The sequence below is a fragment of the Stappia sp. genome (assembly GCF_048261845.1).
In the GTDB taxonomy this organism is placed as follows: domain Bacteria; phylum Pseudomonadota; class Alphaproteobacteria; order Rhizobiales; family Stappiaceae; genus Stappia.
On record NZ_JBLXFR010000003.1, the window covers coordinates 57,477 to 112,765 of the forward strand.

56 protein-coding genes (2 of these 56 cut by a window edge) are annotated in these 55,289 nt (G+C 65.5%); 28 read left to right on the plus strand and 28 right to left on the minus strand.

What is annotated here, in order from left to right; translation table 11 throughout:
- Positions 1-431: the 3' portion of a 2-hydroxyacid dehydrogenase gene (locus tag ACN0T5_RS02540; protein ID WP_417767047.1), read on the plus strand. The gene continues 556 nt to the left of window position 1, outside the view; only the last 431 of its 987 coding nucleotides appear in the window; its start codon lies beyond the left edge, outside the window; it ends in the stop codon at positions 429-431.
- 21 nt (positions 432-452) lie between these two features.
- Here ACN0T5_RS02540 and dnaQ read toward each other — a convergent pair whose 3' ends face one another.
- The 5 genes from dnaQ to ACN0T5_RS02565 all read right to left on the minus strand — a co-directional run bounded on the left by dnaQ (position 453) and on the right by ACN0T5_RS02565 (position 4,297).
- Positions 453-1,172 carry a DNA polymerase III subunit epsilon gene (dnaQ, locus tag ACN0T5_RS02545; RefSeq protein ID WP_417767154.1) on the minus strand — a complete coding sequence of 240 codons (720 nt, stop codon included), beginning with the start codon at positions 1,170-1,172 and terminating at the stop codon, positions 453-455.
- A gap of 168 nt (positions 1,173-1,340) precedes the next feature.
- The gene (gene coaE, locus ACN0T5_RS02550; RefSeq protein ID WP_417767048.1) at positions 1,341-1,928 is read right to left on the minus strand and encodes a dephospho-CoA kinase; all 588 of its coding nucleotides are present in this window, start codon (positions 1,926-1,928) and stop codon (positions 1,341-1,343) included.
- Complete coding sequence (locus ACN0T5_RS02555; RefSeq protein ID WP_417767049.1) at positions 1,925-2,764, minus strand: shikimate dehydrogenase; 840 nt, start codon at positions 2,762-2,764, stop codon at positions 1,925-1,927. Before ACN0T5_RS02555 ends, coaE begins: the two co-directional genes overlap by 4 nt.
- Positions 2,761-3,357 carry a Maf-like protein gene (locus tag ACN0T5_RS02560; protein WP_417767050.1) on the minus strand — a complete coding sequence of 199 codons (597 nt, stop codon included), beginning with the start codon at positions 3,355-3,357 and terminating at the stop codon, positions 2,761-2,763. Before ACN0T5_RS02560 ends, ACN0T5_RS02555 begins: the two co-directional genes overlap by 4 nt.
- 91 nt (positions 3,358-3,448) lie before the next feature.
- Complete coding sequence (locus ACN0T5_RS02565) at positions 3,449-4,297, minus strand: pyruvate, water dikinase regulatory protein (RefSeq protein ID WP_417767051.1); 849 nt, start codon at positions 4,295-4,297, stop codon at positions 3,449-3,451.
- Positions 4,298-4,753: 456 nt separating this feature from the next.
- Here ACN0T5_RS02565 and hemE point away from each other — a divergent pair, with 456 nt between their 5' ends.
- The 4 genes from hemE (at position 4,754) to ACN0T5_RS02585 (ending at position 8,564) form a co-directional block, all read left to right on the plus strand.
- Positions 4,754-5,773 carry a uroporphyrinogen decarboxylase gene (hemE, locus tag ACN0T5_RS02570; protein WP_417767052.1) on the plus strand — a complete coding sequence of 340 codons (1,020 nt, stop codon included), beginning with the start codon at positions 4,754-4,756 and terminating at the stop codon, positions 5,771-5,773.
- A 7-nt stretch (positions 5,774-5,780) separates the two neighbouring features.
- Positions 5,781-6,206, plus strand: a complete 426-nt coding sequence (gene hemJ / locus ACN0T5_RS02575) for a protoporphyrinogen oxidase HemJ (RefSeq protein ID WP_417767053.1) — start codon at positions 5,781-5,783, stop codon at positions 6,204-6,206.
- A gap of 336 nt (positions 6,207-6,542) precedes the next feature.
- Complete coding sequence (gene rho / locus ACN0T5_RS02580; protein ID WP_306030416.1) at positions 6,543-7,808, plus strand: transcription termination factor Rho; 1,266 nt, start codon at positions 6,543-6,545, stop codon at positions 7,806-7,808.
- A gap of 186 nt (positions 7,809-7,994) precedes the next feature.
- Positions 7,995-8,564 carry a GNAT family N-acetyltransferase gene (locus tag ACN0T5_RS02585; RefSeq protein ID WP_417767054.1) on the plus strand — a complete coding sequence of 190 codons (570 nt, stop codon included), beginning with the start codon at positions 7,995-7,997 and terminating at the stop codon, positions 8,562-8,564.
- Between the two features lie 23 nt (positions 8,565-8,587).
- On the opposite strand, the gene ACN0T5_RS02590 is transcribed toward ACN0T5_RS02585, so the two are convergent.
- Entirely contained in the window at positions 8,588-10,636 is a 2,049-nt protein-coding gene (locus tag ACN0T5_RS02590) for a thioredoxin domain-containing protein (RefSeq protein ID WP_417767055.1), read from the minus strand.
- 178 nt (positions 10,637-10,814) lie between these two features.
- Between ACN0T5_RS02590 and mnmE the strand changes: the two genes are divergently transcribed.
- From mnmE to ACN0T5_RS02615, 5 genes are all read left to right on the plus strand, one after another.
- Positions 10,815-12,158: a tRNA uridine-5-carboxymethylaminomethyl(34) synthesis GTPase MnmE gene (mnmE, locus tag ACN0T5_RS02595; protein ID WP_417767056.1), complete on the plus strand. Its 1,344-nt coding sequence runs from the start codon at positions 10,815-10,817 to the stop codon at positions 12,156-12,158.
- 373 nt (positions 12,159-12,531) lie between these two features.
- Positions 12,532-14,478 (plus strand): tRNA uridine-5-carboxymethylaminomethyl(34) synthesis enzyme MnmG, encoded by a 1,947-nt coding sequence (gene mnmG, locus ACN0T5_RS02600; RefSeq protein WP_417767057.1) that lies wholly within the window; start codon positions 12,532-12,534, stop codon positions 14,476-14,478.
- A gap of 38 nt (positions 14,479-14,516) precedes the next feature.
- A complete protein-coding gene (gene rsmG, locus ACN0T5_RS02605; protein WP_417767155.1) occupies positions 14,517-15,152 on the plus strand; it encodes a 16S rRNA (guanine(527)-N(7))-methyltransferase RsmG in 636 nt (211 codons plus the stop codon).
- 6 nt (positions 15,153-15,158) lie between these two features.
- The gene (locus ACN0T5_RS02610; RefSeq protein WP_417767058.1) at positions 15,159-15,986 is read left to right on the plus strand and encodes a ParA family protein; all 828 of its coding nucleotides are present in this window, start codon (positions 15,159-15,161) and stop codon (positions 15,984-15,986) included.
- 119 nt (positions 15,987-16,105) lie between these two features.
- Entirely contained in the window at positions 16,106-17,002 is an 897-nt protein-coding gene (locus ACN0T5_RS02615; RefSeq protein ID WP_417767059.1) for a ParB/RepB/Spo0J family partition protein, read from the plus strand.
- Between the two features lie 240 nt (positions 17,003-17,242).
- Here ACN0T5_RS02615 and ACN0T5_RS02620 read toward each other — a convergent pair whose 3' ends face one another.
- Entirely contained in the window at positions 17,243-17,809 is a 567-nt protein-coding gene (locus tag ACN0T5_RS02620) for a sigma-70 family RNA polymerase sigma factor (protein ID WP_417767060.1), read from the minus strand.
- A 428-nt stretch (positions 17,810-18,237) separates the two neighbouring features.
- On the opposite strand from ACN0T5_RS02620, the gene ACN0T5_RS02625 reads away from it, so the two are divergent.
- The 3 genes from ACN0T5_RS02625 to ACN0T5_RS02635 all read left to right on the plus strand — a co-directional run bounded on the left by ACN0T5_RS02625 (position 18,238) and on the right by ACN0T5_RS02635 (position 20,696).
- On the plus strand, positions 18,238-18,744 hold the full coding sequence (locus tag ACN0T5_RS02625; RefSeq protein ID WP_417767061.1) for an invasion associated locus B family protein: 507 nt from the start codon (positions 18,238-18,240) through the stop codon (positions 18,742-18,744).
- A gap of 253 nt (positions 18,745-18,997) precedes the next feature.
- Positions 18,998-20,221 (plus strand): 23S rRNA (adenine(2503)-C(2))-methyltransferase RlmN, encoded by a 1,224-nt coding sequence (gene rlmN, locus ACN0T5_RS02630; protein ID WP_417767062.1) that lies wholly within the window; start codon positions 18,998-19,000, stop codon positions 20,219-20,221.
- Positions 20,187-20,696: a translation initiation factor IF-3 gene (locus ACN0T5_RS02635; RefSeq protein ID WP_417767063.1), complete on the plus strand. Its 510-nt coding sequence runs from the start codon at positions 20,187-20,189 to the stop codon at positions 20,694-20,696. Before rlmN ends, ACN0T5_RS02635 begins: the two co-directional genes overlap by 35 nt.
- Before the next feature lie 26 nt (positions 20,697-20,722).
- Here ACN0T5_RS02635 and ACN0T5_RS02640 read toward each other — a convergent pair whose 3' ends face one another.
- The 3 genes from ACN0T5_RS02640 to ACN0T5_RS02650 all read right to left on the minus strand — a co-directional run bounded on the left by ACN0T5_RS02640 (position 20,723) and on the right by ACN0T5_RS02650 (position 23,370).
- Entirely contained in the window at positions 20,723-21,505 is a 783-nt protein-coding gene (locus ACN0T5_RS02640; protein WP_417767064.1) for a lysophospholipid acyltransferase family protein, read from the minus strand.
- A gap of 103 nt (positions 21,506-21,608) precedes the next feature.
- Positions 21,609-22,310 carry a YdcF family protein gene (locus tag ACN0T5_RS02645; protein WP_417767065.1) on the minus strand — a complete coding sequence of 234 codons (702 nt, stop codon included), beginning with the start codon at positions 22,308-22,310 and terminating at the stop codon, positions 21,609-21,611.
- Positions 22,311-22,512: 202 nt separating this feature from the next.
- Positions 22,513-23,370, minus strand: coding sequence for a phosphatase PAP2 family protein (locus ACN0T5_RS02650; RefSeq protein WP_417767066.1), 858 nt, complete (start codon positions 23,368-23,370; stop codon positions 22,513-22,515).
- 175 nt (positions 23,371-23,545) lie between these two features.
- Here ACN0T5_RS02650 and ACN0T5_RS02655 point away from each other — a divergent pair, with 175 nt between their 5' ends.
- The 5 genes from ACN0T5_RS02655 to ACN0T5_RS02675 all read left to right on the plus strand — a co-directional run bounded on the left by ACN0T5_RS02655 (position 23,546) and on the right by ACN0T5_RS02675 (position 28,401).
- A complete protein-coding gene (locus ACN0T5_RS02655; protein WP_417767067.1) occupies positions 23,546-24,190 on the plus strand; it encodes a LysE family translocator in 645 nt (214 codons plus the stop codon).
- Positions 24,191-24,233: 43 nt separating this feature from the next.
- A complete protein-coding gene (locus tag ACN0T5_RS02660; protein ID WP_417767068.1) occupies positions 24,234-25,559 on the plus strand; it encodes an aspartate aminotransferase family protein in 1,326 nt (441 codons plus the stop codon).
- Positions 25,560-25,636: 77 nt separating this feature from the next.
- On the plus strand, positions 25,637-26,476 hold the full coding sequence (locus ACN0T5_RS02665; RefSeq protein ID WP_417767069.1) for a hypothetical protein: 840 nt from the start codon (positions 25,637-25,639) through the stop codon (positions 26,474-26,476).
- Between the two features lie 38 nt (positions 26,477-26,514).
- Positions 26,515-27,969 carry a M48 family metalloprotease gene (locus ACN0T5_RS02670; RefSeq protein WP_417767070.1) on the plus strand — a complete coding sequence of 485 codons (1,455 nt, stop codon included), beginning with the start codon at positions 26,515-26,517 and terminating at the stop codon, positions 27,967-27,969.
- 39 nt (positions 27,970-28,008) lie between these two features.
- The gene (locus ACN0T5_RS02675) at positions 28,009-28,401 is read left to right on the plus strand and encodes a GFA family protein (RefSeq protein ID WP_417767071.1); all 393 of its coding nucleotides are present in this window, start codon (positions 28,009-28,011) and stop codon (positions 28,399-28,401) included.
- A 56-nt stretch (positions 28,402-28,457) separates the two neighbouring features.
- Here the strand turns inward: ACN0T5_RS02675 and ACN0T5_RS02680 are convergent, their stop codons facing one another.
- Together ACN0T5_RS02680 and ACN0T5_RS02685 are read right to left on the minus strand one after the other, a co-directional pair.
- A complete protein-coding gene (locus ACN0T5_RS02680; protein WP_417767072.1) occupies positions 28,458-29,408 on the minus strand; it encodes a glycosyltransferase family 2 protein in 951 nt (316 codons plus the stop codon).
- A 49-nt stretch (positions 29,409-29,457) separates the two neighbouring features.
- Positions 29,458-30,321: an alpha-1,2-fucosyltransferase gene (locus ACN0T5_RS02685; RefSeq protein ID WP_417767073.1), complete on the minus strand. Its 864-nt coding sequence runs from the start codon at positions 30,319-30,321 to the stop codon at positions 29,458-29,460.
- Between the two features lie 285 nt (positions 30,322-30,606).
- On the opposite strand from ACN0T5_RS02685, the gene ACN0T5_RS02690 reads away from it, so the two are divergent.
- A complete protein-coding gene (locus ACN0T5_RS02690) occupies positions 30,607-31,026 on the plus strand; it encodes a hypothetical protein (protein ID WP_417767074.1) in 420 nt (139 codons plus the stop codon).
- 37 nt (positions 31,027-31,063) lie between these two features.
- Here ACN0T5_RS02690 and ACN0T5_RS02695 read toward each other — a convergent pair whose 3' ends face one another.
- Positions 31,064-31,552, minus strand: a complete 489-nt coding sequence (locus ACN0T5_RS02695; RefSeq protein WP_417767075.1) for a hypothetical protein — start codon at positions 31,550-31,552, stop codon at positions 31,064-31,066.
- 203 nt (positions 31,553-31,755) lie between these two features.
- On the opposite strand from ACN0T5_RS02695, the gene ACN0T5_RS02700 reads away from it, so the two are divergent.
- Positions 31,756-32,352: a GNAT family N-acetyltransferase gene (locus ACN0T5_RS02700; protein ID WP_417767076.1), complete on the plus strand. Its 597-nt coding sequence runs from the start codon at positions 31,756-31,758 to the stop codon at positions 32,350-32,352.
- A complete protein-coding gene (locus ACN0T5_RS02705; RefSeq protein WP_417767077.1) occupies positions 32,349-33,608 on the plus strand; it encodes an MFS transporter in 1,260 nt (419 codons plus the stop codon). Before ACN0T5_RS02700 ends, ACN0T5_RS02705 begins: the two co-directional genes overlap by 4 nt.
- Before the next feature lie 50 nt (positions 33,609-33,658).
- On the opposite strand, the gene ggt is transcribed toward ACN0T5_RS02705, so the two are convergent.
- Positions 33,659-35,422, minus strand: coding sequence for a gamma-glutamyltransferase (gene ggt, locus ACN0T5_RS02710; RefSeq protein ID WP_417767078.1), 1,764 nt, complete (start codon positions 35,420-35,422; stop codon positions 33,659-33,661).
- Positions 35,423-35,559: 137 nt separating this feature from the next.
- Here ggt and ACN0T5_RS02715 point away from each other — a divergent pair, with 137 nt between their 5' ends.
- The gene (locus ACN0T5_RS02715; RefSeq protein ID WP_417767079.1) at positions 35,560-35,904 is read left to right on the plus strand and encodes a c-type cytochrome; all 345 of its coding nucleotides are present in this window, start codon (positions 35,560-35,562) and stop codon (positions 35,902-35,904) included.
- Between the two features lie 82 nt (positions 35,905-35,986).
- Here the strand turns inward: ACN0T5_RS02715 and ACN0T5_RS02720 are convergent, their stop codons facing one another.
- From ACN0T5_RS02720 to ACN0T5_RS02740, 5 genes are all read right to left on the minus strand, one after another.
- On the minus strand, positions 35,987-37,021 hold the full coding sequence (locus ACN0T5_RS02720; RefSeq protein WP_417767080.1) for an aspartate-semialdehyde dehydrogenase: 1,035 nt from the start codon (positions 37,019-37,021) through the stop codon (positions 35,987-35,989).
- A gap of 331 nt (positions 37,022-37,352) precedes the next feature.
- On the minus strand, positions 37,353-38,459 hold the full coding sequence (locus ACN0T5_RS02725; RefSeq protein ID WP_417767081.1) for an esterase-like activity of phytase family protein: 1,107 nt from the start codon (positions 38,457-38,459) through the stop codon (positions 37,353-37,355).
- 4 nt (positions 38,460-38,463) lie between these two features.
- The gene (cobT, locus tag ACN0T5_RS02730; RefSeq protein ID WP_417767082.1) at positions 38,464-40,353 is read right to left on the minus strand and encodes a cobaltochelatase subunit CobT; all 1,890 of its coding nucleotides are present in this window, start codon (positions 40,351-40,353) and stop codon (positions 38,464-38,466) included.
- 10 nt (positions 40,354-40,363) lie between these two features.
- Positions 40,364-41,350 (minus strand): cobaltochelatase subunit CobS, encoded by a 987-nt coding sequence (gene cobS / locus ACN0T5_RS02735; RefSeq protein ID WP_417767083.1) that lies wholly within the window; start codon positions 41,348-41,350, stop codon positions 40,364-40,366.
- A gap of 294 nt (positions 41,351-41,644) precedes the next feature.
- Positions 41,645-42,259: a J domain-containing protein gene (locus ACN0T5_RS02740; RefSeq protein ID WP_417767084.1), complete on the minus strand. Its 615-nt coding sequence runs from the start codon at positions 42,257-42,259 to the stop codon at positions 41,645-41,647.
- A gap of 134 nt (positions 42,260-42,393) precedes the next feature.
- Between ACN0T5_RS02740 and ACN0T5_RS02745 the strand changes: the two genes are divergently transcribed.
- Complete coding sequence (locus ACN0T5_RS02745) at positions 42,394-42,696, plus strand: BolA family protein (protein WP_417767085.1); 303 nt, start codon at positions 42,394-42,396, stop codon at positions 42,694-42,696.
- 33 nt (positions 42,697-42,729) lie between these two features.
- Here ACN0T5_RS02745 and ACN0T5_RS02750 read toward each other — a convergent pair whose 3' ends face one another.
- The 3 genes from ACN0T5_RS02750 to ACN0T5_RS02760 all read right to left on the minus strand — a co-directional run bounded on the left by ACN0T5_RS02750 (position 42,730) and on the right by ACN0T5_RS02760 (position 46,019).
- A complete protein-coding gene (locus ACN0T5_RS02750) occupies positions 42,730-44,085 on the minus strand; it encodes an HlyC/CorC family transporter (protein ID WP_417767086.1) in 1,356 nt (451 codons plus the stop codon).
- A gap of 147 nt (positions 44,086-44,232) precedes the next feature.
- Positions 44,233-45,384 (minus strand): 3-dehydroquinate synthase, encoded by a 1,152-nt coding sequence (gene aroB / locus ACN0T5_RS02755; RefSeq protein WP_417767087.1) that lies wholly within the window; start codon positions 45,382-45,384, stop codon positions 44,233-44,235.
- A gap of 14 nt (positions 45,385-45,398) precedes the next feature.
- Positions 45,399-46,019, minus strand: coding sequence for a shikimate kinase (locus ACN0T5_RS02760; RefSeq protein WP_417767088.1), 621 nt, complete (start codon positions 46,017-46,019; stop codon positions 45,399-45,401).
- Positions 46,020-46,204: 185 nt separating this feature from the next.
- Between ACN0T5_RS02760 and ACN0T5_RS02765 the strand changes: the two genes are divergently transcribed.
- Together ACN0T5_RS02765 and xerD are read left to right on the plus strand one after the other, a co-directional pair.
- A complete protein-coding gene (locus ACN0T5_RS02765; protein WP_417767089.1) occupies positions 46,205-46,348 on the plus strand; it encodes a hypothetical protein in 144 nt (47 codons plus the stop codon).
- Positions 46,349-46,387: 39 nt separating this feature from the next.
- Positions 46,388-47,332, plus strand: coding sequence for a site-specific tyrosine recombinase XerD (gene xerD / locus ACN0T5_RS02770; RefSeq protein WP_417767090.1), 945 nt, complete (start codon positions 46,388-46,390; stop codon positions 47,330-47,332).
- 18 nt (positions 47,333-47,350) lie between these two features.
- Here the strand turns inward: xerD and ACN0T5_RS02775 are convergent, their stop codons facing one another.
- Positions 47,351-48,403, minus strand: coding sequence for a MaoC family dehydratase (locus tag ACN0T5_RS02775; protein ID WP_417767091.1), 1,053 nt, complete (start codon positions 48,401-48,403; stop codon positions 47,351-47,353).
- Positions 48,404-48,647: 244 nt separating this feature from the next.
- On the opposite strand from ACN0T5_RS02775, the gene ACN0T5_RS02780 reads away from it, so the two are divergent.
- The 3 genes from ACN0T5_RS02780 to ACN0T5_RS02790 all read left to right on the plus strand — a co-directional run bounded on the left by ACN0T5_RS02780 (position 48,648) and on the right by ACN0T5_RS02790 (position 50,788).
- Positions 48,648-49,337, plus strand: coding sequence for a carbonic anhydrase (locus ACN0T5_RS02780; protein WP_417767092.1), 690 nt, complete (start codon positions 48,648-48,650; stop codon positions 49,335-49,337).
- Between the two features lie 139 nt (positions 49,338-49,476).
- Positions 49,477-50,463 (plus strand): sodium-dependent bicarbonate transport family permease, encoded by a 987-nt coding sequence (locus ACN0T5_RS02785; RefSeq protein ID WP_417767093.1) that lies wholly within the window; start codon positions 49,477-49,479, stop codon positions 50,461-50,463.
- Positions 50,464-50,476: 13 nt separating this feature from the next.
- On the plus strand, positions 50,477-50,788 hold the full coding sequence (locus tag ACN0T5_RS02790) for a DUF190 domain-containing protein (protein ID WP_417767094.1): 312 nt from the start codon (positions 50,477-50,479) through the stop codon (positions 50,786-50,788).
- Between the two features lie 35 nt (positions 50,789-50,823).
- Here ACN0T5_RS02790 and ACN0T5_RS02795 read toward each other — a convergent pair whose 3' ends face one another.
- From ACN0T5_RS02795 to ACN0T5_RS02815, 5 genes are all read right to left on the minus strand, one after another.
- Positions 50,824-51,372 carry a class I SAM-dependent methyltransferase gene (locus ACN0T5_RS02795; RefSeq protein ID WP_417767095.1) on the minus strand — a complete coding sequence of 183 codons (549 nt, stop codon included), beginning with the start codon at positions 51,370-51,372 and terminating at the stop codon, positions 50,824-50,826.
- Positions 51,369-52,361 carry a GDP-L-fucose synthase family protein gene (locus tag ACN0T5_RS02800; RefSeq protein WP_417767096.1) on the minus strand — a complete coding sequence of 331 codons (993 nt, stop codon included), beginning with the start codon at positions 52,359-52,361 and terminating at the stop codon, positions 51,369-51,371. Before ACN0T5_RS02800 ends, ACN0T5_RS02795 begins: the two co-directional genes overlap by 4 nt.
- Complete coding sequence (gene gmd / locus ACN0T5_RS02805; protein ID WP_417767097.1) at positions 52,358-53,440, minus strand: GDP-mannose 4,6-dehydratase; 1,083 nt, start codon at positions 53,438-53,440, stop codon at positions 52,358-52,360. The genes ACN0T5_RS02800 and gmd overlap by 4 nt, the downstream gene beginning before the upstream one ends.
- A 144-nt stretch (positions 53,441-53,584) precedes the next feature.
- The gene (locus ACN0T5_RS02810) at positions 53,585-54,454 is read right to left on the minus strand and encodes an RNA polymerase factor sigma-32 (RefSeq protein ID WP_417767098.1); all 870 of its coding nucleotides are present in this window, start codon (positions 54,452-54,454) and stop codon (positions 53,585-53,587) included.
- Positions 54,455-54,849: 395 nt separating this feature from the next.
- Positions 54,850-55,289, minus strand: partial view of a CarD family transcriptional regulator gene (locus tag ACN0T5_RS02815; protein ID WP_417767099.1) — the 3' portion only. Its footprint extends 160 nt past the window's final position; the window shows 440 of its 600 coding nt (coding positions 161-600); the start codon falls outside the window, past its right edge — the gene reads right to left on this strand; its stop codon occupies positions 54,850-54,852.

Here is a 55,289-nt window from a genome sequence, read left to right on the forward strand (position 1 = left end):
AAACGCTCGAGGAATCGCTCGAGGCCACCTATTGGGACAGTCTCGACCAGATGCTGGCCCGCATGGATGTGGTCTCGGTTCACTGCCCGCACACGCCGGCGACCTATCATCTTCTCTCAGCGCGCCGGCTCAAGCTGATGAAGCCGAACGCCTATATCGTCAACACCGCGCGCGGCGAGGTGATCGACGAGGCGGCTCTGATCCGGCAACTCGATGCCGGGCATCTGGCAGGCGCCGGTCTCGACGTGTTCGAGCACGAACCGGCGGTCAATCCCAAACTCGTCGCCTCCGACAAGGTGGTGTTGCTCCCGCATATGGGCTCGGCGACGGTCGAAGGCCGTATCGACATGGGAGAGAAGGTCATCATCAACATCAAGACCTTCATGGACGGGCACCGCCCGCCGGACCGGGTGTTGCCGTCGATGCTCTGAGCGGGCCTCGCCTTCTGCGTGCTACTGCCCGCCGGCAGTGAAGCGCGTCCACAAGGCGTTCTCGCCCATACCGGCAACAAATTCGCTGTGGGCGGTCCGTTCGGCGTCCGTAAGCCGCTTCGGCAGGGCTGCGGGACGTGGCCTGGCAGGCTCGCGTTGCGTCCTGTCCTGGCCATCCGCCTGACCGGACTGGGTGTGCTCAGGCTCCACCGACAATGCGAGCCCGGCCTGCTTGCCCCCCATCAGCTCGATATAGACTTCGGCGAGGATCTCGGAATCGAGCAGCGCGCCATGCTTGGTACGGCGCGAATTGTCGATGCCGTAGCGATTGCACAATGCATCCAGCGATGCCGGTGAACCGGGATGCTTGCGCCGCGCAATCGCCAGCGTATCGATCACCTGCGCCGGAGAGATCGGCTCACGCCCGATCCGCCCCAGCTCCATGTTGATGAACCCCATGTCGAATGCGGCGTTGTGGATGACCAGCACTGCATCGCCGACGAATTCCAGGAACTCCTGGGCGATTTCGGCGAACCTGGGCTTGTCGGCAAGAAACTCCGCGGAAAGCCCGTGGACGTTGTAGGCCTCGATCGGCACGTCCCGCTCGGGGTTGAGATAGACATGATAGGTCCGGCCCGTCGGGACGTGATTGACGAGCTCGACCCCGCCGATCTCCACAAGCCGGTCGCCATTTCTGGGATCCAGCCCCGTGGTTTCCGTGTCGAAAGCAATCTCGCGCAGCATCAGGGCATCATCCTGTTTGGCAACAGAAGCAGTTGCGGGCAGCCAAGTGTCCGGGAAGGGCCCGCGTCGCCACAAGGCCCTCGCTGGATATACCGAGGAAATGCACCGCTTTTCCCCCGGTAAAGCAGTCCGTTGTTCACATGATGCAGAACCGGCACAGCCTGGTCAGGCAAGGGCGGAGACCGCGCGCAGCACCGATCCCACCATGCGCCGGGCGGGCGCCATTCCATGCCCTGTATCGATCAGGAAATGGGCTCGCCGGCGCTTTTCCGCATCCGGCATCTGCTTGGCGAGCAGGGCGTCGAGAAGCTTCGCATCCATACCCGGGCGGGCGAGCACGCGCTGCCTCTGGACCTCAGGGGCCGCCGTCACGACGACCGTCGCCCGCACCCGTGCCTCGCCGCCCGTTTCGAAGAGAAGCGGAATGTCCAGCACGGCAATCCGGGCAGCGCTTTCGCGGGCTGCCTCGAGGAAGGCAGTCTCGCTCTTTCGAACCAGCGGGTGAACGATCCCCTCCAGGCGGCGCATGGCCTCCGGCTGGCCGATCACCTGGGCGCCGAGTTTCCCTCGATCGACGACGCCAGCGTCCGTGGTGCCGGGAAACGCCGCCTCAATCAGCGGCGCGGCCTCTCCCCGATACAATGCGTGCACGGCAGCGTCCGCGTCATAGACGGCCGCCCCTGCCTCGGCGAACATCTTCGCGGTGGTCGACTTGCCCATGCCGATCGAACCGGTAAGGCCAAGGACGATCACGCCTGGCTCCCGAGATCGGCGAGGACCAGAGCGCGCAGTTCGTCGGTGACACGCGGCCGCACCCCGAACCAGCGCTCGAAACCCGGCACGGCCTGATGCAGCAGCATGCCGAGCCCATCGACTGCCGGGTTGCCGCGGGCGCGGGCACGGGCAAGAAGCGGCGTTTCCAGCGGCACATAGACCAGATCGGCGACAATGGCGCTTTCCGACAGGTTCCGCAGATCGATCTCGAGCGGCGGCTGACCGCTCATGCCAAGGGATGTCGTGTTTACCAGAAGACCGGTTGTCCCCATCAAGTCATCAAGATCTTCCCAATGACAGGCAATTGAGTCGGGTCCGAAACGCGCCTTCAGATCAGCGGCCTTTTGATAGGTTCGGTTGACGATTGCCACGGTTTTCACACCACGGGAGAGCAGGGCCCATATAACAGCCCGAGCGGCACCGCCGGCACCCAGAACCACGGCATGGGAAAGACCGTCGTCCCAGCCCGGCAGCGACTGGTCGAGATTTCCCAGGAAACCGGAGCCGTCGGTGTTCGCACCGATCAGTCGGCCGGTGTCGTCGAGCCAAAGCGTATTGGCCGCGCCCATGGCACGCGCGGCCTCGTCGAGCTCGTCGCAGGCCGCCGCCGCCGCTTCCTTGTTGGGAACCGTCACATTGCAACCGACAAGGCCGCTCTCCCGAAAATCTCGGTAGAAGGCCGCCGCCGCGTCAGGGGAAACCGCAACTTTCTCGTAGCTTCCGTCGATCCCGTGTTCGGCAAGCCAGTGGCCGTGGACCAGCGGTGAGCGGGAATGGGCGACCGGAAATCCTGTAATCGCGGCACGGCGCGTCATGTTTCCAGCACCCCCTGATGGCGAAGCTCGTCGAGAAGCGGCAGAAGCGGCAGTCCCAGGACCGTGAAGTAGTCGCCGTCGATGGCCTCGAAGAGCTGCACTCCGCGGCCCTCGAGCTGATAGGCGCCCACGCTTGCCAGCGCATCGTCTCCGACTGCGGCAAGGTAGCGGCCAACAAATTCCGGACCGAAAGCACGCATCTTCATCCGGACGGTGCCGACGGCCCTCCAGATCGTCTCCCCGTCGCGGGCGATCGCCGCCGCGGAATGCAACGCATGGGTCTTGCCGGACATCGCCAGAAGCTGCCGCCGGGCAGCTTCCATGTCGTCCGGCTTGGTCAGCCGCGCACCGCCGAACTCCAGCACCTGGTCGGCGCCGACAACGAGCGCTCCGGGATTGCGCAAGCTGGTTTCCTGCGCTTTCGCCTCGGCCAGGACCTGGGCGATGTCCTCCGGCGAAAACCCGCTCTCCAGAAGCGGTGCCTCTATGGCGCGTTCATCGACCCCCGCAGGATCAACGCGAAACGTCAGCCCCGCGTTGCGCAGGAGCTCAGCCCGGATACGGCTTCCGCTGGCAAGAACAAGATCGGTCATGGGATGTCCGTCAGGTCTGTTGAAGGATGAAATGGCGATAACAGGGGTTTGGGCCGATGGCCAGCGGCGGCAGGCGAAACCTTGCGAGTGGTCAGGTGCCGCTGTCCGCCAGTTCGCTCTTGTGGGCCCGGTAGAGCGTCATGATCTCGGCCGCCGTTTCCTCGATCGAGCGGCGGGTAACGTCGATCAACGGCCAGCCGTTTTCCGCACAGATCTTGCGCGTTACCGAGATCTCGCGCGCAATCACCCGGCGGTCGACATAGGTCTCGTTGGCGAAGTTTGCCGCGCTCAGCGACAGGATGCGGTTCTGCCGGACCTGCTGGATGCGCTCGACGGAGGCGATGACCGCCACGATCAGCGCCTTTCGCGATTCCTGAAGCTGCCGGGGAAGAGGGATGTCCGGCACGATCGGGATGTTGGCGGCCTTGATGCCACGGTTGGCAAGATAGATGCAGGTCGGTGTCTTCGATGTCCGGCTGACGCCGAGCAGCACCACATCGGCCTCGTCCAGATCGTCCGGTATCTGCCCGTCGTCGTGCAGCATCGTGAAATTCAACGCATCTATTCGCCGGAAATAGTCGGCATCGAGCGCGTGCTGGCCGCCGACACGACCGGTCAGCCGCACATTCAGGTAGGACTGGAAAACGGAAAACACCGGCGAGAGGATGTTGACGCACGGCACACCGGCGGCGCGGCCTGCCTGCTCGAGGCGGCTGGCCAGTTCGGCATCGACGAGCGTGTAGAGGACGATGCCCGGGGCGTGCTCGATCTCGTCGATGACGTGGTCGAGCTGTCTGGTCGAACGCACCAGGGGGTAGACGTGCTCGATCGCCTGAACGTCCTCGTACTGGGCGGTGGCGGCACGTGCCACGGTCATCAGGGTTTCACCGGTGGAGTCCGAAACCATGTGAAGGTGGAAGAAGTTACGGGCTTTTCCCAAGCTGTTATCCCCGTCGCGCACTCGGTATGTTGATATCAGGGGCAAACCGGGGCCTTTTGCCCCTGTCGCTCCGACACCATGCCCGAAGCGCGAAAACAATCAACATGGGTGGCCGTTGCGCGAAACGGTTCGGGAAGTGTCGGGCATTGCGGGGACAATGTGATTGTTCTGTGACTGTCCCCAGACTGTCCAGTCCCGCCTTAAAGGTTAACAGATGGTTAACAAACTCGTAATCGTCTGGGAACAATAGATAAATTGGGTTATCACCGTAGCCGACAAATCTCTTTTGCCCGATACCCCCTCGACACGGTGGAAGGGAACAGGTCATGTGGAGCAGTGTCGACAACCGATAATCCCGGTTGTCCAACGACAAACAAAAACAACAGAATCCTCATTTAAGGATTCTTTTCTTTTTTAAAGGGGGTCCTTGTGACTCAAACGGCTTCGAGACGGGTCATGCGCGTTCTTGCTGGAGAACGGCTGTGGCCACCCCCTGTCTGGATGATGAGACAGGCCGGTCGATACCTCCCTGAATACCGCGCCACCCGTTCAAAAAAGGTTAATTTCCTGGAGTTCTGTTACGACACGGACCTTGCAACGGAAGTGACCCTTCAGCCCATACGGCGCTACGGCTTCGACGCTGCGATCCTGTTCTCCGATATTTTCGTGGTTCCCGACGCGCTCGGTTATCCCGTTCGCTTCGAGGAAGGTCGCGGACCGGTGCTGGACCCCTTGTCCCGGGATCTGGTCGGGCGACTTGATCGTGAACGTGCTGTCTCGCATCTGGACCCCGTCATTGCGACCGTGTCCCGCTTGCGGGCCGAGCTTCCCGATGAAACGACGCTTCTTGGCTTCTGCGGGGCTCCGTGGACGGTTGCCTGCTACTCGGTGGCAGGACACACGACCCAGGACCAGACAGCCGCCCGCATCGGCGCCTATCGCGATCCGGAGCTGATGCAATCGTTCATCGACCAGCTCGTCCCCGCGTCGATCGATTATCTGGTGCGACAACTCCAGGCCGGGGCGGATGCCGTCCAGATTTTCGACACCTGGGCGGGCGTGCTCGACGATGCCGGGTTTGCGCGCTGGTCGATCGCTCCGACGAAGGCAATTGTCGAGGGCGTGCGGGCAGCGGTTCCCGATGCGAAGATCATCGGTTTCCCCAAGGCCTCCGCTGCCCGGCTGGCGGATTTCATTGCCGGCACGGGCGTGGATGCGGTCGGTCTCGACTGGACGGTACCGGCCCTACTTGCGCGACAGGTGCAGAAGCAGGTGCCGGTGCAGGGAAATCTCGATCCGATGCGGCTTGTGGCCGGTGGCCAGGCGCTGCTGGACGGTGTCGACCAGGTTCTGGAGACACTGGGTGAGGGCCCCCTGGTCTTCAACCTCGGGCACGGCGTGACGCCGGATGCGGATCCCGACAATGTCGCGCGGATGATCGACCGGGTGCGGCAGGCGAAAGACCCGAGAGGCTGACGGGGCGATGCTCTACTTGTGGCTGAAGGCCTTGCACATCATTTCGGTCATCGCCTGGATGGCCGGAATGTTCTACCTGCCGCGTCTCTTCGTCTATCACGCGGAGACGCAGGCCGGCACGCCGCAGAGCGAGACGTTCAAGGTGATGGAGCGGCGCCTGCTCAAGGCGATCATCACGCCGGCGATGATCGCGACTTGGGTGTTCGGCCTGTGGGTGGCGCATGAAGGCGGATTTTTTGCCGACGGCTGGTTTCATGCAAAACTCGCGGTCGTCATTGCAATGAGCGGCCTGCATGGCTATCTGGCGAAATGCGTGCGCGTTTTTGCCGCGGATGCCAACACGCGAACAGCGCGGCACTACCGGATCGTCAACGAGGTGCCGACCGTTTTCATGGTTATTATTGTCATTCTTGTGGTTTTGAAGCCGTTCTAGACACGCCATTCATGGCTGACCCTGCGTACGGGTCCTGAATATGTACAAGCCCTGATGCACGTATTGTTGCGGGAGCATCAAGAATGACACTTGCTCTTGCGAAGTTAAGAATGTAAATTCCCTCAACCTCACATCCTGCGGGCATGGTGTCACCACCCGTATCGGTCAGGAAGCCCGGCAGGCGCGACCGCGACGGATACCCAAGGCACCAGGCCGGATTGCAAGATCCGGCTTCCGATCCGCAGACAATCCCTTTTCTGTCCTTTGATCCGGTTGCTGCAAGCAAACTGCGTGATCGCTCACATCCACCCTCTAGCAGAAGATTACCCCTTGCCCATGCGGGAAATGAAACTCTCAGATCTCAAGATCAAGTCGCCGACCGAACTGCTCGCTTTCGCCGAGGAACATGAGGTCGAGAACGCCAGCACCATGCGCAAGCAGGAGCTGATGTTCGCCATATTGAAACAGCTTGCCGCGCAGGACGTCGACATCATCGGCGAGGGTGTCGTCGAGGTTCTGCAGGACGGTTTCGGCTTCCTCCGATCGCCCGATGCCAACTACCTGCCGGGGCCGGACGATATTTATATCTCTCCTTCCCAGATCCGCCGGTTCTCCCTGCGTACCGGCGACACGGTCGAGGGCGAGATTCGCAGCCCCAAGGAAGGTGAGCGGTACTTTGCGCTCCTCAAGGTCAACAAGATCAATTTCGAGGATCCCGAGAAGGCCCGCCACAAGGTTCACTTCGACAACCTGACGCCGCTCTATCCGGACGAGCGGCTGAAGATGGAAGTCGAAAACCCGACGGTCAAGGACCTGTCCTCGCGCGTTATCGACCTGGTCGCGCCGCTCGGCAAGGGTCAGCGCGGCCTGATCACGGCGCCGCCGCGAACCGGCAAGACCGTCTTCCTTCAGAACATCGCCAAGGCGATCACCACCAACCACCCCGAGTGCTACCTGATCGTTCTCTTGATCGATGAGCGCCCGGAAGAGGTGACCGACATGCAGCGGACGGTCAACGGAGAGGTCGTTTCCTCGACCTTCGACGAACCGGCCGTGCGCCACGTTCAGGTGGCGGAGATGGTCATCGAGAAGGCCAAGCGCCTTGTCGAACACGGGCGCGACGTGGTCATCCTGCTGGATTCGATCACGCGCCTGGGTCGTGCCTACAACACCGTCGTGCCGTCCTCCGGCAAGGTGCTGACCGGTGGTGTCGATGCCAACGCGTTGCAACGGCCGAAGCGCTTCTTCGGCGCTGCCCGGAACATCGAGGAAGGCGGCTCGCTGACCATCATCGCGACGGCCCTGATCGATACCGGCAGCCGCATGGATGAGGTCATTTTCGAGGAGTTCAAGGGCACCGGCAACTCCGAGATCATTCTGGACCGCAAGATCTCCGACAAGCGCGTGTTCCCGGCGATCGACATCCAGCGCTCGGGCACCCGCAAGGAAGAGCTTCTGGTCGAGCCGGTTCAGCTCAAGAAGATGTTCGTTCTGCGCCGTATCCTCAACCCGATGGGTACGGTCGATGCGATCGAGTTCCTGCTCGACAAGCTGCGTCAGACGAAGTCGAACGACGAGTTCTTCGACAGCATGAACACCTGACAATCCGGTTGTGAATTGCCCGGCCGGTCATCCGGCCGGAGCTCCGCAGATCGGGTTTACAGATTCACGTGAAACACCCGCGCCAGGAATGGTGCGGGTGTTTTGCATTCACGTCTTCGGTATGTTTCACGTGAATCAGGTCGATTCGGTTCTGTAATGACAAGTTGGCAAGAACGGAGTGCGTCCATGGCGGTCGAACTGGAAACGGAGCGACTGCTCCTGAGGCCTTGGCGGGAGACCGACCTTGAGCCGTTTGCAGAGCTTTGTGCCGACAGTGAAGTGATGCGCTACTTCCCGGCCGTGCTCAGCCGCGAGGAGAGCAAGGCGTTGATCGAACGTGCCGTCATGAAGACGCGGGACGACGGGTTCTGCTTTCAGCCCGTGGAGGAGAAGGCGAGCGGACGGTTCCTCGGTTTTGTCGGGCTGAGCAGGCCCGTCTGGGATCTGCCGTTCACACCATGTGTGGAAATCGGCTGGCGGTTGGCACGAACAGCATGGGGACAGGGGTTTGCGAGCGAGGCTGCAAGGACGTGGCTTCGATTCGGTTACGAAACCCTCGGTCTTGCCGAGATCGTCTCCTTCACCGCGGTGCAGAATACACCGTCACAGGCTGTGATGCGGCGGATCGGAATGCGCCGGGACGAAGCGGATGACTTCGATCACCCCCAGATCGGGGAGGGGCATCCCCTTCGTCCTCATGTGCTGTATCGCCTGTCACGGACGGACTGGATGCGTTCGCTCGCCGCACCGGGATAATCCCGCCCCGGGCGCCTGTTTCGCTAAGGCAGCGCTGCCAGGGCCGGTGCGACCTCGGAAGGATCGGTGATCGGCGCCGAGCATGTTCCCTCGCGACAAAGGTAGAGGGTCGGTCGCCCGTCCTTCAGCGCCTTGCCGTGCAGGGGATGATGCGCGGCATGCCCGTGGCCCGGTGCGCCGAGGAGGCGCAACAGTGCGGGGTCGCCCCGATCCGACAGCGCCTTGTCGAAGTCGGCGGAAGCCCTGCCGTCGGGGCTGATGACAACTGCGAGAACCGCGTTCTCACGTGTGTCGATTGCGGAAAGTAGACCGGCGGTGCCGAAGGCGTTGACGGGAATTTCACCGCCGAAGGCATTGAGGACCGCATCGCATCGGGCGCGATAGTGATCATCGCCGGTCAGGTGCCAGAGCCGCGCAAGGCATTCCGCCGCGACTGCGTTGGCATTGGGAACCGCCTCGTCCAGCGGAGAGTAGGGACGGACGATCAGATCGTCGGCTGCAACGGAGCTCAGGTAATAGCCGCCAGCCTCGTGAGAGAAGTCCCGTTCCAGGGCGTCCGCCAGGGTTTCCGCGTCGCGGGTATATCCCTGGCACTCCGCCGGCTCCGCAGCTGTCTCCGCGAGGCTTAGCGCCGCACGCATCATGCAGGCGAGATCGCTGGCAAAACCGGGCCGTGTCAGGCGGCCGTCACGCCAGGCATGGGCAAGCCCTCCGTCCTGGTCTTGCATGGACTGCATGACAAAGGCGTAGGCCTTCGCTGCCTGTCGCCGCCACGATTCACGTGAAACACCATGCAGCCCGCTGACATGGGCAGCCTGGGCGAGGGCGGCTATCGCGTGACCGTTCCAGTCCGCAAGGACCTTGTCGTCGCGGCCGGGCCGGGTGCGGGTCTCGCGCGCGGCCAGAAGTCTTGCCCGCAAGGGGGCAAGGCCGGTCTCGTCGGCCGGCACGAGCCGGTCGGCAAGGCGGTTGGGAATGCTGGACCCCTCGAAGTTGCCGTTCGAGGTGATGTCGTAGGCCTGACTGAAGGCAATGCCGTCGGCGGGTCCTAGAACGGCGGCCACTTCGTCTGGCGTCCACACATAGAACTTGCCCTCGACGCCCTCGCTATCGGCGTCGAGGCTTGCTGCAAACGCATCGCCGTTCAGCATCTCACGGGTCATCCATTCGACGGTGTCATCGAGTCGCCTCCGAAACATCCCGGCCAGCTCAGGATCGAGATGTTTCAGGGATATTGCCCGCGAGAGGTGGGAAACGTACTGGGCGTTGTCGTAGAGCATTTTCTCGAAATGCGGGACCAGCCAGCGCTCGTCCACAGAGTAGCGGGCAAGCCCGCCGCCGACGTGATCGTAGATCCCGCCATTGCTCATCCGCTCCAGCGTGTGAATGCAGCGGGTCAGCATGTCGTCGTTGCCCGAACGGAGCGCGGCGCGCCAGACAAGGTCCATAACCGGCGCCTGGGGGAACTTGGGCGCACCCTTTATTCCCCCGTTCTCGGGATCGAGCAGGCCGGCCAGCCGTTCACCGGCCAGGACCGCCAGCCCGGGCTGAAGGATCTCGCCGCGACGGGGTGCACGGGCGAGGTGCTGCATCAGGTTCTGGCGGTTCGTATCGATTCGGCTGCGGTCCGAATGATACGTGGCAGAGATGGCTTCCAGCACTTCAATGAAGCCCGGCCGTCCCCAACGTGGCGTCTTGGGAAAATAGGTTCCTCCCCAGAAGGGTTCGGCTTCGCTGGTGAGGAACATCGTAAGGGGCCAGCCTCCCTGCTCTCCGAGCGCATGCAGGGCGTTCATGTAGATCTGGTCGATATCCGGCCGCTCCTCGCGGTCGACCTTGATGTTGACGAAGAGCCGGTTCATGACCTCGGCGACCTCGTCATCCTCGAAGCTCTCATGCGCCATGACGTGGCACCAGTGGCACGCCGCGTAGCCGACGGACAGAAGGATGGGCTTGCCCGTCTCGCGCGCTTCGGCGAGAGCTTCGCTGCCCCATGTCCGCCAGGCGACGGGATTGTCCTTGTGTTGGAGGAGATAGGGGCTGGTGGCGTCGCCAAGGCGGTTGTCGGTCATGGGCCGGTCCGGGTATGAGGGTCGGTGACGGTCGCGGGTCGTCTGGACGGGACCGCCGGACAACGCGGTGCTGCGTGTTGGCCTGTACGGGAAGGTAAGGCGGGGGCGCAGCTTCGCCAAGAGCCGCCAGTCGCACGGGTGTCCGGTCGTTGGTCCGGCAGGATGGAATGAGGTGTTCGTGGATACGATCTTCGCGGTTTCCAGCGGTGCTCCCCCGGCCGGAGTGGCGGTCATCCGCGTCTCCGGGCCGGCCAGCCGATTCGTACTCGAAACGATGTCCGGAAGCACCGCGACGCCAAGACAGGCGAGCCTTCGGTCCCTGCGACACCCGGCGGACGGAAGCCTGCTCGATCGCGCATTGGTGCTCTGGTTTCCCGGTCCCGCCAGCTTCACCGGCGAGGACGTGGTGGAGCTCCATTGTCATGGGGGCCGTGCCGTGGTTGCGGCCGTCCTTGGTGCGCTTGCCGGGATAGCAGGATGCCGGCCGGCGCTGGCCGGCGAGTTCACGCGGCGGGCCTTCGACAACGGGCGGCTCGACCTGCTTGAGGTGGAGGGCCTTGCCGATCTCGTCGCAGCCGAGACAGAGGCACAGCGTCGGCTGGCCGTGTCGCAGGCCGGGGGGGCATTGACCGCACTCTATGACGGTTGGCGCAGCCGGCTTTTGCGGATCCGCGCCATGATCGAGGCGGAGCTCGACTTTGCCGACGAGGAGGACGTTCCCGACGACAATTCCTCGGTCGTGTGGGAGGACGTCGAGACGCTGCGTCTCGATATCACGTCGCATCTCGAGCGCTCGCATGCGGCCGAGCGGCTTCGCGCCGGGCTGCAGGTTGTCCTGCTGGGACGACCCAATGCCGGCAAGTCGAGCTTGCTGAATGCCATTGCACGGCGTGACGTGGCGATCGTCACGGAAGAGGCGGGAACCACACGGGACGTGATCGAAGTGCATCTCGACCTTTCGGGTCTGCCTCTTACCCTGGTCGACACGGCAGGCTTGCGCGAGACCACAGGGGTGGTTGAGCGCGAGGGAATCCGGCGGGCGTTGGAGCGAGCCGGAACGGCTGACCTCGTGCTCTGGCTGTCGGACCCGGGAGACCCGGGACCCGATGATATCGATTCGCTTCCGCAATCATCCGTTCCCGTCTGGAGGGTGTTGACGAAAGCGGATCTGACCAGCGGCGAGGGGCATACCGGCCCGTCGAAGACGGGGACGAAAACGCCGGTCTTCAGCGTCTCGGCCCTCACGGGTGACGGCATGGACCTACTGCTTGCGAAGCTGGGCGACTTTGCTGGCTCTCTGGTCGGCCAGCTCGATGATCCCGTCGCCACACGGGAACGCCACCGCTGGCACCTGGCCCGCGCCCTCGAAGCGGTGGAGGGCGCGCTCGCAAGTTCCCTGCCGCTGGAACTGAGGGCGGAAGAGCTGCGGCGGGCGGCGGGCGCACTTGGCCACATTGCCGGACGCATCGGCGTGGAGGATATTCTCGACGTGATTTTCGGCGAGTTTTGTATCGGAAAGTAAACGAGCGTTTCACGTGAAACACCGGAATCCGGCGATCGATTCAAAACCGTAATGAAGACTCATCCGTAACGATGACCGAGCCGAGCTGCCGAACCCGTCGTTTCGGGTTCGGAGCCCATTCTGTCTCCTCGGGTTGCCGCTCTTTATTGCGGGCGGGCCGGCGGGCCCGGGAGAGGGCCGGCTCCACCTGTGGTGCGCGAAGCGCTTTGACCGGGCGCCGTCATTTCGCTATCACCATTCCTGGATTTATCCACAAGAGCCGGACACCCTGACAACCGCCCGCCGACATGCTTGCCGGTGGAGGCGAGGTCGGCTCGGAGGCGTCCATGGGCGGAAAGCCCGATCAAAGTGGCGAGAAGAAGTGACGATGACGATGTCTGACAGGGTCCCGGGCGCAGGCGGGTTCGGCGCCGGGTTCGACGTGGTGGTGATCGGCGGTGGCCATGCGGGTTGCGAGGCCGCCGCGGCCTCTGCGCGGCTGGGCGCCCGCACGGCCCTCGTGACGCATCGCTTCGACACGATCGGGATCATGTCCTGCAACCCCGCCATCGGGGGGCTTGGCAAGGGGCACCTCGTGCGTGAGGTGGACGCACTCGATGGATTGATGGGCCGCGTTGCCGATCGTGCGGGCATCCAGTTTCGCCTTTTGAACCGTCGCAAGGGGCCGGCCGTTCGCGGACCCCGCGCCCAGGCCGACCGGAGGCTCTACCGGGAGGCAATGCAGGATGCGATCCGCGAGACCGGAAACCTGACGGTGGTCGAGGGAGAGGCTGCCCGGCTTGTCGTTGCGGGCGGGCGCGTCGGTGGCATTACGCTGGCGGATGGGCGGGAGATCGCCTGCGGGGCAGTGGTGCTCACCACCGGCACCTTTCTGCGCGGCGTCATTCATATCGGCGACCGCAAGATTCCGGCGGGCCGGGCCGACGAAGCGCCTGCGGAGCAGTTGTCCGCCTCGTTGCTGGAGCACGGGTTCGACCTTGGTCGCCTGAAGACGGGAACGCCGGCGCGCCTGGATGGCAGGACCATTCACTGGGACCGGCTGGAGGAGCAGGTCGGCGATTCGGATCCGGAACCATTTTCGACGCTGACAGGCGCGATCACCACGCCGCAGGTCTCCTGCCACATCACCCGCACGACGGCGCGGACGCATGCCATCATCCGGGAGAACCTGCATCGTTCCGCGATGTATTCCGGAGAGATCGTCGGCCGCGGCCCGCGCTACTGCCCGTCCATCGAGGACAAGGTCGTCCGGTTTGGCGATCGCGACAGCCATCAGGTGTTCCTGGAACCGGAAGGGCTGGACGATCCGACGGTCTATCCGAACGGGATTTCGACATCCTTGCCGGAAGACGTGCAGCTCGCCTTTCTCAGGAGCATCCCGGGTCTGGAAGATGTTGAAGTCCTGCGTTCGGGATATGCGATCGAGTACGATCATGTCGATCCGCGAGAGCTCGACCGGACGCTCGAGACGCGCCGCGTCGGCGGACTGTATCTCGCGGGCCAGATCAACGGGACAACCGGATACGAGGAGGCTGCGGCGCAGGGGCTCGTGGCGGGGCTCAACGCGGCCTTGAAGGCGGGCGGAAAAGAACCGGTCGTCTTCGGCCGCGACTCCGGCTATCTCGGGGTGATGATCGATGACCTCGTGACATGTGGCATCAGCGAGCCGTACCGGATGTTTACCTCGCGCGCCGAGTACCGCCTCTCCCTGCGCGCCGACAACGCCGACCAGCGGCTGACGCCGGTGGGCATCGCGCTTGGTTGCGTCTCAGCGGAGCGGCAGGCTGCCTTTACGCGCAAATGCGCGGCCATCGAGGAGACCGGTTCCGTGCTCAAGGCGCTGTCGCTGACGCCGGAGGAGGGGCGCCGGTCCGGGTTGCCCATAAACCAGGATGGCGTTCGCCGATCGGCCTATGACCTTCTCTCTTATCCCGATATCGATCTCGCCAGGCTGGAAGCCGTCTGGCCGGCGGAGATCGGCCGGCTTGATCCGAAGATTGCCGGGCAGGTGGCGATCGATGCGCTCTATGCCGTCTATCTGAAGCGGCAGGTGTCGGATATCGAGGCTCTTCGCCGGGACGAGGCGTTGGTGCTGCCATCCGATATCGACTACGCGCAGGTCAAGGGCCTGTCCAACGAGGCGCGGCAGAAGCTCAATGATGCCCGGCCCGAAACGCTCGGACAGGCGGCCCGCATCGAGGGGGTGACGCCGGCCGCGCTGACGCTGCTTCTGTCGCATGTCCGCAAGGGATCACTCACCCGCGTGGAGGGCGGCGGAATGCGCCGCCGCGGCGAGGCTCCCGGCGAGGCCGTCGCGTGAGCCGCCCCGTCGGTGCTGCGGTCGTTGACGGCCCGGAACTGCTTCACGACATTTGCCCGGTTTCACGTGAAACAGTCGAGCGCCTGAGCATCTATGTGAATTTGCTCCTGCATTGGCAGAAGGCGCAGAACCTTGTGGCGCCATCGACCCTTTCGGAAATCTGGCGCCGGCATGTTGCCGACAGCTTGCAGATCCTGCAACTGGCCCCGGATGCCCGCGTGTGGGCCGATCTTGGCAGTGGCGCCGGGTTTCCCGGGCTGGTCACGGCGATCGTACTGTCCGGTCGGGGCGAGGCGGGTGCCTGCGTTCATCTGGTGGAAAGCAACCAGCGGAAGGCGGCGTTCCTGCGTGCCGTCATTCGCGAGACAGGGTGTCCCGCGCAGGTGCATGCGGGGCGGATCGAGGATGTCTCGGCAAGCTTGAGCGGCGAGGTCGAGGCCGTGTCGGCCCGGGCGCTTGCTGACCTTTCGCAGCTTTGCGCCTATGTCGAACCGTTTTCAGCTGCCGGTGCACCGGCGATTTTCCACAAAGGAAAAAATTTCCGCGACGAGGTGACGCAAGCGTCTCACGCTTGGGACTTCGATCTGGTACAAACAGTAAGCCTCATCGATCCCGACAGCCGGCTCCTGACACTCAGGCAAATCCGGCCCCGTGGCGCGACAGGGAAAGGTTAGATCCGGATGAGCATGCTGCCTCAAACTCCCCGCGTCCTGGCGCTGGCAAACCAGAAGGGTGGCGTCGGCAAGACGACGACAGCCATCAATCTCGGAACGGCGCTCGCCGCCATTGGCGAACGGGTGCTTGTGATCGATCTCGACCCGCAGGGCAATGCCTCGACAGGTCTCGGCATCGACCGGCGAAACCGCGACGTTTCCACCTATGATGTCCTGATCGGCGACTGTTCGCTTGCCGAAACGATCCAGGATACGGCGGTGCCGCGTCTGTGGGTCGCGCCGTCGACGATGGACCTGCTCGGCGTCGAGCTCGAGATCGCGGGACGGCAGGACCGGGCACATCGCCTTCGCAAGGCGATCTCCGAACTGGCGGAAGAGGGCCGGCATTCCGGAATGCCGGATTTCAGTTATGTCCTCATCGATTGTCCTCCGTCTCTCAACCTTCTGACAATCAACGCACTTTCGGCGTCTCACTCGATTCTCGTGCCCTTGCAGTGCGAGTTTTTCGCGCTCGAGGGTCTCAGCCAGTTGCTCAGCACGGTGGAGCAGGTGAAGGCGGCGCTCAATCCGGAACTGTCGATCCATGGCATCGTCCTGACCATGTATGACAGCCGGAACAATCTATCGGCGCAGGTCGTTGCGGATGTGCGTGAGACCATGGGCGATGCGGTCTACGAGACGATTATCCCGCGCAATGTGCGGGTGTCGGAAGCCCCGTCCTACGGCAAGCCGGCGCTGCTCTACGATCTGAAGTGTTCCGGTAGCCAGGCTTATCTTCGTCTGGCCTCGGAGATCATCCAGCGGGAGCGTTCGCTGCGCGGGGTTGCCGCGTAGATTTTCTCTCTGGCGAAGGATTCGGCGGCGCAACGATTTGCCGGCACGGGTTGAACGCGCGAATGGGGGGCGGCGAGACCGTCCTGCGCAGCGGGATGCGACAACGGGTAGAGTGAGACATGGCGGAAGACGACGGCGGAAAGAAGAAGCGGCTCGGACGCGGCCTTGCGGCGCTGATCGGCGAGGTCGGCACCGAGCCGCCCGCGGATCCGCGTCCGCCGCGTGACACCCGGCGGGTGCCGATCGAGTTTTTGACGGCGAACCCGCGCAACCCGCGCAAGAGTTTCACCGAGGCCGATCTCGACGATCTCACCAATTCCGTTCGGGAGAAGGGGATCGTGCAGCCGCTGCTCGTTCGGCCGGTGGCCGACCGGGACAATGCCTACGAGATCATCGCCGGCGAGCGCCGCTGGCGGGCCGCGCAGCGCGCGGGCCTGCATATGGTTCCTGTGGTGGTGCGCGACGTCACCGATCAGGAGGCGCTGGAACTTGCGATCATCGAGAACGTCCAGCGGGCCGACCTCAATCCGATCGAGGAGGGGCTTGGCTACGACCAGCTTGTCCAGGAGTTTTCGTACAGCCAGAGTGAACTTGCCAAGGTGATAGGCAAGAGCCGCAGTCATGTCGCCAACACGCTGCGCCTTTTGAAGCTGCCGAATTCGGTCAAGGACTATCTCGCGGAGGGGCTGCTGACCGCTGGCCATGCACGCGCCCTCATCACCGCCGAGGATCCGGCCGCGCTTGCCGAGCTGATTGTCGAGAAGGGTCTGAATGTTCGCGAGGCGGAGCGTCTTGCCCAGGACCCGGAGGCGCTGACGAGAAAGCTTCCGAGCAAGGCGGAGAAGCAGGCAAAGGACGCCGATACGAAAGCGCTGGAGAAGCGGCTGACCGATACGCTCGGCCTGAAGATCGCCATCGCACACAAGCAGGACAAGGGCGCGGGCGAGCTGAAGATCAAGTATGCATCGCTGGAGCAGCTCGACGAGATCTGCCGCCTGCTGGGCGTTCCCGGCTGATCCGGCAAACTGCGTGTTTGATCTGCAGGATGGATTCGGATCCGGTTCGACCTGTCGGCCTGATTGCGGCAGGTCGTCCGGGTATGGCGTGATTGACGTTCACCCGATTGGCTTCATCCGGGTTCGAAACGAGCGCGTGACCGGAAAATAACAGCAAAAACAACAGATTAAAGGATTTCCCCTGGATCCGGCGCGCGCGCCGAGCCTGTCGGGAGCGAAACGAAACTCAGGTTTCGTTGACTAGTCGATGTCGATCGCCTCGTCCGCCTCCAGGACACGTCTGAGTCTGGCGAAGGCAAGACGGATGCGTGACTTGACCGTGCCGAGCGGCAGGCCGGTTTCCTCGGATATCTGGCTGTGCGACAGGCCGGCGAAGAACGCGCGGCGGATCAGATCCGCCTGTTCCTCCGGCAGGCTTGCCATTGCCTTGCGGACGCGATCCTCGCGCAGGCGAGCGTCAAGCTCGTCGTCCTGATCCTCGGGGGCGGCGGGGCGAAGGCTCGGATCCTCCTGGTCGATCAGTCCGGACCGGTCGCGTCGCAAGGCGTCGATGCGGCGGTTGCGTGCGATGCGAAAGAGCCAGGTGGAGGCGGTGGCGCGTTGCGAATCGAAGAGGTGGGCCTTGCGCCACAGGGTTATCATCACTTCCTGCGTCAGTTCCTCCGCCAGCGACGGTTCCGACCCGAGCCGGACGAGATAGGCCTTCAGGCGCGGGGCGAAATGGTCGAAAAGCTCGGCAAATGCTGTCCGGTCGCCGGCTTCGGCGACCCTGGCGATCAATGGAGAGAAACGGTCATTCGACGACACGCTGAAATGGCCTCGATCATTGTCCTGCGGCGGGGTACAGACTGGACACTGTCCTGAATGTCGCTCGAAACTGCAAATCAGACCAGCATCTTGTTGTGTCGGTTCACCGCGCGTCCCGTCGGAATAGCGGATGCAGGGCGTGGCGTCGACAGGGGAACCGCGGCTCCTGGGCTCGCCCGGTCCGTACCTGTGTCAGGCCCTGCCCGGTTTCCGAAGACAGCATGGCGGGTGCCGGTCACACTCTCGCCCGATTTGTACCGCCAGCGTGCCGGATCAGGTGATCACAAGGGTTTCCACCGCCGCGCGGCAAGCTTTCGCGGAAATCAACCCTTTCGTAACTTGCTAGGCGATAACCTTAAGGCAAGGTGACCAACGCCCGGCAAATTCGACCCAAATCCGAATGGTTAGCAGTAGCGGTTTAGGAGATGATGCAAGCAAGAACGCTTATCCCGGCTCTTCTGGCACTCGTCCTCACGGGCGTGTCGGCTCACGCCCAGACACCGACCCTTGTCGGTCAGCACAATGATTGGGCGACTTATTCCTATGGAGGTTCCAAGGGAAAAGTCTGTTACGCCCTGTCGAAACCCACGAAACTCGCGCCGAGCGATCGCAATCACGGAGATGTCTACTTTTTCATCTCCAACCGGCCCGGCGAGAATGTGAACAATGAGCCCAGCGTCATCGTTGGCTATGCGTTCAAGGAACAGTCCTCGGTTTCCGTCGACGTCGACGGCCAGAAGTTCACCATGTTCACCAAGAACGACGGTGCCTGGATGGCCAATCCGACCGAGGAACGCCAGCTTGTGGCGGCCATGAAGGCCGGCCGGGGGATGGTGGTGACGGGCGTCTCCGCCAGGGGCACGCAAACCACCTATGATTATTCCCTGTCCGGTGTGACGGCCGCGATCTCGGCCGCCGACAAGGCCTGCCAGTAATCCGGACCGGTGCGTGAGCGCCGAAACGGTCTGGTCTCGTTTCCACCTGGAAGCGGAGCTCCCCCGCCCGGGGCGCATAGGCTTTGGGGGTCACAAGGCCGCCGGCTTGATGTATAAGGGCGACAGTTCCAGAAGGCGGCGGCCGATCGGCCCCGCCTTTTGGCATTGGCGCAGGGGGATGCCCTGCACACGGCTATGCCGGATCCCGACACAGGATCCGACCGGGCCGCGACCCCGTTTCCTGGATTGAGACATGAGCGAGATCGAGACCATCGCCACCGGGGCCACCGTGCCCGCTCCGACCCTCTCCGCCGCACCGGCGGAGAAACCGACCCTTGTCGGCATGGACCGGGCCGAGCTTGCGGAGGCGCTTGCCGGCATCGGCGTGCCCGAGCGCCAGCAGCGCATGCGCGTTGCCCAGCTCTGGCACTGGCTCTACGTGCGCGGCGCCTCGGATTTCTCCGAAATGACAAACATCGCCAAGGACCTGCGAACGGTCCTTGGAAACGCCTTCACGATCCGCCGCCCCGAGATGGTCTCCGAGCAGATTTCCAGTGACGGCACGCGCAAATGGCTGTTTCGTTTTCCGCCGCGCGGCGCCGGGCGACCGGTCGAGATCGAGACGGTCTACATTCCCGAGGAGGGGCGCGGCACTCTTTGCGTCTCCTCGCAGGTCGGCTGTACGCTGACTTGCACCTTTTGCCATACGGGAACCCAGCGCCTGGTGCGGAACCTGACGGCCGAGGAGGTCCTGTCCCAGATCCTGGTCGCCCGCGACCGGTTGGGCGACTTCCCGAAAGGCGAGACGCCGGAAGGCGCCGCTGTGCCGAGCGAGGGCCGTCTTGTCACCAACATCGTGATGATGGGCATGGGCGAGCCGCTCTACAATTTCGACAATGTGAAAAAAGCGCTTCTGATCGCTTCGGACGGAGACGGGCTGTCGCTGTCGAAGCGGCGCATCACCCTGTCGACATCCGGTGTGGTGCCGATGATCGAGCGCACCGGCGCGGAAATTTCCTGCATGCTGGCGATTTCCCTGCATGCGGTCCGCGACGAGCTGCGCGACGAACTGGTGCCGATCAACAAGAAGTGGAACATCGCGGCGCTGCTCGATGCCTGCCGCTCCTATCCCGGTCTCAACAACGCCCGGCGCATCACGTTCGAATACGTGATGCTCAAGGGTGTCAATGACAGCCTTGCCGATGCCAGGGAACTGGTGCGGCTGCTGAAGGGCATTCCGGCGAAGATCAACCTGATCCCGTTCAACCCCTGGCCCGGTTCGCCTTACGAATGCTCCGACTGGGAGCAGATCGAGGCGTTTGCCGAGGTGGTCAACCGCGCCGGCTACGCATCGCCGATCCGCACGCCGCGCGGCCGGGACATCTTCGCTGCCTGCGGTCAGCTCAAGTCGGAATCCGAGAAAATGCGTGCCAGGGAGCGCAATGCGCTGGAGACGGCCGCGCCCGCGCATGGATGACCGGCCGGGCACGGTGATCGACGGCGGTCGCCTTTTTGGTCAAGGTATCCGGATCGTGCTTGCGCTTGTCGCCGCCTTCCTCGCCGCCGCCTTTTTCCTGGCCTTCGGGCTTCTTCGTGCGATAGAGCCGAGCGCGGATCCCGTCGCGTTCGGCATGACCGTCGGCTGGTCCCTTGTCGGCGCCAGCATTGTCGGCGGGTTCGCTTTCGTCCCGTCGCTGGTGGCGATTGCCATCTCGGAAGCATTCGGACTGCGCGGCATGATCCATCACATCCTTGCCGGCGGTCTTGTCGGGGCGGGGACATGGATCCTTGCCGAGGCGGGGTCTCCGGGCGTTGCCCAAGGCCTTCCCGCCGGAACGCTTGTCGTGCTGGCTGCGGGGTTTGTCGCAGGCTTCGTCTACTGGTTGCTTGCCGGTCGTCAGGCCGGATGCTGGCGGGTGCCACGCCAGGGCGACCCGGGATCCTCCGTCTGATTTTCCTGAACGACTGCCGGGATGGTCTAAAGGGTCATGCCGCGCGCGCTCCAGCGCTGCCGTGCCCGCTGCACCGCCGGAGCCTCGGGATGGGCGGCGGCGGCCTCGCGCAACAGCCCGTCCGACGCCGTTTCGATCTCGGCAATCAGCTTGCTGTGGAAGTCGTCGATGTCGCGACCGGGCAGGATCGCAGGCAGGAACTCGACGATCACGGTGCCGGGCTGCAGGATCCATCCCCGACGCGGCCAGTAGACGCCTGCATTCAGCGCCACGGGCAGGACGGGGGCCGCAAGCGAGCGGTAGAGATGCGAGACGCCGTACTTGTAGCGCGGTTCCTCGCCCGCTCCTTTTCGCGTGCCTTCCGGAAAGATCAGGATCTGCCGTCCTTCGGCGATCGCCTGCCGGGCCTTCTCCGTCATCGCGGCCAGTGCGAGCGACCGTTTGCCGCGGTCAACCGGAATCTGACGGAACTTGGCGGTGTACCAGCCGAACAGCGGGATGTAGCGCAACTCGCGCTTGAGCACGTAGGTCGGCGAGGCGAAGAGCGGCAGAAGGGCGAATGTTTCCCAGACAGACTGGTGTTTGGCCGCGACGATGCAGCCTCCCCGGGGGATGTTGCCGAGCCCGCGATATTCCACACGCAGGCCGACGATCCAGCGCAGCAGGAAGAGATTGACCCGCGCCCAGAAGGGAACCAGCGGCCAGCCGAGACGGCGGGGGAGAATGAAGACGGGCAATCCGCCGATCATCAGCACCAGTGTCGACAGGTAGAACAGGCCCTGGAAGAGCAACGAGCGGATCAGGAGCATCGGACTTGAACCGGATGGGTGTTGGCACGGTGGCCCGGAAGGTCCCGGGCCGGGTGGGAAGGCATGCGTCGGTCGGGGCCGGACGCCCCGGCGGGCGGCCGGTTCACGGTTTCGGCGTGCCCATCATGGCGATGCGAAGCCAGGCAAGCATATACTTGATATGTTCCCTGGCCAGAAGCAGGGTCGTTCGGGGGTCGGTATACCATCTGTCGAACTCCAGATCCGCCGTCTGGACCGGCACGGGAACGAGGCTGATCCCATCCATCACGGAGTGCAGTTCAAGCAGCGCACGGGGCATATGGTAGGCGCTGGTCACGACAAGCAGCCGGTCGAAGCCGTTGCGGCGGGCCCATTTCGCCGTTTCCGAGGCATTTTGAAGCGTGTTGCTGGCATTGCGGTCGAGATCGACACAGCAGGTAAAGAGCGTCAGGTCGCTGGCCGTGCTGCTGACGATCTGTTGCGGGGTCGTTTCCGGGTGAACGCCGGAAATGAGCAGGCGCTCGCCGCGGCCCGAACCGAGAAGTTCGAGCGCGTGTTTCACCCGTTCGCTGCCGCCAGTGAGAACGACGATCGCGTCGGCGCCCACCGTGTCATCGGTTTCAAGCCCGGTCACGGACGCGGCGAAGCGCAGGAAGCTTCCGGCGTAGAAACCGGTCCCGGCGATCGCGGCAAGCAGCACGATCAGCAGCAGGATGCTGCGCGCCGGGCGGCGTAGCGGCCTGGCTGCCTTGTCTTTCACGTGTTCGTGTGACCCGTCGGTGGTCATGACCGGTTCCGTAGCATGCTGGTCGTCTTGCGCGCTCATCGCTCTCGTCTCGCCCGGCAACGGCGCAGATCGAAAGGCGACTGTCCGGGTGATTCGATCCCGGTCTTGCGCCAACAGCATCTAACGCCCAAGCGGAGGTGGTTTTCCACCCCCGGCATGACCTTTTGGCCCAGAAGGCCTTCCGCGGTTCTTGTTGGCAGCACTTCGCGGCGGGATCATGGTGGGGGCGCCGATGTCAGGTCTAGCGCATCGTCTCGATGAAACGGCCCAGAGCCCGGCTGGCGTTGTTGTATGCGGCGGAGATGGCGAGGCGGACGCAGGTACCTGCGCGCAGGTAAGCGGCCCGCAATGCTGGCGCCTGTCGCTCCATGAGATCCATGCGGTAGAGAAGGTGATGGACGGCGACAATGACAAGCAGCGTCAAACCCCAGGCGATCAGCGTATCCGAGAGGAAGTGACCGCCAAAGGCGACCCGGTTGGCGGAGAGCGCGATCACCAGAGGCAGCACCGCCACGAGGACAGGCTTGCGCCAGGCTGGGGGAGCGACAAAAGCGAGCGCAATCAGCCACAAGCTGGAGGACGCCTCGCCCGAGACGAAGGAGCAGTTGGTGTCGCAGTGGTCGGTGATGCGCCAGACGGGCACATAGGGTGCGTCGCCGCCGAAGGCATCGACGGCATTCGGCCGCGGCCGCCCCCAGTTGTTCTTGAACAGCGCATTGACCACCAGGCCGGGCCCGATCACCAGTGTCGACAAGAGGAAGAGCGGCGTGCGCAGTCGCAAGCCTTTTGGTGTCCGGCCGGTCAGGAAGGCGAAGAGGAGGATCGCCACGCAGCTGCCGGCGATCAGTTTCACGAGAAAAGGACCCAGTTCCCGCAACCTGAGGAAGAACGGCTGGGACGCCAGCGGAAAGCCGTCTCCGGCTTGATGGAACAGCCCGGTCGCGGCCAGGTCGACACCTGGAAAAACAGTAAAAAAGACAGATATCACTGCGAGATAGGCAAGGCATGCGAGCGCCAGGGGGCCGGTCTCGGCGCGGCTCAGCCGCTGGACGAACCGCGCGCTCTTGTCGCCGGCTGCGGAATCTCGGTGGTCGGTCACGTCCTCTTGCGGGCTCCTAGTCGCTGCGGGTACCGGGTTATAACTGTCTCGCCCACCCTGTCCAAGGGCAACGACCGCCCCGAAAGCGCCGTCGACCACGCGCCGGCAACCGTGGTATCATGCGCCCTTGCGAAACGGGTGCGGCCCACCCGATATTGCCGAGAGCCTTCCCGCCATGACCTTTCTTCCCGATATTGCGACGCTTGCCGCCTTCACGCTTGCCTGCCTCGTCCTGGTGCTGACGCCGGGGCCCGATATGACGCTGTTTGTCGGCCGCTCGCTGTCGCAGGGCCGGGCCGCGGGCATGGCCTCGATGGCCGGTGCCGCCGCCGGCAACGTGATCCACACGATGCTGGCCGCCTTCGGACTTTCGGCACTCATCGCTGCCTCGGCGGAGGCCTTTTTCGTGGTGAAGATCGTCGGTGCCCTCTATCTGCTGTGGCTTGCCTTCCAGAGCCTGCGGCATGGTTCGGCCCTGAGCGTCTCGCCGGAGCGCGGGTCGACGCAAAAGCCATTGTCGCGGGTTTTCGCGGCCGGCCTTCTGGTCAACCTGCTCAATCCGAAGATCATCCTGTTTTTCCTGACCTTCCTGCCGCAGTTCGTTACGGCGGGCGATCCGGATGCCGCCGGCAAACTGGTCTTTCTCGGCCTCTACATGGTCGCCTTCTCGCTGCCATTCTGCGCCGCCATGGTGTTGATGGCGGAGGGCTTTGCGCGGTCCCTGCGCCGTTCGCCGCGCATCATGCGGATGATCGACTGGCTGTTTGCCGGCATCATCGGAGGTTTCGCGGTCAAGATCCTGTTTGCCAGCCGCGCCTGACGCCCGGCCTCACGGTTCGCATCTCGTCCTGGATGGATTCGCCATGTCCCATGTCTTTGCCCGCCACACCGCCATGCGGCCGCCGCGCGCCGTCGCCGGTGACGGTTGCTACATCATCGACGAGACGGGCAAGCGTTACCTCGATGCCTCCGGTGGGGCGGCCGTCTCCTGCCTTGGCCATTCCGACAAGGCGGTCACCGATGCGGTGAAGACGCAACTCGACGCGATCGCCTTCGCCCATACCGGCTTCTTCACCAGCGGGCCGGCGGAAGATCTCGCCGACCTCCTGATCGCCCATGCACCGAAGGGGCTGGAGCGCGTCTACCTGGTGTCCGGCGGATCGGAGGCGACGGAAGCGGCAATCAAGCTGGCTCGCCAGTTCCATATCGAGAACGGCGAACCGAAGCGCGCCCGCATCATCGCGCGCCGCCAGAGCTATCACGGCAACACGCTCGGTGCCTTGTCCGCCGGCGGCAACATGTGGCGGCGCGAGCCTTTTGCCCCGCTGCTGGTCGACATGTCGCATATTGCTCCCTGCTACGCCTATCGCGGCATGACCGAGGGCGAGAGCGAGGAAGAGTACGGCCGCCGCGTTGCCGACGAACTGGAAACGGAGATCCAGGCGCAGGGACCGGAGACGGTTGCCGCCTTCATTGCCGAGCCGGTTGTCGGCGCGACGCTCGGCGCGGTTCCCGCCGTCAAGGGCTATTTCTCCCGCATCCGCGAGATCTGCGACCGGCACGGCGTGCTGCTCATCCTGGATGAGGTGATGTGCGGCATGGGTCGCACCGGCCATCTCTTCGCCTGCGAGGCGGACGGCGTTGCACCCGATATCCTGTGCATCGCCAAGGGATTGGGTGCCGGCTACCAACCGATCGGGGCGATGCTCGTCAGCGGCCGCATCTATTCGGCGATCGAAAGCGGTTCGGGCTTCTTCCAGCATGGCCACACCTATATCGGCCACCCGGCCGCCGCCGCCGCGGGTCTGGCTGTCGTAACCGCGCTGACCGGTCGGGGGCTGGTCGACCGCTCCAAGGCCATGGGCGAGGTGCTGAAAACCGCGCTTGTCGAGCGGTTCGGCCAGCATCCGCATGTCGGCGACATTCGCGGGCGCGGCCTGTTCCTCGGGCTCGAGCTGGTCGAGGACCGGGAAACGAAAGCAGCCTTCTCACCGGAGCGCCGGCTTCATGCGGTGTTGAAAAAGGCGGCGTTCCAGCGCGGCCTTGTCTGTTATCCGATGGGCGGCACGATTGACGGGCGCTCCGGCGATCATGTCCTGCTGGCGCCGCCTTTCATCCTCTCGGACGATCAGGTGGGAGAAATCGTCGACAAGCTCTCGGGCGCGCTCGACGATGCGCTGGCCGCCTGAGCCGGGCGACATCTTCCCGCCACCATTTGCGCAATGATGGCAGTTTGCCGCCGTTTTCATCCTTTTACCCGGACATGATGCCGAACCGGTTCGATGACGTATCTCTTTCCGCCCCCGACACGCTCCTGCGTGCGGTAGCGCTGCGCGTTGTCGTCACGATGGCACTCCTGGTCGCCGCCGCTTCGCACGCGGCCGTTGCCGAGACGCAAGGGGCCCTTCCCGCAGGCTGCGGCGTCGATACGCTGCCGGGGCGGGATCTCGAGACGCCGCTTGCGGTGGATGCGGATGATCCCGTGACAGTGCGCGCGGGCGATGGCCGGCTGTACCGGCAGGCGGATCTTGTGGCCGGCGAGGATGTGGTCCCTGCGACCCTGCCCGTGGCCCTCCGGTTCACCGGTCTTGCGGGTGGCCCGGACCGCTGGCAGCGGCACGAAGGACATCTGGTTGGCCCGGGGGGCCGCTGGCTTGCCCGGGATTTCGTCGGCCGGGGCGAGGCAATCGTATCGCCACGCCTTGCCAGTATCGATTGCCTGCGCGACCTCTTCGCGCTGGAGGCAGGGGTTCGGGCGCGCCGGATCGGCCTTTGGGCGAAAGAGCGGGTGTGGTCGGCCCACCGGCCGCAGGAGCTTGGAACGCGCGCCGGCCGCTTCACGCTGGTCTCGGGACGGGTCCTGTCGATCGGGGAGACCCGTTCGACGGTCTACCTCAACTTCGGGCATCGCTGGAGCCGCGACTTCACGGTGACGGTCCCGACCGATCAAAAGGCGGCATTCTCGGCCGCCGGACTTGACGTGACCTCCCTGGACGGGGCAGCTATTCGCGTGCGGGGGGTCGTCGAGTTGTCGGGCGGACCGAGCATGAAGCTCTTTCATCCCGCGCAGATCGAGCGGCTCGACAAGGATGGCACGCGCCGGTGAGCAGACTTCCGTCAACGGCCCGGTTTTCCGGGCAAGGCATGGTTCGGGGGAGTGGCGTGCGGGCGCTCGCTGCCGCGATGGCGCTCGTCTTCCTGTCCGCTTGCCAGTTTTCTGGGTCCTCGCCGATCGAGATCGGAACGCCGGCGCCGGGTAGCCTGCGGCCGGGGCTTTCATCCGATCTCGGGGCGCGTGAACATCCGCGCGTCGTTGCGACCTATGGCGGCGTTTACGAGGATCGCGGCGCGGAGCGCGCGGTTGCCCAGGTCGTCGGCCGGCTCGTCGAGGCTTCGGACGATCCTTCGCAAACCTATCGCATCACCATCCTGAACTCGCCTGCCGTGAACGCCTTCGCCCTTCCCGGCGGCTATCTCTACGTGACGCGCGGGCTCCTTGCCCTTGCCACGGACACGTCCGAAGTGGCTGCCGTCCTGGCCCATGAGATGGCGCATGTCACGGCAAGCCATGCGATCAAGCGCCAGCAGCGGGCCGAGGCGACGGAACTTGCCGGGCGGGTGCTCGGCAATGTGGTGCGCGATCCCGACCAGGCGCGTGCGGCGATCATTTCCTCGCAGCTCTCCTTCGCCCGCTTTTCACAGATCCAGGAACTGGAGGCCGATGCGGTCGGTGTGCGCACGCTGTCGCGCGCGCGCTACGATCCGTTCGCGGCCGCCCGTTTCCTCAACACGATGGGCCAGTTCGCGGCCTATCAGAGCGCGCAAGGGACGGCCAAGGGCGCGCCGGACTTCCTGTCGTCGCATCCCACCACGCCTGAACGCGTCCAGACGGCGGTGCGCGCCGCACGCCAGGCCGGCGCACCGGGCCTTGGCGAGCGCGACCGGGACGCGTATCTCACCAAGATCGACGGCATGCTGTTCGGCGACGATCCGCTGGAAGGCTATATCCGTGGCCGGTCGTTCCTGCACAAGGCGCTGGGCATCAGCTTCACCGCGCCGGCCGGGTTCATACTCGAAAACTCGCCCGAGGCGGTGCTCGCCAGCAATCCGAACGGTACGGCGCTGCGCTTCGACGGAGCCGACCTGACCGATTTCGCATCCCTGCGGGCCTACATGACCAGCGGCTGGATCAACGGCCTGATCGCCGACAGCGTGCGCGAGGAAACCGTCAACGGCTTGGCTGCGGTCACCGCTTCCGCCTTCACCGACGGCTGGTCGTTCCGGATCGCGGTCGTTCGCATCGGCCGCACGGGCTATCGTTTCATTTTCGCCTCGCGCGCCGGCGGTGCCGAGTTCACGCGCGACTACGAGGAGACGGTGAAGAGCTTCCGGCAGTTGACGCCGACCGAGATCGCGCGGCTCCGGCCGCTGCGGATCAAGGTGATCCGCGCCGACGAGGGCGACACGCCCGAACGGCTTGCCGTCGGCATGAGCGGCGTCGAGCCGGCCCGCCGGCTGGAGCTGTTCTCGATCCTCAACCAGACGCCGTCAGGTCAGGTCATTCCGGCCGGCACGCCGCTGAAGCTGGTGGTGGATTAGCCTGACGGCAGGCGCCGAGTTTCCTTGAGGATGCCGAGAATGGAACAGACCACCGGTGGATGCCTGTGCGGCAATGTCAGGCTTGTGGCTTCGGGCCGTCCCTATCGGGTCGGGGTATGCCACTGTCTCGACTGCCGCAAGCATCACGGAGCGCCCTTTCACGCCTCCGCCATATTTCCCCGGGATGCGGTCGAAATAGAAGGCGAAACAAAGGACTATCGCGGCCGCTTTTTCTGCCCGAACTGCGGCTCGACGGTCTTCGGCATGAGCGGCGACGAGGTCGAGGTCAATCTCGGGGCGCTGGACGCGCCCGACCGGTTCACGCCGACCTATGAATTGTGGACCGTGCGTCGCGAATCCTGGCTGCCACCGTTTCCGCTCGAGCGCCGCTACGAGCACGACCGCGATACCGACGACCGCCACGAGGACTAGCCAAACCTCGACCGCAGGCTTCTGGTTTCAGGGGCGGCGTATGCCGGCGCTTGCGTCTATCCGCCGTCGACCTTGCGATAGGGTTGCTGCTGGTAGCCGGTGAGATAGGCGAGCGAGCCAAGGCCTGAGGCGAGTTGCTTGGCCGCCTTGAACGCCTGACGGCGGCCGCGTTCCGGCGAAACCACGAAGACGGCGCTCATCGGAAGCTGCAGGAAGAGACCGTCGGCGATGCGGCCGACCCCTTTCAGGAAGCTGCGCAGGGCCGCTTTCGGCTTGCCGGCGCGCTTCTCATGGAGGCGCGAGATGTTGCCGGCGACGCGGAAGGTGCGGTTGAGCTGCCAGGCAAGCCGCGTGCGGTTGACCGGCACCAGTTCCTCGACGATGGCCTCCGCGATCCAGACGATGCGCCCGCCCGCATCATGCACGCGGGTGAAGAAATCCGTATCGCTGCCACCGGTAAAGCGCATCGAACCGTCGAAATGCAGGCCGAGCCCGCCAGTGCCGGGATCCCGAAAGATCTTCGTGTCGACCAGGGTGTTGTGGCCTTCCGCCTTGGAAAGCACGGTGCCGGTCGGCCGCTTGTTGACCTGCCTGGGCACCATCCAGGTCGGCGTCTCCGGCGGATATGTGTAGATGACGCGGCCATAATGGACCTCGGCCGGGTACTGCCGGGTCGCCTCGATCATGGTGGCGAGCCAGCCCGGGTGGGCGATCTCGTCATCGTCGATATAGAGAACCCGGTCGAAACCTTCGGCGGCGGCAAACACGCCGCAGCGGTCGCGGGCGAAGGGAATGCCGAGTTCCGGCTCGAGCACGTAGTGGATGGTCCAGCCGGTCTGCGCGGCGACCTCCAGGGCGATCGGGCGCGAGACGTCCCTGTCATGGTTCTCGACGACCACGATCTCCGCCGAAACGCCGTCCGGCACCGCCTGCGCGCACACCGAGGCGAGGCAGGCCCGCAGCAGTCTGGGCCGTTCCCTTGTGCAGATCGCGATGCAGAGTCTCATGGGCGTGCGGGTCCCGGGTGTCTTTCGCTGGCACCGCAGTAGCGGTTTCTCACAGGAGAATCCAGCCGGAGGGGAAGAGTTCGTCGACATAGGTATGGCGCAGCTCGTCGCGGGCGAACCACTGGCGCGGCGCGATCACATGCCGATCCGGGTTGCGGCCGAGCCAGGCGCCCCACCAGCTGAAGCTCGAATTGGCGGTCACATGATGGGCGCAGCGGCTCATCAGAAAAAGGTCCTGCTCGCGGCTCTGACCCTCGACCAGCGTGCGGTTCGGCCAGTCGGCAGTGAGCTCCGCAGCCGCGGCGATATCGTCGGAAAAGACCAGCCAGTTCGCATCCGGAACGAGCTGCCGCATCAGCGCGGCGGCGCGCCGGTAATGCTCCGCACCGAGCACCCCGTGGATCGAGGTCGTGCGTGCGTTGCTGGCATAGTCGCCGCGGCGCACATGCAGCGAGATGCTTGCAGGCGCCTCGGCCAGTGCAAGGCGCTGCGGGTCGATGGTTGACGCAACGTGATCGAGCGAGAAAAGCGAGCGGATCTCCTTGCTGCACTCGGCGAAGAACTGTTCCGACTGGAAGTAGCCGGCGAGATATGTGCCTGCTTCCAGCGTCGGGAATTCGTCGGCGTGGCAGAAATTCTTCTGGAACCAGACCGGTCCGGGCCACAGGCGATGCCGCTTCTTGCCCCGTGTTCTGCCTTTCTCTCCCGCAAGGCCGAGAAGGCGTGCGCGCAGGCCGGTGGTGTCGGGGCGCCAGATTTCCGGTTCGGCGCCGAAAATGTCGAGGCCAAGGGCGGCGTGATCGAAATCCATGTCCAGGGGGTCGATCAGCAGCCGCGTTCCGAGCCGCCGCGCCAGCGCGTGGCCGGCGGCGTACTGGAACATCTGGTTGCCGAGCCCGCCCCAGATGCGCATGCACACAGGTGCGGCTTCCCGCAGCCTGCCGGTTTCTGCCTGCCGTGTGTTCACGCAGAGATCGCCCCCGAACGATTTTCAGATCTCCGACCTTGTTAGTCGGCATCGCGAGCCGGAACAAGCATGGCCTTGTCTCCCGCGTCGACCCGCCCGCCGGGCGCACCGGCCGCGATGGGATACCGCAGGCTCATGACTTTGGGCGCGCGGGCAGCTAAAAGGCGGACAAGCTGCCCCTTGCCGAGGTTTCGGGGCCGGCCCCACAGACCCCAAACCGGATTGCCTGCCATGACGACAGACCAGATCACCCCGTTTCTCGGCAAGTGGATCCTCGATCTCGACGAGAGCGAGTTCGACCAGAGCGACCTTCCGCGCGCCGCGACCTGCACCATCGAGGAGGAGTTCGGCCTCGTGACGATCCGCATGTCGATCATTTCCGCCGAGGGCGAGGAGATTGGCGGCGAGATCACCGGCGTGCCGGGCAAGGCGGGGCAGCGCCTTTCCGAAAGCGGGCTGGCCGACCGGCTCCTGCTGTTCTTCGAGGACGAGCGGACGCTGACATCGGAGGCCAGGCGCGGCGAGGTGACCCTGATGAGCGCCCGGCGGCGGCTGTCGGAGGATGGACACAGCATGGAGATCGAACAGACCGTTGCGGTGCCCGGACAAGGACCCGTGGTCAACACGGGGATGTATCGCCGGGCGCAGTAGCACAGCGGCCCGGTTCCCCCTGCCCGGCTCCGCCGGGTCAGATCAGCCCGGGCCACCGCATCAGGACCAGCACGCCGGCCCATGTGATGAGCGAGACGATGCCGGCGGTGCGAAAACGCGAGATGGTGCCGCGCGAATCGACCTGGTCAAGCAACCGCCAGGCCGGCACCAGCCGCAACAGCAGCGCGTTGAGGCCGGCAATCAGGATCAACGCGCCTTTCAGCTGAAAGGCCGGATCGGCGGCGATGGCAAAGGGGCGCTGCGACATCAGCGCGACGCCGCTTGCGAACGCCAGCACAAGGCCGAGAAGCGCCGTCTGGCCGAGCACGCGGGCGAGATCGGCAAGCACCGTGTTGCGCCAGAAGCCGATCAGCCGGAGATTGAGCGGCAGCAGCGCCCCGACAAGCACGAGGGTACCGGCAAGATGGCAGGCGGCGGCGATCTCGCGCGCCTGCGCTGAGGTTGCCATCGTCCGCGCCAGTTGCGACTGGCCCAGGTAATCGAGGAGCGGAGTGAAATCCGGCATGAGATCGGGTCCGGTTCTTGAAATGCGGTCCTCCCGTTGCATAGCCTGATTCTCGCGCAGGCGGGGGATCGGGGCGCTTTCCCGCCTTCCCGGGTGGATTTATCTTGCAACCTGTGGCGGCCCGATTATCTCTCGGACAAGCCCTGATCGATTGAAATCGCCGCTGCCGGATTCTCCGGCCGGCCCCTGCCCGGATCCGTCAGATGGACATTCTTCCCTATGTGCGCCCCGGAGACGAGCTTGCCGCGACGCGGATCTATGCCGATGCCCTGATCCAGAAGCTGCGCCCGTTTTTCGGCACCGTCGAGGCCGCGACCTCCTTTCTGGCACCGCACATGCGCCGTGACAGGGGCATCTCGGCCATCCTTGGCGGGCGCATTGTCGGCATTGCCGGCTATCGGCTGGACGGGACCGGCCTGTTCGAGCCGAAGTGGCGTCATTTCCGCCAGAGATTCGGTTTCCTTGGCACGGCGATCCGCATGGCCGGCCTTGCGTTTCTCGACAAGACAGATGAGGACGGCGTGTTGTCGATGGATGGTATCGCGGTGTCCGGGGAGGCGCGCGGCAAGGGAGCCGGCACGGCGCTGCTCGACGAGATCGCCGAAGTCGCCCGGCGGGCCGGCAAGCGCGCCGTCCGGCTTGACGTGATCGACACCAACCCCCGGGCCCGCGCGCTGTACGAGCGCAGCGGTTTCGTCCCGGAAAAGCGGCGCGAGCTCGGCTTTCTGGCTCCGGTGTTCGGGTTTTCGGCAGCCACCGTCATGTGCCGCCGGGTGGATGCCGGATCGGGTCCGGCATGAGCGCAACGTCCGGCGAGGCCGGGCAATCCGGCGACACCAAGGCCGCTGATCTCGCCGGGGTGACGTCTCCGGTCCCCGAGCGCCCCTCCGCTCCGGAGGTCGCCGATCATGTGGAGGGGGCGCCGCGCGAGCTCGACCGGCTCTCGATGGCCGTCGTCCTTGCGATGGTCTCCGTGTTCGGCCTTGCCCAGGGACTGACCTACCCGCTCCTGTCCTTCATCCTCGAGCGGCAGGGCACGCCGGCCTGGCTGATCGGCATGAACGCCGCGATGATGGCGCTGGGCCTGATTTTCTCGGCGCCGTTGGTGCCGCAACTTGCCTTGCGTTTCGGCGCCGCAAGGCTTGCCATCGCCTCGGCACTGCTGCTGGCGGTCCTGTTCGCGCTGATCGGCACGGTCCAGTCGTTGTGGCTCTGGTTTCCGGCCCGTTTCCTGCTCGGCGCCGGCATCAACGGCCTTTACATCGCCAGCGAGACCTGGGTGAACCAGCTTGCGCCCGACCGCATTCGCGGCCGCTTGCTGGGCCTCTATGCGACGGCGCTTGCCGGCGGCTTCGCGCTCGGTCCGGCAACGCTTGCCGTAACCGGCACACAGACGCTGGCCCCCTTCTTCCTGTGCATTGGCGTGACGCTTGTCTGCGCTGGGCTGATCGCCGCCATCCGTCACCGGCTGCCGACCTTCGCCGCCGGCGAGAGCGGCTCGATCCGGGCCGTGGCGCCGCTCATCCCCTTTCTGCTGGCGGTGACGGCGGTCGCCGCCGCCTTCGACCAGGCGATATTGACACTGCTTCCCGTCTACGGGCTCGGCCATGGCCTCAGCGAGGCGGCGATCGCGACCGCCCTTGCCGTCCTGATCGTCGGCAACATCCTCTTTCAGGTGCCGATCGGCACGCTTGCCGACCGCTGGGGCCCGCGCCGGGTGATGGTTGTCCTGTGCCTGTTGACGATCTTCGGCGCGGCGTTGCTGCCGGCGCTTGTCGACACGCGCTGGCCGCTCTGGGCGATGCTTTTCATCTGGGGCTCGTCCGCCTATGGCGTCTACACGATCGCGCTGATGGAGCTCGGCCGGCGCTTTTCGGGTGCCATGCTGATTGCGGGCAATGCCGGCTTCGCCGCGATGTGGGGCGTTGGCGGGTTTCTCGGCCCGGCGCTTTCGGGTCTGGCGATGGACATGATCGGTGCCTTCGGCCTGCCGTTGCTGCTCGGCTCCGTCTATGTGGTGCTGCTCGTCCTCACACTCGCGCGCCGGTCCGCCTGACACCGTTGCGACGGCGCCAGGCAGGCGGCTCTGGGGGCGCGCCAGGCCCGTCAGTGGCCGGCGGCGAGCGATCCCTGGCGGCGCGGATCGGAGGCACCGGCAAGCCCGCCCTCCACCGCCATGATCGACTGGGTCGATCCCATCGTCGCCTTTTCGGCGATCTCGTGCCCGTATCCACGCAGGATCGCCAGCGTGTCTGGCGAAAATCCCTCCTCGATGCGGATCTCGTCGGGCAGCCACTGGTGGTGCATGCGCGGGGCGCTTGTCGCCTCGGCCACGTTCATCCCGTGATCGACCACGTTGAGAATGACCTGCAGAACCGTGGTGATGATGCGGCTGCCGCCCGGCGACCCGGTCGCCAGCACCAGTTTTCCGTCCTTGAACATGAGCGTCGGGCTCATCGAGGAAAGCGGCCGCTTGCGCGGGGCGACCGCGTTGGCGTCGCCGCCGATCAGCCCGTAGGCATTGGGCACGCCGGGCTTTGCGGAAAAATCGTCGAGCTCGTTGTTGAGCAACACGCCGGTGTCGCCGGCCATCATGCCGACACCGTAGGAAAAGTTCAGCGTGTAGGTGTTGGAGACGGCGTTGCCCTCACCGTCGACGACGGAATAGTGAGTGGTCTCTTCGCTCTCGTAAGGTGCCGGCTTGCCTGGCGCGATCTTCTCCGCCGGCGCGGCGCGCCGGGGGTCGAAATCGGCCATGCGTGCGGCCGCATAGGCTTTCGAGGTCAGGCCCTTGACCGGGATGTCGACGAAGTCCGGGTCGCCGAGAAACTCGGAGCGATCCGCATAGGCGCGCTTCATCGCCTCGGCCATCACATGCAGGGTCGCGGCGGAGCCCGCTCCCGAGGCGGTCAGGTCGAATGGCTCCAGCATGTTGAGGATCTCGACGATATGCACCCCGCCGGAGGACGGCGGCGGCATCGAGGTGACCTCATAGCCCCGGTAGGTGCCGGTGACAGGTGTGCGCCACTTCGCTTCGTAGGCGGCGAGATCGTCCGTGGTCATGCCGCCGCCGGCCGCCTGGACGCGGGCGGCGATCTTCTGTGCCACCTCGCCCTTGTAGAAACCGTCGGGCCCCTCCTCTGCGATCCGGCGAAGCGTTGCGGCAAGCTGCGGCTGGCGCAGGATCTCGCCCGGCTCGTAAAAATTGCCGTCCGCCTTGTAGAAGGTCGCAAGGGCGTCCGGATCCTTCGACAGGCGCGTGAAGGACTGCTTGAGCGAACCGGCAAGATCGTCGGAAACCGGGAAGCCGTCTTCGGCGAGACGGATCGCGGGTGCGATCAGGTCGGCAAAGGCGAGCGTCTTGCCGCCGAAGCGCTGATGGGCGGCGTACAGGCCGGCGACCGTTCCCGGCACGCCGATGCCGAGGCCCGAATAGCGTGATTTCTCCGGATCGGCATTGCCGTCCGCGTCGAGGAACATGTCGCGTTCGGCGGCGGATGGTGCCAGTTCCCGATAGTCGAGCGCCAGCGTCTCGCCGCTATCCGCCAGATGTACGAGCATGAAGCCGCCACCGCCGAGATTGCCGGCGCGCGGCAGCGTCACGGCGAGCGCGAAGCCGACAGCGACTGCTGCATCGACCGCGTTGCCGCCGGCGGCAAGGATGTTGCGACCGACGCCGGTTGCCAGCGCCTCCTGGCTCGCGACCATGCCATTGCGGGCCAGAACCGGGTGGAAACGGTCGGAGCCGGACAGGATCGGCGCCGGGGCTGCGTCCTGAGCGCTGGAGGGAACCGCACTCGGACCGATCGCAACGCATGCCGCCAGCGCAATGCCGGCGATCCTGCCGGTTCCGTTTGTGAATGCCCGCATTTTCGCTCTCCAGGAGAAGTAAGGGAAACAACAGTCTGTCGCCAAAAGCGGCAGCCCGCTACCCTTGGCAATTCCCCGGTTGGCAGTTCCCTTGGGGCAGCCCCGGGGGTCTGGTGGAGGCAACGGAGGTGGAGACGATGGTGACGGAAGAACGCATCATGCGGCGGCGCTGGCTTCGAACGACGGCCTTCATTGCAATTCTTGCCAGTTGCGCAACGGGAGTGCCGGTCGCCGCAGCGGATTCCGGTGCCGGGCTCGAACTCGCCAGGACCTGGTGCGCGGCCTGTCATCTGGTGGAAGACGGGCAGACGCGCGCCAACGCGGCCACCGCGTCCTTCGCGGAAGTCGCCGGTGATCCGGCCTTCGATCCGGCACGGCTGGCGGCGTTTCTTGCCGCGCCGCATCCGAAGATGCCGGACATGTCGCTCAGCCGGCAGGAGATTGCCGATATCGGCGCCTATATCGCCGGCCTGCGGAAATAGGCCGGGCACAAACGCAAGACGCGGCCGTTTCCGGCCGCGTCATGGTGTTTCGTGTGGCTGCTCCTGCGCCTGCCTGCGTGGATCAGGCGGCGGCCTTCTTCGGCGTGATGAGCCCGCGATTGACCAGCACTTCGGCGATCTGGACGGCGTTCAGCGCCGCGCCCTTGCGCAGGTTGTCGGCCACGACCCACAGGTTGAGACCGTTCTCGATCGTCGCGTCCTCGCGGATGCGGCTGACATAGGTCGCATCCTCGCCGGCGCTCTCGTACGGCGTGACGTAGCCGCCATCCTCGTGCTTGTCGACGACCAGAACGCCCGGCGCCTCGCGCAGGATGTCGCGGGCCTCCTCGGCCGAGATCGGCTTCTCGAACTCGATGTTGACGCTTTCCGAATGGCCGATGAAGACCGGAACGCGCACGGCGGTGCAGGTCACCTTGATCTTCGGGTCGAGCATCTTCTTGGTCTCGGCCAGGACCTTCCACTCTTCCTTCGTGTAGCCGTCTTCCATGAATGCATCGATATGCGGGATGACGTTGAAGGCGATCCGCTTGGTGAACTTCTCCGGCGTGATCGGGTCGTTGACGAAGACGGCGCGGGTCTGGTTGAACAGCTCGTCCATGGCCTCCTTGCCGCCGCCGGACACCGACTGGTAGGTCGACACCACGACGCGCTTGATGATCGCCGCGTCGTGCAGCGGCTTCAGCGCCACGACGAGCTGTGCGGTCGAGCAGTTCGGGTTGGCGATGATGTTCTTCCTGGTGAAGCCGGTGATGGCATCGGCATTCACTTCCGGAACGATCAGCGGCACGTCCGCGTCGTAGCGCCAGGCGGAGGAGTTGTCGATGACGACGCAGCCCTTGGCGGCGATCTTCGGCGACCATTCGCGCGACACGTCGCCGCCGGCGGACATCAGGCAGATATCGACATCGGAAAAGTCGTAATGGTCGATCGCCTGGCAGGTCAGCGTGCGGTCGCCGAAGGACACGTCGATGCCCTGCGAGCGCCGCGAGGCGACGGCCACGACTTCACGCGCGGGAAAGCCGCGTTCCTCGAGAATGTCGAGCATTTCGCGGCCGACATTGCCGGTCGCTCCGACAATCGCAATCTTGTATGCCATTGGTTTCATTCCTCTCTGGCCGCTCCCCGCGAACCCGGGCCGCGATGTGCGCGAAGCCTCGGGCTCTTCCGGTCCCCATCCAACCCGGGGGAGCGCGGGTCGAGAGGGCCGTCAGGCGGTCGTTTTGCGGGTCGTCGTCGTCGTGCCGGCGCGCATGCCGTCGTTCGCGGCTTTCGTCGCGGTGAACGGGGCAACAGGGGCGAAACGCGGCTTCGACATGGGATCCTTCAGGGTCCAAAACGGCTGTCCACCATGGTGGACGCAGACTAGATGCCGCCACGCGCGCGCAATGTCAACACGACGATGAAGGCAAGCGGTCCGAAACCCGGCGTCATGGGCGACCGGTGTCGGGCGCAGTGTCGGTGGCGGCGCCCGTTGGCGTGCCTGTGTCGTCGAGGCGGAAGCGCAAGAACAGCGTGCGTTGCAGGATCGAGCGATTGTCGTCGGAAATCAGGCTGACGATGGTTTCGCCGGCCTTGTTCACGTGCACGGAGACCCCTTCCATGTTGTCGATCTGCTCGGCAAAGCCGGCCTCCATCAGAACATGGCCGGTGACCAGTGCGCCGGGGGCGATCTCGGCCGCCGGCAGCAGTCTGAGGCGCATGCCGATGCCGTGGCGAAGGGTGAAGCGCCGTTCCAGCAGCAACAGGTCGCCATCGGGCAGGAAGCTTGCATCGGTGGCGTCATAGGAGTCCTGGCGGACCACGGTGAAGGTGCCGGGCGTGGCACCGCCGATCAGGAAGCCCGGCAGGTCGGAATTGAAGCCCGGTCCGCGTTCGGCGATGACGACGAGACTTCCCTCAAGCGGACCTGAATTGGCGAAGGCGACCGCTTCCATGCCCTTGTTGTGGCGAAGCTGCTTGATGCCGGCCGGCAGGTCGAGCGCGGTGCCCGCCGCCGACAGGTCAAGCGGCCAGGGAAAGGCATAGATGTTGTGATCGCGTTCGGTCGCGACGAACAGGGTTCCGCTGCCACCAACCCCGTCGAGACGCAGGGCGAGCGCTTCCGCATCGCCCCGTCCGCGATCGAGCAGGGCCCGGCCGCCGGGACCCAGAACCGGCGCGACCGTTGCGTTGGCGATGGCCAGAGGCCGCCCGTCCGGCGCGCTTTCGATGTCCGCCGTCAGCCACAGGCCGTTATCGGCGACGGCCACGATGCGGTCGCCGTCCGGGCTGACGACCAGACCGGACAGACCGCCCATGTGCCGGTTGCCGGCCAGCAGTTCCAGTCCTCCGAGAAAGGTCAGGCTGCCGAAACGGGTCTGTTCGGGCCGGCCGATCCGGAAATGTGCGATCGGCTTGCTGCTGATCGTGACGGACTGGACCGGGATCTCGGCGCGGGCCGTTGCCGGCAGCGTGGCGGCAAGGGCTGCCGCCACGGCGAGGGCGCCGGCGGCGAGGTGCCGGCGCCAGGCCGCCAGGGGGAGCGGTCGGGACATGGCCTCAGCGCGTCGCCCGGCGGCGACCGCGCCTGTTCGCGGGCATCGTCGCCTGGTCGTCGAAGAGATCGGCGAGCTGGTCGGTCATGGCGCCGGCAAGCTCCTCGGCGTCGACGATGGTCACCGCGCGGCTGTAGTAGCGGGTAACGTCATGGCCGATGCCGATGGCGATCAGCTCGACCGGCGAGCGGGTCTCGATCTCCTCGATGATGTAGCGCAGGTGCCGTTCCAGATAGTTGCCCGGATTGACCGACAGGGTGCAGTCGTCGACCGGCGCGCCGTCGGAGATCATCATCAGGATCTTGCGCTGCTCCGGCCGTCCGAGCAGGCGCTTGTGGGCCCAGTCGAGCGCCTCGCCGTCGATGTTCTCCTTCAGCAGGCCCTCGCGCATCATCAGGCCGAGATTGCGCCGGGCCCGGCGCCAGGGCGCGTCGGCGGACTTGTAGATGATGTGGCGCAGGTCGTTGAGCCGTCCCGGCTGGGCCGGCTTGCCGGCGGCGAGCCATGCCTCCCGCGACTGCCCGCCCTTCCAGGCCCGGGTCGTGAAGCCGAGGATCTCGACCTTGACGCCGCAGCGCTCCAGCGTGCGGGCGAGAATGTCGGCACAGGTGGCCGCGACGGTGATCGGCCGGCCGCGCATCGAGCCGGAATTGTCGAGCAGCAGGGTCACCACCGTGTCGCGGAAATTGATGTCGCTCTCCTGCTTGAAGGCGAGCGGCTGCATCGGGTCGGTGACGACGCGCGTCAGGCGTGCCGTGTCGAGCTGGCCCTCCTCCAGGTCGAAGGACCAGGAGCGGTTCTGCTGTGCCAGGAGCTTGCGCTGCAGGCGGTTGGCGAGGCGGGCCACCGCGCCCTGCAGGTTGACGAGCTGCTTGTCGAGATGGCCGCGCAGCCGGTCGAGTTCGGCCATGTCGCAGAGCTCTTCCGCCGGCACCATCTCGTCGAAGCGGGTGGAAAACACCTTGTAGTCGGATGTCGGGGCCTGATTGGAAAAGGGCAGTTCGCGGCGCTGGCTTTCGCCCGGCTCTTCCGCCTGGTCGGCGCTGTCGTCGTCGGAAAGTTCCTCCAGGTCGCCCTCAAGGCCCTCGCTCTCGCCGGCGTCCATCTCCTCGCCGGAGCGCTCCATCTCCTGCGGGGCGCCCTCCTCCTCGCCGGCATCGTCCTCGCCCTCGGCCGAGGTCTCGCCGCGCTCGTTGCGGCCTTCGCTGTCGTCCTCGCCGTCGTCCTGTTCGTCGTTCTCCTGGCCGAAATCCTCGTCCATCTCGAGCGAGGAGAGAACGGTGCGGACATGGCGTGCGAAGTCCTGCTGGTCCTCGATCCGGCCGGCAAGGTCGTCAAGCGCGCCGCCGGCCTTGTCCTCGATCCAGTCGCGCCACTGGGAGATCATCGGTGCGGCGCTTTTCGGCGCCGGCGTGCCGGTCAGCCGCTCGCGGACCATGTAGGCGATCGCCTCCTCGAGCGGGGCGTCCTCGCGGCTCGCCCCATCCGCATAGGCGGCCTTGCGGCAACGCTCCTCCAGCATGGCCGACAGGTTGTCGGCAACGCCCGGCATGCGGTTGGCGCCAACGGCCTCGCAGCGCGCCTGCTCGACGGCGTCGAAGATGGCGCGCGCGGTCTCGCTCTGCGGCACCAGCTTGCGGTGCAGCGCCGGATCGTGGCAGGCGAGCTTCAGGGCCATCGCGTCGGCGATGCCGCGGGTGACCGCGATCTCCCCTTCGGTGAGCCGGCGCGAGGGTTCGGGCAGCCGGGCCGTGTGTCCGGAGAGCGACGGCCGGTCGGAGGAAAAGAGCACCTCGAGCTCGGGATCGGCGGCGATGGCACGCATCGTGTCGCCGATCGCCCGCTTCAGCGGCTCGCTCGTCGGCTTGCTCTTTTCTGTTGGCGGATTGCGCATTTCGATCCGGTCAGCTCATCACCACGTTGGCGGCGGATTCGGGCAGTTCCTCGCCGAAGCAGCGCTGGTAGAACTCGGCCACCAGCGTGCGTTCCATCTCGTCGCACTTGTTGAGGAAGGTGACGCGGAAGGCAAAGCCCAGGTCCTGGAAGATCTCCGCGTTCTCGGCCCATGTGATCACGGTACGCGGGCTCATCACCGTCGACAGGTCGCCGTTGATGAAGGCGTTGCGGGTCATGTCGGCGAGACGGACCATGCGCGAGACGGTCTTGCGACCTTCCTCGTTCTGGTACTGCCTGGCCTTGGCCAGCACGATCTCGACCTCGTTGTCATGCGGCAGGTAGTTCAGCGTGGTGACGATCGACCAGCGGTCCATCTGGCCCTGGTTGATCTGCTGGGTGCCGTGATAGAGGCCGGACGTGTCGCCGAGGCCGACCGTGTTCGTCGTCGAGAACAGGCGGAAGGCGGGATGCGGGCGGATCACCCGGTTCTGGTCGAGCAGGGTCAGGCGGCCGGACACTTCGAGCACGCGCTGGATCACGAACATCACGTCCGGGCGGCCGGCGTCGTATTCGTCGAAGACAAGGGCGATGTTGTTCTGCAGCGCCCAGGGCAGGATGCCATCGCGGAATTCGGTGATCTGCTGGCCGTCGCGGATGACGATGGCGTCCTTGCCGACCAGGTCGATACGCGAGATGTGGCTGTCCAGATTGACGCGCACGCAGGGCCAGTTCAGCCGTGCAGCGACCTGCTCGATATGGGTCGACTTGCCGGTGCCGTGATAGCCGGTGACCATGACGCGGCGGTTGTGCGCGAAGCCCGCGAGGATCGCCAGGGTGGTCTGCCGGTCGAACAGGTAGTCGGGATCGAGGTCCGGCGTATGGGGGCTCGGCTCCTTGTAGGCGGGAACCGTCAGGTCGCTGTCGATGCCGAAGGTCTCGCGAACGGAGACGGTGGTGTCGGGCAGGTTGTCGGCGGGCAGGGTCGTGTCAGTCATTTGTCCTCCGCTGGCCCGCCGGGCGACGGGGTCCGCGATCGCATGCAGATTACGTCCGCGCCGGCGGACGGGATTTCGAACCAGACCCTATTGCCAGAGCCCGGCCCGGCCAAGTGAAAACGCCTCGTCGCGATCGGCGTTGGCGTAAACGCGCCGGGAAAGGGCCTCCCCGCGACAGGAGACCGCGGTCACCGGGCGAACCGGTTGCGGTCGGGAAACTCGGGAGACATCCGATGTCATAGCGCATCGGCGCCAAGCTGCAAGCCCGGTTCGGGCCGCGGCTGCGTTCCCCGGCTAACAGAAGCCGGCTTTCTTCAGCAGCGAATAGGCGTTGATGATCTCGCGCAACCGGTCCTCCAGCGAGCGGTCGCCGCCATTGGCGTCGGGATGCAGCCGCTTGACCAGTTCCTTGTAGCGGGTCTTGATCTCGCCATCGCGGACGTGATGGGGCAGGCCGAGCGTGTCGAAGGCCCGCGCTTCGAGCTGCTTGAGCTTGGGCGCGCGCGCGCCGCTGCTTGAAGACCGTGCCCGGCCCCGACCGGCGCGGGCCTCGGCGCGGGCGCGGGCCGCCTGCTGCGGGTCGGTATCCGACCACGCCGCGCCGTTGGCGGCCTTGGCGTTGACGCCCATCTTCCAGGTCGGCCGATGACCGGTCAGCGCGTCGCGCTGGTAGGCGCGGGTCTGGTCGTCGTCCATGCCGGAGAAATAATTGTAGGTCTTGTTGTACTCGCGCACATGGTCGAGGCAGAAATGATAGTACTGGCCGTCCGCGTGCCGGCCCTTCGGCGCGCGATGGGTTCCCGCCTGCGTGCAGCCCTTCCATTCGCAGGCCTGTTCGCAGACGAACTCCTCCTCGGCGCGGGCGCGCCTGGATGATATGCGGATCCGGTCGAAAATGTCCGAAGTCACCGGTCTGGGTCCGTTTTCCTTTGGCCGCGGTCGCTGACAGCGCTGCTGGCGCCGGGATGATCCGCATAAATAGGGGGACGTTGCATGGTTCGGCAAGCTCTTGACGGGGGCAAAAAGTCTGTCACATGGAAAGCATGAGCATCAAGCAACAGATTGAGCGGCAGCTGACGGAGGCGTTTTCGCCGGCGAGCCTCGAGGTGATCGACGAATCGGAGCGTCATCGTGGTCACGGTGGATGGCGCGAAGGTGGCGAAACCCACTTTCGTGTCCGCATCGTTGCCGCAGCGCTTTCCGGGATGGGCCGTGTCGCCCGGCACAGGGCGATCAACGACTGCCTGAAGCCGGCGTTCGAGGCCGGCGTCCACGCGCTGGCGATCGAGGCACGGGCCCCGGACGAGCCCGATCCGCGTGGCGGCGGGCGCGCGTCGCTGGGGTGAAACAGGCGGCGGAGAACGTCCGCCGGCTTGCGTTCAGTTGCCCGGCATCACGGTCGGCGCCGGTGGCGGCAGCGGCGTCGCCCCGGCGGCGACGGCCGATTTCACCGAGCCTGCCACGTCCTTCGACAAGGGTGTGATCTTCAGCCGGGTCACCCGGTTCTTCTCCCGCTTGAGCACGGTGAAGCGATAGCCGTGAAAGGTGAAGGCCTGGCGCTCCTCCGGGATCATCTGCGCCTCGTGGATGACCAGGCCGGCGATCGTCGTTGCCTCGTCATCCGGCAGTCGCCAGTCGACCGCGCGGTTGAGGTCGCGGATCGGCACGCTGCCGTCGACGATGATCGAGCCGTCGGGCTGCGGGCGCACGCCGGCAAGCTCGACATCGTGCTCGTCGGAAATCTCGCCGACGATCTCCTCCAGAATGTCCTCCAGCGTGACGAGACCCATCACCTCGCCATACTCGTCGATGACCAGGGCGAAATGTGCCTTGCGCTTGAGGAAGGCGTTGAGTTGGTCCTGCAGGCTTGTCGTGTCGGGCACGAACCAGGGCGGCGAGACGAGCTGTTCCAGGTCGAGCCGGCTGGCGTCGCCTCCGGCCTTTGCCAGAGCGCGCAGCAGGTCCTTGGCATGCAGCACGCCGATATAGTTGTCGGTCTGCCCGCGCCAGAGCGGCAGCCGCGTGTGGGGGCTGTCGAGAGCCTCCTGGATCAGCTTCTTCGGGTCGTCGTCGGCATTCAGCGTGTTCATCTTGGTGCGGTGGACCATCACATCCGAGACTTCCAGGTCGGCAAGGTCGAGCAGGCCGCCGATGCGGTCGCGCTCCGCCTTGACCAGCCCGCCTTCCAGATGTTGCAGGTCGACCGTGCCGCGCAGTTCCTCGTGTGCCGAGAGCACGTTGCGGTTCTCCGAGACGTCGACGCCGAAGACCCGCAGGATCGCGCGGACGATCACCTCGACCCCCATGACCACCGGTGCGAACAGGATGACGACGACGCGCACCACCGGCGACACGGCGATGGCGAAGCGGTCCGGATTGGAGATCGCCCAGGTCTTGGGCAGGACTTCCGAGAAGATCAGCACCAGCGCGGTCATCACCAGCGTGGCGTAGACCACGCCTGCGTCGCCGAAGACGTTGAGCAGGACGTTGGTGGCCAGCGCGGAGGCCAGGATGTTGACGAGGTTGTTGCCGAGCAGCAGGGCGCCGATCAGCCGCTCCCTCGCGAAAATCAGGCGGCTGACCACGGCTGCGCGGCGTTCGCCGCCCTTCTCGAGCTGCAGCATGCGGGCGCGGGACGCGGCCGTCAGTGCTGTCTCGGAGCCGGAAAAGAAGCCGGACATCGCCAGCAGCACGAGGATCGCGAGAATGGAAAGCCACAGGCTGGCATCAGTCATGTGTCGTCTCGCTTGGTCTGCATTTTCCGGCATGACGGGGGCGGTCCGCCCCGGGAAAACGCGGTCAATCAGAAAACCGGGGTCGTCCCCACGGGCCGTCCGGGCAAATCCCCGCCACTCCTTTCACCAGGAAGGGCGGGTCGTTCGTCAGGCACCCCGCGTGAGTTCGTCGGTCAGGAAGCCGTGAAGCCGCACCGGATCGACCCCGCGCTCGACATAGGCTTCGCCGATACCACGCACCAGAACGAAGGTCAGGGCACCGCGGCTCACCTTCTTGTCCTGCGCCATGATATCGAGAAACGTGTCGGCTGGCGGCATCTGTCCCGGGATATCCCCGATATGGGTCGGCAGTCCGACGGCGGCAAGATGCGCCGCAACGCGGGCGCAGTCGTCCTCGCCGCAAAGGCCGAGCGTCCTTGAGAAGTCGAAGGCGAGCCGCATGCCGATGGCCACGCCCTCGCCATGCACCAGACGGGCGCCGTCATAGGCGACGATGGCCTCCAGGGCGTGACCGAACGTGTGGCCGAGATTGAGCAGGGCCCGCTCGCCGGCCTCGAACTCGTCCGCCGCGACAACCCGGGCCTTGGCCCGGCAGGAGGCGGCGATCGCCTCCTCGCGCTCGGCGCCGCCGGCAAAGACCGCCTGATGGTTTGCTTCCAGCCAGGCGAAGAACGGGGCATCGCCGAGCAGTCCGTACTTGACGACTTCCGCGTAGCCGGCGCGGAACTCGCGCGGGCTCAGCGTGTCGAGGACGGCCGTGTCGGCGAGCACGAGCACCGGCTGGTGAAACGCGCCGATCAGGTTCTTGCCGTGGCGCACGTTGATGCCGGTCTTGCCGCCGACGGAACTGTCCACCTGGGCCAGCAGGCTTGTCGGCATCTGCACGAAGGGCATGCCGCGCCGCACGCTCGCGGCAACGAAGCCGGCGAGGTCGCCGACAACGCCGCCGCCAAGGGCGAGGATCGCGTCGCCGCGCTCCAGCCGCGCCTCGAGCACCCGGTCGCAGACCGTCTCGAAGACGTCGAAGCGCTTGCTGGCCTCGCCGGGCGGCAGCAGGATCGAGACGAAACCGATGCCGGCTGTCTCCAGCGAATCCTGCAGGGCGGATAGATGATGGCCGGCGACGGTCTCGTCGGTGACGACGGCGACGCGGGCGCCGGGCAGGACCTGCGCGATGCGCGCGCCGGCATCCGGCACGAGATCGCGGCCGATCAGGATATCGTAGGACCGGGGGCCGAGATCGACGGCGACCGTTTGCACGGCGATGTCATCTGTGTGCGGATCTGCAACCTGTGTCATCGGGTCCCTTGTGGTCATGGCGTTTCGGCCCCGGCCGGGGCCGTGGCGGATTCCGGGGCGAGGCCGAGATGCTGCTCCAGCGCCTCGACGATGTCGACGACGACGGCCTCGTGCGGCACGTCGCGCGACCAGATGGCGACATCGGCCAGCGCATAGAAGGGCTCGCGGTCGGCCAGCAACCGGCGCAGGACCGCTTCCGGGTCCGGGGCGTTGAGCAGCGGCCGGGTCGGCTTGCGGCGCACGCGGTTCATGATCAGGCCGAGCTCGGCCCGCAGCCAGACGGCGATGCCGGCGCCCCGGATCTCGTCGCGCGTTTCCGCACTCATGTAGGCGCCGCCGCCGGTGGCGAGCACCTGCGGTCCGCTCTTCAGCAGCCGGGCGATGACGCGCTGTTCCCCGGCGCGAAAATAGGGCTCGCCGTGTTGTTCGAAAATCTCCGGGATCGTCAGGTTGGCGGCTGCCTCGATCTCGGTGTCGGCATCGACGAAGGACAGGTCGAGCGCCTGTGAAAGCCGCCGTCCGACGCTCGACTTGCCGCAGCCCATGATGCCGACCAACACAATGGAGCGCCGGCCCAGCCGCTCGACAAGCCTGGCGGCTCTCGCCTGCTCGATGATTTTCGGAACCGCGGACATCGGATCGGCGCTCTCCCCTCGCATCCCATCGCTTTGCCCTTCTCCGGACCCGATAGTCAAGCCTTGCCGGGTCGCGGGCACCATTTCCCCGACGTACCGTCACGCCTGCGCGCTTGCATGGGGGTGGCGGCTTGTCCGATAAGGGAGGACCATTGATCAAACCGACAGGGGCGAACGCCGGTCCCATGCCCACGCTTACCCGCCTGCTGCTTGTCCTCCTGGCCCTTGCCGGTATCGGTACCGGCACGATCTATGCGCTTGGAACCCTTGTGGAGCCGGATCCGCGCGAGATTACCGTGCGGCTCAGGATGGACGGGTTCGGGCGCTGATTGCCGATGGACGGTGTTCCGGCAGCGGGAGACAGGTGAATGGCGGGCGACGGGCTCCTCCTGGAAGGGTTCCTGGAAATGCTGTCGGCCGAACGCGGCGCGGCCGAAAACACGCTCGAGAGCTATCGCCGCGACCTTGAGGACTTTTCAGGTTTCCTGAACGGCCGGAAGGCGTCACTTGCAGGAGCTGACAAGGACGCGGTCACCGCCTACCTGTCGCATCTGACGGCGCGGGGCTTTGCCGCCAGTTCGCAGGCGCGTCGGCTTTCGGCCCTGCGCCAGTTCTACCGCCATCTGTTCACCGAGGGCATTCGCGGCGACGACCCGACCCGCACGGTCGCCACACCCAAGCGCCGCGCCGCGCTGCCGAAGGTGCTGGGCATCGAAGAGGTCGACCGGCTGCTTGGCGCGGCCCGCGAGGCAACGCTGGTCGAGGCGCCGTCGCCGGCGGCCGCGCTCAGGGCCCTGCGCATGCATGCGCTGCTCGAGGTTCTCTACGCCACGGGTCTGCGTGTCTCGGAGCTCGTCTCCCTGCCCCTGTCGGCGGCGCTGCGCGACGAGCGGTTGATCGCCGTGACGGGCAAGGGAAACAAGGAGCGTCTCGTCCCTCTCAGCCAGGCATCGCGCGCGGCGATGCGGGCCTATGTGGCGCGCCGGCGCGGCGAGGGGGTCTATCCGCAAAGCCGCTGGCTGTTCCCCTCGCACGGGGAAAGCGGCCATTTCACCCGTCAGGCCTTCGCCCGCGACCTGAAGGAGCTGGCCATGTCCGCCGGGCTCGATGCGGGCATGCTGTCGCCGCATGTCCTGCGCCATGCCTTTGCCTCGCATCTCCTGCAGAACGGCGCCGACCTGCGCGTCGTGCAGCAATTGCTCGGCCATGCGGACATCTCGACGACCCAGATCTACACCCATGTGCTGGATGAACGCCTCGCCGCGCTTGTCGAGAGCCACCATCCGCTGGCCGGTCCGGGATCGAAGGGCTAAGGGCCGGAAACGCCGGCCCTACCGGGGCATCAGGACCCAGCAGTCGAAGTCCAGAACGACGCTCTCGTCATAGGCGCCCTCCGCGTCGAGGAGCGGGAAGTCGTGACAGGGCCGGTCGCGGGTCGCGATCATGCGCAGGCGCACGGCTCCGACATCCTGACGGCCGGAGATCGACGCGGTTTCCAGGACCTGCGACCAGGCGAAGACCGTGTCGCCGGCAAAGAGCGGTGCCACGTGTCGCCCGGCGTTGATTCCGGCGAGATGAAAGGCGTTGCCGAGACCGTTGAACGACAGCGCCCGGGCGATCGAGATGACGTGGCCGCCATAGATCAGGCGGCGGCCGAAGCGGCCCTGCCCTTCCGTGAACTGGTTGAAATGCACCTTGGCCGTGTTCTGGTAAAGGCGCGTGGCGATCTGGTGCTCGGCCTCCTCCACCGTCATGCCGTCGACATGGTCGATGCGTTCGCCGACCGCGTAATCGCCGAAGCGGTGCGGCGCGCCCGAAAGGCCGTCGTCCCAGGCTTGCGGGTCGATCAGCGGGCAGGCATCGCCCAGCCCGTCCGGGTCGATCGCCTCGGGAAGGTCCGGCACCACCGGGTCCGGCGCGGGGCTGGCCGGATCGCGCTTCTTCACCATCACCCAGCGTACATAGTCGAGCACTTCGGTGCCGTCCTGCTTGTAGCCGGTGGAGCGCACATAGACGACGCCCGTCCTGCCGTTGGAGTTTTCCTTGATGCCGATCACCTCCGACACGGCCGACAGGGTGTCGCCGGGATAGACGGGGGCGAGGAAGCGCCCGCCGGCATAGCCGAGATTGGCGACCGCGTTGAGGGAGATGTCCGGCACCGTCTTGCCGAAGACGATGTGGAAGACGAGGAGATCGTCCACCGGCGCCTGCGGATAGCGGATCGCGGCGGCGAAGGCGTCGGAGGACTGGACGGCGAAGCGCGAGCCGTAGAGCGCCGTGTAGAGCGCCACGTCGCCGGTCGTCACCGTGCGCGGGGTCGCATGGCGCAGCACCTGGCCGACGCTGAAATCCTCGAAGAAATGTCCCGAACCGGTCTTGCTCACGCGCACTCTCCCCTGCCGTTCTGCCGCGGTGCTTTCGCGGGTGCAATAAGACAGGTTGGCGACGCAGCACGCAAGCGCGACCTTGCGGTGATGCGATGCAGGACGCCCGCGGGCCGCTTCATCGCTGGACGTCGCGTCGGCTTGCGCATAGGTTCTGCCGCCAGTCACATGAGGCCTGCGGATCGACGCAGGGCCGGCAGGAGACATGGCGAACAGGACGTGGCGAACAGGACGGATGACGACAATGGCACCTGACACGGACGGACCGGCGGCGACCGCATTTCCGCAGGAGTTGCTTTCCGGATATCGCGGCTATCTGGACAACGCGCATCGGGCGAGCCGCCCCGACTACGAGCGACTGGCGCTGTACGGCCAGCAGCCGGAGGTGATGGTCATCTCGTGCTGCGACAGCCGCGTTACTCCCGAAGGCATTTTCAGCGCCGGGCCGGGTGAGCTTTTCGTGGTGCGCAACGTGGCCAATCTCGTCCCGCCCTATGCGCCCGACAACGACTATCACTCGACCAGCGCGGCACTCGAGTTTGCCGTCCAGGCGCTCAAGGTACGCCACATCGTCGTGATGGGTCACGGCCAGTGCGGCGGTGTGAAGGCCTTCCTCAACCAGGACGCCGCCCCGCTGTCCCCGGGCGATTTCATCGGCAAGTGGATGACGTTGCTGGAGCCGGCGGCGGAGTTCCGCTGTCTCAAGATCGAGCGGGACGACGATCCTCAGCTGGCGCTGGAATATGCAGGGGTGCGCCAGTCGCTCGTCAACCTGCGCAGTTTTCCGTGTGTCCGCATCCTGGAAGAGAAGGGGCGCCTGGCGCTGCATGGCGCCTGGTTCGACATCGGCTCGGGCGAATTGCGCCTGCTCGACCCGCAAACCGACCGCTTCAACACCGCATCGGCGCTGCCCGACCCGGCTTCCGCCGACTGACGGGCGCGTTGGAAATCGCGACATGGCATTGCGCGCCGGATTGAATTTTTTCCGGAGTTGTCCAGATAGGCGGATTGCGTGATGTCCTGTATCCGGCGCCCTCATGCGGGCTCCGGGTGCCGGTTTGTTGGGGGACGTGATGGGTGAAACGCTGGCGATCGCATTGACGAACCTCGGTTCGCCGATGGTGCTGTTCTTCGCGCTGGGCGCCGCAGCGGCGCTTGCGCGGTCCGATCTGGCGTTGCCCGAGGCCGTCGCCAAGGCGCTGGCGCTCTATCTGATGCTGGCCATCGGCTTCAAGGGAGGTGTCGGCGTCGCCGCTCATGGCCTTGACCTTGGCCTTGTCGTGACGCTTGTCGCCGGAGCGGTTCTGTCCGCCTTCGTGCCGCTCGTCGCCTTCGTCCTGCTGTCCTGGATGTCGTCCCTGCCGCGTGTCGACCGGGCGGCCGTGGCGGGCCACTACGGTTCGATTTCCATCGTCACGCTGGTGGCGGCGAGCGAGACCGTCCGGGGCCTGGGGCTTGCCTACGAGGGCTATATCGTCGCCGTCGCGGCGGTGATGGAGACCCCGGCCATCCTGGTCGCCTTGTGGCTCGCCTCGCGCGGCGATGGCCGCCGTCCGGCGGACGAGGACCATGGAGGCGGGCTTTTCCGCGAAATCGCCCTGAACGGTTCCGTTGTCGTGCTGATCGGCGCCTTCGTCATCGGCATGATCACCGGCGAGAAGGGCCTTGCGGACATCGCGCCCTTCATCGTCGATCCGTTCAAGGGCATCCTGTGCCTGTTCCTGCTCGACATGGGGGTGATCGCCGGGCGCGGGTTGCGCTCCGGATATCGCAGCATGACCCCGGGTGTGATCGGCTTCGGCCTCCTGATGCCGCTTGTCGGCGCGGCGATCGCGACACCGGTCGCCTGGCTCGCCGGATTGTCGGCCGGCGGTGCCGCGCTGCTGATCACGCTGACCGCGTCGGCGTCCTATATCGCGGTGCCGGCAGCGATGCGCATCGCGCTGCCCGAGGCGCGCCCGGCCGTCTATCTGACGCTGTCGCTCGGCATCACCTTCCCGTTCAACCTGACGCTCGGCATTCCGCTCTACGCGGCCATCGGGCAGTTGCTCGCATCATGAGGGGGTGGCGGTCATGAAGACCTACGCGAAGAAGCGGATCGAAATCATCGTCGAGGCGCCCGTGCAGGATCGCCTCACTGCCCTGCTCGACCGGCTGCAGGTCACCGGCTACACGGTGCTGCCGGCGCTTGGCGGACGGGGACGCGGCGGCGAGTGGAGCCGCGAGGGCATGGTCGGCGAGGCCGGACGCATGATCGTCATCGTCTGCATCCTGTCGGCCGAGCGCGCCGACGAGGTCATGGACCAGATCTTCGCCATGGTTGCACGCCAGGCCGGCATCGTCTCGGTGTCGGACGTTCAGGTGGTGCGGCCGGAGCATTTCTGAGCGCGCCGTCGCGGCATGACGGCGCGCGCCGGGGCTTACTTCACGCCTTCCAGGTTGAGGCTGACGAGACGGCCGGTGTCCTTGGCCATGTGCGGCAGGTAGGCCTGCGAATAGTCGTCGAGAGAGCTGTGCTCCGTCTCGCGCCAATCCCAGCGGCGGGTTGCGGAGAACCCGACCTCGCGCAAGGCGGCGGACAGCGTTTCCTCGTCGAAGGCGACCTTGTGATAGTCGTACTGGTCGCGCTGGCCGCCGACGAGCAGGCCCATCACATGCGGCAGGCCGAAGTCGTTCGAGGTGTCGAGGTAGAGTTCGGCGGCGGCGCGGAAATCGGGCACAGCGATGCGCAGCACGCCGCCGGGCGCCAGCACCCTGCACCATTCGGCGAGCACGGCCTTGTATTCGTTGCGGCCGAAATGCTCCAGCACGTGGCAGGCATAGATGAGCCGCACCGTTCCGTCCTCGATGAAGGAGAGGTCCTCGACCGGACCGATGCGGTCGACATGGGGATAGTCGAGGGCATCGACATGGTAGAAGCCGGGAATGTGCTTCACGCCGCAGCCGAGATGGAGCTTTTCGATTGTCATGATGGTCTGTCTGCCTTGCCGTCGGCGCCCAGTTCGGCGCGATTGTCGAGATACCAGCGCACGGCCTGGCGGATGCCGTCCTCCAGGGAAATGCGCGGGCTCCAGCCGAGTGCCGCCAGGCGGCCTGAATCCATCAGCTTGCGCGGGGTTCCGTCCGGTTTCGACGTGTCGAAATGCAGGTCACCGGCAAAACCGGTCTCGCGGGCGACCAGCCGCGCCAGGTTTCCGATCGAGATTTCCTGTCCTGATCCGACATTGATCGGCGCGTCGCCGTCATAGGCGTGAAGCAGGAAGACGATCGCGTCCGCGAGGTCGTCGACATGCATGAACTCGCGCAAGGGGGTGCCGCTGCCCCAGATCTCGACCTGCGGGCTCGCCGCTTCCTTCGCCTCGACGAACTTGCGGATCAGGGCCGGCAGGACATGGCTCGTCGCCAGGTCGAAATTGTCGTTCGGTCCGTAGAGATTGGTCGGCATCGCCGACACATAGGACAGGCCGTGCTGCTGGCGATAGGCCTGGCACAGGTAGACGCCGGCGATCTTGGCGATCGCGTACCACTGGTTGGTCGGCTCCAGCGGCGCGGTCATCAGCGCATCCTCGCGGATCGGCTGCTCGGCGAACTTCGGATAGATGCAGGACGAGCCGAGGAACACCAGGCGCCGGACGCCGGAAGCGGCCGCCGCGCCGATGACATTGGTCTGGATCCGCAGGTTGTCCTGAAGGAAGTCGACCGGCTGTTCGGCATTGGCCAGGATACCGCCGACCCGTGCGGCGGCGAGGATCACCGCGTCGATCCGCTCACTGGCGAAGAACGCGGCCACCGCGTTCTGATCGGTCAGGTCGAGCTCGCGGCGGGTGCGGGTGACGATTTCCACCGGTTCCGATGCAAGCCGCCTGCAGATGGCCGAGCCGACCATGCCGCGATGACCGGCAACGAAGATCCGCTGTGTGCCGGTCTCGCCGTCGCTCATGCCGGATTGCCCGCTCATTCCTCGCGCCCGTAGGCGCGGCGCGCATGGCGCTCGACACTGAGAAGTTCGAGATCGGCGTCGACCATCTCGTCGACCAGATCCTCGAAGCCGGTCATGTGGCTCCAGCCGAGCCTTTCGCGTGCCTTGGTCGGGTCGCCGAGCAGCAGGTCGACTTCGGTCGGGCGGAAATAGGCAGGATCGATGGCCACCAGCAGGTCGCCGGTCTTGCGGTCGCGCCCGGTTTCCTCGACCCCTTTGCCCGACCAGACGATCTCGCGGCCGAGCCGGCTGAAGGCGCGCTCGACGAATTCGCGAACGCTGTGTGTCTCGCCGGTGGCCAGCACGTAGTCGTCCGGCTCGGGCTGTTGCAGCATCCGCCACATGCCTTCCGCATAGTCGCGGGCATGACCCCAGTCGCGGCGCGCGTCGATATTGCCGAGATAGAGCGACTTCTGCAGGCCCAGCTCGATCGCCGCGACCGCGCGGGTGATCTTGCGGGTGACGAAGGTTTCGCCGCGCAGCGGGCTTTCGTGGTTGAACAGGATGCCGTTGCTGGCATGCATCCCGTAGGCCTCGCGGTAGTTCACCGTGATCCAGTAGCCGTAGAGCTTGGCAGCGGCGTAGGGCGAACGCGGGTAGAACGGCGTCGTCTCGCTCTGCGGGGTCTCGCGGACCTTGCCGTAAAGCTCCGATGTCGAGGCCTGATAGAGGCGGCAGGTCTTTTCCATGCCGAGGATGCGCATTGCTTCAAGCAGGCGCAGCACGCCGATCCCGTCGGCATTGGCGGTGTATTCCGGCGTTTCGAAACTCACCATGACGTGGCTCTGGGCCGCGAGATTGTAGATCTCGTCGGGGCGGATCTCGGCCACCAGGCGGATCAGCGATGAACTGTCGGTGAGATCGCCGTAATGCAGGACGAAACGTCCGTTGCCCTCATGCCGGTCATGGATGAGCGGATCGATCCGGCCGGTGTTGAAGGAAGAGGAACGACGTTTGAGCCCGTGCACCTCGTAGCCCTTGTCGAGCAGCAGGCGGGCCAGATAGGCGCCATCCTGTCCGGTCACGCCGGTGATGAGCGCGCGGCGGGGTGCAGTCATGTCTCGTCCCTGTAAAGATCCGGCCCGGATAGGCCGCGTGATCGTTCCTCCTACTGCACAGGGCCCGGCAGGGCAACCGGTGAGGCATCAACTTGCCGCTCGCTCTGTCGAAGCCGGTGCCCGATCGGTGTTTTTCGGCCGGCTTTAGCCGCAATAGGCGAATTTGTCGGGCTGGACCTTGAGCAGCGCGTCGCGGAGCTTCTCCAGCGCGCGGCTTTCGATCTGCCGCACGCGTTCCTTGGAGATGCCGAGCTTCCGGCCGAGCGCTTCCAGCGTTTCGCCGTCTTCGCTCAGTCGCCGCTCGCGGACGATGCGCAATTCGCGCTCGCTGAGCACGCCAAGTGCCGATTCCAGCCAGCGGGAGCGGCGTTCGGTGTCGATGGCGCCGCCGACCATCTCCTCCGGCAGCGGATCATCGGAAACGAGAAAATCCTGCCGGTCGGCGCTGGTGCCGTCGGATTCCACGAGCGGTGCGTTGAGCGAGGTGTCCGGGCCCGACAGGCGCGCGCTCATCGTCGCCACGTCGTTGACCTTCACCCCCATCGTCGTCGCGATCTTCTCGACGAGCTCGCTTTCGCTGATGCGGGTCGTGCCGCTCGACAGCTTGGCACGCAACCTGCGCAAGTTGAAAAACAGCGCCTTCTGCGTCGAGGACGTTCCGCCCCTGACAATCGACCAGTTGCGCAGGATGTAGTCCTGAACAGAGGCGCGAATCCACCAGGTCGCATAGGTGGAGAAGCGCACCTCGCGCTCAGGCTCGAAGCGGGCCGCCGCCTCGAGCAGGCCGATATGCCCCTCCTGGATGAGGTCGCTCATCGAAAGGCCGAAATTGCGGTACTTGGCGGCAACGGCGATGACGAGCCGCATATGCGCAAGGCTCAGTCGCTCGAGCGCCGCCTCGTCGCCCTTGTCGCGCCAGTCGAGGGCGAGTTGATGTTCTTCCTCGCGACTGAGATAGGGGGCGTTCATGGCCGCCCGTACGATCTGACGACGGTTTCCCGAAAGGTAGCTCACGGTGTAGACCTCCGCGCCTTGGGATCCGGACATCGCCACTGCGGCGCCGGAGCCGATCCTTCAAGCGTGCCCGGTCAAGCTGCTGCCGGTACCCGCTTCCATTCGTCATCTGATACGATACCGGCGGCGTTTCGGTTCACGTCGTCTGCCGGTCTGCCGCCGTCCTGCCGCCATCGGGGCGGTATCGGGCTCCGGTCGCGGCAGCGTCCAGATGCCCAGCATGACTCGCAAGCCCGATTGGAACCAATACAAGTTTGCGTCATTCGCGATAAGTTTACCTGATCGGGTTCCTGGCGGCCAACCGGGCGCGGGAAAAGAAAAGGCCCGGCGCATGTCGCGCCGGGCCTTTGAACTGCAGGTGCTGCGCCGCGGCCGAAGCGGCCGCGAGCGGAATGTCAGGCGGCTTCGGTCTGCTCGCCGTCCTCGTCCTGGGCAGCTGCGGCGGCGGCTGCCGCCTCCGCGGCGGCCTTGCGGCTCGCGGACTTGGCAAGGTTCTGCTCGATCTGGCGGATCGCCTCCGTATCGGAGCACTTGTTGACCGCGGCGATCTCGCGCGACATGCGGTCGAGTGCGGCCTCGTAGAGCTGACGCTCGGAATAGGACTGCTCGGGCTGGCTTTCCGACCGGAACAGGTCGCGGACCACCTCGGCAATGGCGATCAGGTCGCCCGAATTGATCTTCGCTTCGTATTCCTGGGCGCGGCGGCTCCACATGGTGCGCTTGACGCGCGGACGTCCGCGCACGGTCTCGAGCGCCTTCTTGACGAAAGCGGTATCCGCCAGCTTGCGCATGCCCACGGTTGCAATCTTGGCAACCGGCACACGCAGCGTCATCT

Coding starts and splice junctions, on each gene's coding strand:
- ACN0T5_RS02555 (WP_417767049.1), bottom strand. CDS start 2,764: ATGACGCGCCGTGCCGCGATTACAGGATTTCCGGTCGCCCATTCCCGC.
- ACN0T5_RS02560 (WP_417767050.1), bottom strand. CDS start 3,357: ATGACCGATCTTGTTCTTGCCAGCGGAAGCCGTATCCGGGCTGAGCTC.
- hemE (WP_417767052.1), top strand. CDS start 4,754: ATGCGCGTTCTTGCTGGAGAACGGCTGTGGCCACCCCCTGTCTGGATG.
- hemJ (WP_417767053.1), top strand. CDS start 5,781: ATGCTCTACTTGTGGCTGAAGGCCTTGCACATCATTTCGGTCATCGCC.
- rho (WP_306030416.1), top strand. CDS start 6,543: ATGCGGGAAATGAAACTCTCAGATCTCAAGATCAAGTCGCCGACCGAA.
- ACN0T5_RS02585 (WP_417767054.1), top strand. CDS start 7,995: ATGGCGGTCGAACTGGAAACGGAGCGACTGCTCCTGAGGCCTTGGCGG.
- ACN0T5_RS02590 (WP_417767055.1), bottom strand. CDS start 10,636: ATGACCGACAACCGCCTTGGCGACGCCACCAGCCCCTATCTCCTCCAA.
- mnmG (WP_417767057.1), top strand. CDS start 12,532: ATGTCTGACAGGGTCCCGGGCGCAGGCGGGTTCGGCGCCGGGTTCGAC.
- ACN0T5_RS02610 (WP_417767058.1), top strand. CDS start 15,159: ATGAGCATGCTGCCTCAAACTCCCCGCGTCCTGGCGCTGGCAAACCAG.
- ACN0T5_RS02615 (WP_417767059.1), top strand. CDS start 16,106: ATGGCGGAAGACGACGGCGGAAAGAAGAAGCGGCTCGGACGCGGCCTT.
- ACN0T5_RS02625 (WP_417767061.1), top strand. CDS start 18,238: ATGCAAGCAAGAACGCTTATCCCGGCTCTTCTGGCACTCGTCCTCACG.
- rlmN (WP_417767062.1), top strand. CDS start 18,998: ATGAGCGAGATCGAGACCATCGCCACCGGGGCCACCGTGCCCGCTCCG.
- ACN0T5_RS02635 (WP_417767063.1), top strand. CDS start 20,187: ATGCGCTGGAGACGGCCGCGCCCGCGCATGGATGACCGGCCGGGCACG.
- ACN0T5_RS02640 (WP_417767064.1), bottom strand. CDS start 21,505: ATGCTCCTGATCCGCTCGTTGCTCTTCCAGGGCCTGTTCTACCTGTCG.
- ACN0T5_RS02645 (WP_417767065.1), bottom strand. CDS start 22,310: ATGAGCGCGCAAGACGACCAGCATGCTACGGAACCGGTCATGACCACC.
- ACN0T5_RS02655 (WP_417767067.1), top strand. CDS start 23,546: ATGACCTTTCTTCCCGATATTGCGACGCTTGCCGCCTTCACGCTTGCC.
- ACN0T5_RS02660 (WP_417767068.1), top strand. CDS start 24,234: ATGTCCCATGTCTTTGCCCGCCACACCGCCATGCGGCCGCCGCGCGCC.
- ACN0T5_RS02665 (WP_417767069.1), top strand. CDS start 25,637: ATGCCGAACCGGTTCGATGACGTATCTCTTTCCGCCCCCGACACGCTC.
- ACN0T5_RS02670 (WP_417767070.1), top strand. CDS start 26,515: ATGGTTCGGGGGAGTGGCGTGCGGGCGCTCGCTGCCGCGATGGCGCTC.
- ACN0T5_RS02675 (WP_417767071.1), top strand. CDS start 28,009: ATGGAACAGACCACCGGTGGATGCCTGTGCGGCAATGTCAGGCTTGTG.
- ACN0T5_RS02680 (WP_417767072.1), bottom strand. CDS start 29,408: ATGAGACTCTGCATCGCGATCTGCACAAGGGAACGGCCCAGACTGCTG.
- ACN0T5_RS02685 (WP_417767073.1), bottom strand. CDS start 30,321: ATGCGCATCTGGGGCGGGCTCGGCAACCAGATGTTCCAGTACGCCGCC.
- ACN0T5_RS02690 (WP_417767074.1), top strand. CDS start 30,607: ATGACGACAGACCAGATCACCCCGTTTCTCGGCAAGTGGATCCTCGAT.
- ACN0T5_RS02695 (WP_417767075.1), bottom strand. CDS start 31,552: ATGCCGGATTTCACTCCGCTCCTCGATTACCTGGGCCAGTCGCAACTG.
- ACN0T5_RS02700 (WP_417767076.1), top strand. CDS start 31,756: ATGGACATTCTTCCCTATGTGCGCCCCGGAGACGAGCTTGCCGCGACG.
- ACN0T5_RS02705 (WP_417767077.1), top strand. CDS start 32,349: ATGAGCGCAACGTCCGGCGAGGCCGGGCAATCCGGCGACACCAAGGCC.
- ggt (WP_417767078.1), bottom strand. CDS start 35,422: ATGCGGGCATTCACAAACGGAACCGGCAGGATCGCCGGCATTGCGCTG.
- ACN0T5_RS02715 (WP_417767079.1), top strand. CDS start 35,560: ATGGTGACGGAAGAACGCATCATGCGGCGGCGCTGGCTTCGAACGACG.
- ACN0T5_RS02720 (WP_417767080.1), bottom strand. CDS start 37,021: ATGGCATACAAGATTGCGATTGTCGGAGCGACCGGCAATGTCGGCCGC.
- ACN0T5_RS02725 (WP_417767081.1), bottom strand. CDS start 38,459: ATGTCCCGACCGCTCCCCCTGGCGGCCTGGCGCCGGCACCTCGCCGCC.
- cobT (WP_417767082.1), bottom strand. CDS start 40,353: ATGCGCAATCCGCCAACAGAAAAGAGCAAGCCGACGAGCGAGCCGCTG.
- cobS (WP_417767083.1), bottom strand. CDS start 41,350: ATGACTGACACGACCCTGCCCGCCGACAACCTGCCCGACACCACCGTC.
- ACN0T5_RS02745 (WP_417767085.1), top strand. CDS start 42,394: ATGAGCATCAAGCAACAGATTGAGCGGCAGCTGACGGAGGCGTTTTCG.
- ACN0T5_RS02750 (WP_417767086.1), bottom strand. CDS start 44,085: ATGACTGATGCCAGCCTGTGGCTTTCCATTCTCGCGATCCTCGTGCTG.
- aroB (WP_417767087.1), bottom strand. CDS start 45,384: ATGACACAGGTTGCAGATCCGCACACAGATGACATCGCCGTGCAAACG.
- ACN0T5_RS02760 (WP_417767088.1), bottom strand. CDS start 46,019: ATGTCCGCGGTTCCGAAAATCATCGAGCAGGCGAGAGCCGCCAGGCTT.
- ACN0T5_RS02765 (WP_417767089.1), top strand. CDS start 46,205: ATGCCCACGCTTACCCGCCTGCTGCTTGTCCTCCTGGCCCTTGCCGGT.
- xerD (WP_417767090.1), top strand. CDS start 46,388: ATGGCGGGCGACGGGCTCCTCCTGGAAGGGTTCCTGGAAATGCTGTCG.
- ACN0T5_RS02780 (WP_417767092.1), top strand. CDS start 48,648: ATGGCACCTGACACGGACGGACCGGCGGCGACCGCATTTCCGCAGGAG.
- ACN0T5_RS02785 (WP_417767093.1), top strand. CDS start 49,477: ATGGGTGAAACGCTGGCGATCGCATTGACGAACCTCGGTTCGCCGATG.
- ACN0T5_RS02790 (WP_417767094.1), top strand. CDS start 50,477: ATGAAGACCTACGCGAAGAAGCGGATCGAAATCATCGTCGAGGCGCCC.
- ACN0T5_RS02795 (WP_417767095.1), bottom strand. CDS start 51,372: ATGACAATCGAAAAGCTCCATCTCGGCTGCGGCGTGAAGCACATTCCC.
- ACN0T5_RS02800 (WP_417767096.1), bottom strand. CDS start 52,361: ATGAGCGGGCAATCCGGCATGAGCGACGGCGAGACCGGCACACAGCGG.
- gmd (WP_417767097.1), bottom strand. CDS start 53,440: ATGACTGCACCCCGCCGCGCGCTCATCACCGGCGTGACCGGACAGGAT.